This window comes from Streptomyces sp. NPDC052682 (assembly GCF_040678435.1).
In the GTDB taxonomy this organism is placed as follows: domain Bacteria; phylum Actinomycetota; class Actinomycetes; order Streptomycetales; family Streptomycetaceae; genus Streptomyces.
Window position 1 is genome coordinate 168,164 of the sequence record NZ_JBFATS010000013.1, and the last position, 57,256, is coordinate 225,419.

Sequence of the window (57,256 nt, forward strand, 5' to 3'; positions counted from 1 at the left end):
TGCCGTGCGGCGTCCCAAGGGGTCGTAGAGATACCGCCACACGGTCCCCTCGGGAGTGGTCACCGATGTCAGACGGTCCTCGGCGTCCCAGGTGTAGCGCCAGATGTCCGGCTTACGGGACAGCCGCGTCTTGCGCCTGAGAACCACCCGACCCGCGGCGTCGTACTCGTAGTGGACGGATCCGGCGCTCACCACCCGGTTGCCCGAAAGAACCCGGTCCCCGCGTGCTTGGGGCTCCGGATACCGGTCCGCCCAGTATGCGTGTGTCTGGTTTCCGGATCTGTCGTAGGAGTACGACTCGTCGTGGTCCGCGGCGTGCACGGCTGTGACACGCCCCACCGGGTCGAGGCCGACGCTGCGGTGCCCGGTGATGTTGTCGTCCAGGCCGGTCAGGTAGCCGTCAGCCCGGTAGGTGTAGATCTGACGTTTCAGAATGCCCCGGGATCCGGGACCGGTCAGTGTCTGGCCTGTGAGACGGTCTCCAGTGTCCCAGGCATGCGTCAGGGTGAGCCCGGAGGCAGCAAGTCGGCGCGCAGTTTCGCGGCCCAACTCGTCGTAGGTGGAGGCGAGCGTGCGGCCGGACGCAGTGAGCGTTGCGCGGTTGCCGGCGGGGTCGTACGTGTACGTCGTGACGGCGCCGGACGGAGTGACGCGGCGGACGGGGCGGCTCAAGACGTCGTATTCGGTCAAGAGGGCACGCCCGTCGATTGCCTCGGAAGTGACACGGCCGGCCCTGTCATAGGTATAGACGAGCGTGGCGTCGGGGCCCACGGCCTCAACGAGGCGTCCCGCCTGGTCGTGCGTGTAGGCGGTTGTCCAGCCCTCAACGCTCTTCGCAACCTGGTTCCCTGCGACGTCGTACAGGAACGTGGTGGTCTGGCCCAGCGGGTTGGTACGGCTGAGCAGCTGACCCGCCGCGTCGTACGTATAGGAGACGGTACGGCCGTCGAAGTCCGTCTCTGCCACGAGGTTGCCGACCGAGTCGTAGGCGTAGTCCCAGGTGAGCCCACGGGGGTCGGTGACCTGGAGGGGGCGCAGTTCGGCGTCGTAAGTGAAGCTGTAGCGACTCCCGTCGGGCGTGGTACGGGAAGTCAGAAGGTCGAAGCCGCCATACGTGAAGTTGGTCACCCGGCCCAGGACGTCGGTGTGACGAACGCAGTTTCCCTCACCGTCGTAGGCCCAGGTCTCCGTGGCCCCTTCCGGGGTGGTGCGCGAGGAAATGCAGCCTTCCACGGTCCAGGACATGTGGGTTGTTGCACCCAGCGGATCGGTGATGGCGATGGCACGGCCGAACGGATCGTACGTGATGCTCGTCACCGCTCCAAGGGGATCCCTTACGGAAGTCGGCTGCCCCGCACGGTTGTTGATGAAGCGCCGTTCCGCCCCGGTCGGATCCGTCAACGAGGTCAAAGCACCTGTCTCGTCATGGGCAAAGACGGTGACAGCACCGTCGGGAGCCGTCAAAGAGACGCAATTTCCATGGTCGTCCCATTTCTGGCGCAGCACGGAGCCGTCGTAATCCACCAGCTCCACCAACAGATTGAGCTCGTTGTAGCGGGCCGAGGAGGAGGTTCCATCGGGCAACCGGACGGTCGTCAGGTTGCCGCTGTCATCCCACTCCATGCGGATGGTGCGCCCCAATGGATCAGTGCGCGACAGCAGCCGATCGCGCCGATCCCATGTCTGGAACGTTGTACGTCCGAGCGGGTCCGTCTCAGCCACCAGCTGGTACGCGTCGTTGAACTGGTATCGCGTGACGTGGCCGAGTGAGTCGGTAGCGACCGCGTGATGCGACGTCTCGTCATACTGGAAGGTGTAGTCCAGCAGCCCACCGGCACCGCGACCAGCGATGCAGCGGTCGTCGTCGTCGTACTGGAAGCGGTACCAGTAACCGTTCCGATCCTCCCAGCAGGTCATCCGATGCCGGTCGTCGTAGGAGAACCTCAGCGGCAGCCCGGAGCTGTTCTGGACGGCGCTGAGACGACCGCAGGTGTCGTAGGCATAACGCACAAGAACGGGCTGGTCCGGATGGCTGAGCAACGTCAACGCCGTCATGCGTCCGTGCTCGCACTCCACACCGACGCGGTAGCCACCGTGATGAACCAGTGCGGAAGGTGAGCCGTCGGCTCGGTACTCGACGGTGATGGTGTTGTTATGGCGATCGCTGATCACTGCAAGCGGAAGCTCGGTCGCGGAACGGCAGGGCACACGCCGGAAGTGGAGCGTCTGTCCGGTATCGACGCGGTGCACGGTGATCTCGCCGTCCGGCGCGCCGTCCCAGCTCATCGGCCACGCTGGGCCCTCCACCGGCAGCACTGAGACGTCCGGGCCGGGGACGGGATAGTGGAGGACCATGCCGTCGTCCGCAACGAACCGCACGGCCGTGGCGTCGAGCAGCAACCGCTGGTCCAAGGTGGAGGTCCAGTTCCGTCCCAGCAAGCGTCCGCTCCGTACGCCGGTGCGGTAGTGCCGTTCGAGGACGAGGGGAAGCATGCCGTCCAGCTTGACGTCGAGGGCGGACATGACCATCTCGCCAGTGGCCATGTCGACGGGGTCACCACGGGTGATGAGCTTCTTCATCTGACGCCCCAGCGCCCGGGTGCTCTTGCCGAGCCCCTTGACTCCGAGGGCCATGCCCTTCAGGCCCGTCTTGCCCAGAGCCTTGAGCCCTTTGGCGAGGCCGCCGAGGGTGGTGATGCCCTTGCCGCCGGGTATGCAGTCCAGGGCCGCGAAGGCCACATCCCATAGGGATGCCTGGCCCTTTCTGTATTTGTTGATCGTGTCGGCCAGCACCACCGCCGCGGCGATCAGCACGATCGCCCCCAGGATCGGCCCGCCGATGATCATCGCGACGATCCCGACGACCGTCACGACGACCTTGCACACCGCGACGATCGTGTCCCAGTTGTCGGTGAACCAGTCGCCGATGTCCTCCCACCACGACCGGTTCTGGATGCCGGCGTCGGAGGCCTCGTCGATCTTCTGCTTCGCCTCGCGGGCCGCCTCCTCGCGCATCCGGCGCGCGTCCTCGGCCATCTTCTTCGCGGCGGCCAGCGCGTCCTGCGCGTCGCTGACGTCCGACCGCGCCTTGGACTGAGCCGACTTGGCGTGCTGCAGATCCCGCGTCGCCGCACGCACCTTGGCCTCGTCCGGCTTGTCCGCGTCGGACTTGCTGCCGGTCGGGTCGTCCTTGTACTTGTCGGCCTCCTTGGTGGCGCGGGTGACCCAGGAGTCGGCCGACGCGAGACGGGACTGCGCCGAGGACAGGTCCGCCCTGGCCTCTCGTGCCTTGGCCAGCGCCTTGTCCGCCAGGGCCTGGGCCCGCTCCAGCTTCGGCCAGTAGTCCGCGAGCGCGTCCCCGCACAGGTCGTACGACTTCTTCAGCTTCTTGAGGTTCTTCGGGACCCCGGAGAACTCCTCCTTGAAGACCGACGCCGACTTGCCCGCCCACTCCAGCAGCGTGTCCTCGTCCGCCATGCCCTTGACCAGACGCAGCGCGTCGGACACGTCGTCGGCGAAGTCGTGCAGGGTCTTGGCGAGTTTGCGGACCCGGTCCGGGTCACCGGGAGTCGGGTCCTTGTCCAGGTCCAGGACATGCCAGTCCGTCGGCCGGTGCCCCGCCATACCTCGTCCCCCGTCACGCACGCATCATCAACAGCCGTATGCACACGTGAACTTACCGGGCAAGTCAGTTCGACGAAAGATCAGGCTGCGAAGCCGACAGCTCAGCCCGTGAACCGGAACGTCGACGTGATCGCGTCGAAGATGTCGAAGAACGAGTCCGCGAGGTCCAGCACCTGGCTGCTGCCCGCCACCAGCGCGACCTTCCCCTCCTGCTCGGGGACCGGGATGTACGTCTGCATCAGCACGGCGCGGACCGTGCGGTTCAGCGCGTCCCCGGGGACAGGGATGTCCTCGATGCCGTAGGTCCGCGCCGCGGGACCCACCCCCGGGATGTCGACCGTGGTCACCTTCCGCCAGGAGTCGCCCTCCTTCTTCGCCTCCTTGACGGCCAACTGCCCGGCGATGACGGCCGGGTCCGTGGAGAGCGGCTCGCCGCGCTCGTTGCGGCCGCTGACCAGCGAGACCGTCACCGAGCCGGTGATCGGGGTGTCCCCGCCGAAGTTCTCCGCCATGCAGCCGCAGTACAGCGCGCCCGACTTCCACGCATCAGCCGCCGCCTTGCGCAGGAACTCGATGTACGTGTCCCGGTGCGGCGTCAACTCCGGGCGCTGACGCAGGCGTTCGCCGACCATGCGGCGGATCGAGTCGTCCCGCGACTCGGGCCGTACGTCGAACTCCCACCAGGACTCCGGCACCTTGATCCGGAAACCGCCCCGTTCGACGGTCAGCGCCTCCATGTAGCGGGCCATGACGCCGGCCTCCCCGTTCCGCTCGTTCGCTCGATCGCCGATTGCTTGTGCGCACACATGGTCGCATCGCACGGGTCACCCTCGCCGGGCAGCCCTGTCTGTTCATGAGCGTGAATAAGAATCAAGTAGCCGTCTATTGACGTGCCCGCAACACCCTCTTAACGTCCCAGAAAGCGCTTTCTCATCCCAGGGGTTGAACCGAGCCCCATCCAGACGAGCCACCTGGAGACGAACGATGCAACGGAGACACGTCAGGACCGTCAGCCCCGTCATCGCCTGCGCCGGCCTGCTCACCGGCACGCTCGTCGCACTGTCCGGCACCACGGCACACGCCGCCACCACCACCCGGTACGAAGCCGAGACCTCGCCCGCCATCTGCACCGGCGCCATCGAATCCGACTGGTCCGGCTACTCCGGCAGCGGCTTCTGCAACGGCACCAACTCCACAAGCGGCTACGCCCAGTTCACCGTCAACGCCCCCGCCGCGGGCACCGCCACCCTGCGCGTCCGCTTCGCCAACGGCGGCACCACCGCCCGCCCCGCGGACGTCGTCGTCAACGGCTCGACCGCCGCGTCCGCGTCCTTCGAGGCCACCGGCGCCTGGAGCACCTGGGTCACCAAGACCCTCACCGTGTCGCTGAAGTCGGGCAGCAACACCGTCCGCCTCAGCCCGACCACCTCCGCCGGCCTGCCCAACATCGACTACGTCGAGGTCGAGACCGGCGACACGACCACCCCGCCGCCCACCACCAGCGGCACCCTGTACGTCTCCCCCAACGGCACCGACAGCGCCCCCGGTACGGAGTCCAGCCCCACCACGCTCACCTCTGCGCTCACCCGCGTCGCACCGGGCGGCACCATCTACCTGCGCGGCGGCACGTACCGCTACTCCCAGACGGTCACCATCGCCCCGACCAACAGCGGCACCTCAAGCGCCCGCAAGACCCTGGCCGCCTACCCGGGCGAGACCCCGGTCCTGAACTTCTCCGCGCAGACCGAGGACCCGGCCAACCGCGGCCTCGCCGTCAACGGCTCCTACTGGCACGTCAAGGGCATCGTCGTCGAACGCGCCGGCGACAACGGCATCTTCGTCGGCGGCAGCAACAACATCCTCGAGCGCACGGTCACCCGCTTCAACCGGGACACCGGCCTCCAGCTCGGGCGGACGGCCTCCACGACCCCCAAGGACCAGTGGCCGTCCAACAACCTGATCCTCAGCGCCGAGTCGCACGACAACGCCGACTCCGACGGCGAGGACGCCGACGGCTTCGCCGCGAAGCTCACCGCCGGCCCGGGCAACGTCTTCCGGTACGCCGTCTCCCACCACAACATCGACGACGGCTGGGACCTGTACACCAAGTCGGACACGGGTGCGATCGGCCCGGTCACCATCGAGGACTCCCTCGCCTACGCCAACGGCACCCTCACCGACGGCTCCCAGGCCGGCAACGGCGACCGCAACGGCTACAAGCTCGGCGGCGAGGACATCCCCGTCAACCACGTCGTCCGGCGCAGCATCGCCTACAAGAACGGCAAGCACGGGTTCACCTACAACAGCAACCCCGGCTCGATGACGATCTCGGACAACGTCAGCATCGACAACGCCCAGCGCAACTTCAACTTCGACGCCGGTACGTCGGTGTTCAAGAACAACACCTCCTGCCGCAGCGGCAGCGGCACCAACGACCGGATCATCGGCACCGCCGACAGCACCAACCAGTTCTGGACGGGCTCCAACGGCTCCCGCTGCACCTCGTACGCGGGCGCCCTGCGCTGGTCCTTCGCCTCGGACGGCCGCCTGGTGGTGACGTTCGGCGGGTGACGCGGTGAGGGGGCCGACCGCACCGGGCCGGCCCCCTCCCCCGCGGCAGCGCACGCGCCTTGGGCGAGCAGCCCCCGCAGCCGCCCTGCCCTCGGCGACGAGCAGCGGCACCGCCTCTCTGGCCATGGCGATGAAGGCGGCGTTCTCCTCCCATCGCTCGTCGGCGCAGTCGACGTAGCGGGGCTGCGTCTGAGGTCATGCCCCAGTGTCACCGCCGACTGAGAGGACGGGCCAGGCGAGCGAACTCCCACGGGTCGTGAGCGCTGAAGACGACGACCTCGTCCGCGCGGTCACGGCTGAGGTCCCGCAGTCGGTCGCGGGTCGACACGCGGGCCTCGGCATCGGTCTGGGCTCCGTGCTGGACCGGGTCGAGGAACGGGTGGGAAAGGGGCGGGGTGTGCGCGAGCTCGCCGTGGTACATGTACGCGTCACCCGCGTGCAGCAGCCACCGCCCGCCGTCGTCACGTACGGCGACACCCGCGTGTCCCGCCGAGTGGCCGGGCAACGGCACCAGCAGCAGCTCGCACGCCAGGCCCTTCGGCCGCGCCGGACCAGGGACGCCGAACCACTCGGTGCCCTCCTGCACGGGTGCCGGTGTCAGCAGCGGGTGGTGCGCCCGGTGGGCCCGCATGAAGCGGTCGAGGCTGTGCCGGTGGTGTGCCGCCACGGGGTCGGTGACGGCCCGGTATTCGTCGGGGTGCACATGCACCTGCGCGTGAGGGAAGTCGGGCAGCCCTCCGGTGTGATCGCGATGCAGGTGGGTCAGCACGATGTGCCGTACGTCCTCGGGCGCGTACCCGAGGCGGACGACCTGGCGCAGCGCGGTCTCCTCGGGGTCCAGCGCGGGTCGGGCGTACGCCACCCAGTCCGCGCCCAGCGAGCGTTCAGGGTCGCGTACGTCGGCGGTGCCGAGGCCGGTGTCCACCAGGACCAGCCCGTCCGCGTCCGTCTCGATGAGCAGGCAGTGGCAGACAGCGGCCCGCGCCTGGTCCGGGGCCTCCGCCGCCGGTGCTCCGCGCAGTGGTGAAATCGTGCGGAGGGAGCCACAGTTGAGGTGGTGGATGCGCATGAATCCCCCTGGAGGCGAGTCGGCGGCTGTTCGCGACGGACGTTAGGAGGTGCCTCCGTGACTCACCAAACGGTTGAGCATGTGGGAGTGGGGGCGTCACTCGCAGAGGCCGCTGACGAAGTCCGCCCAGGCCTCCGGCGTCAGGGCCAGTCGCGGGCCCTGGGTGTGCTTGGAGTCGCGGACGTGGATGGTGTGGGGGGCTATGGCGATCTCTACGCAGGAGTTGCCGTCGTTGCCGCCGCTGTAGCTGCTTTTGAACCACGCCAGCTCGGAGGCGTCCCCGGCAGTGGACTTGCGGATCATGTTTCTCCCAGCAGTTGCTCGATGAAGGCCAGCGACTCCCTGGGCGAGAGCGACCTGAGCCCGGATGGTGCCATAGCGCAGTTCAAGGATGCGGAGCTGCTTGGGGTCAGAGGTCGGTCGACCGTTGAAGGCACCGTCGGAGCGGCCCACCGCCGTACCGTCAGCGAACTTCAGTAGCTCGATCCGTCCGTCCAAACCGGAGTGGGTGTCGCAGTACATCGGCATCACCTGAAGCACGACGTTGTGCAACCGCCCCACCTCCAGCAGTCGTTCGAGCTGCTGACGCCACACCATTGTGCCCCCGATCGGACGCCGCAGGGCCCCCTCTTCCAGGACGAAGCTGAGGGCAGGTGCCGGATCTCGTGCAAAGACCGACTGCCGCGCAAGACGAGCCGCCACCATGCGTTCCACGTCGTCCAGCGAGTACGGCGGCTGCGCTGCCCCGATGACCGCGCGGGCGTGGTCCGAGGTCTGCAACAGCCCGGCGATGATGTTGCACTCGTACACCCCGATCTCGACTGCCTGCGCCTCCAGCTTCGCCAGCTCCCGAACCCTCTTCGGATACCGGACCTTCTTCACATCCTCCCAAGCCGCCGCAACCAGCCCCCCCGGCCCCCAACACCTCATCCGCCGCGACCAGATACTCCTGCCGAGGAATCCGCTTCCCACCCTCGATCTTGTAGACCATGTCCTCGCCGTACCCGACGGCCGCGCCGAACTCCGCGGCCCGCATCCCCGCCGCCTCGCGCCGCAGCTTCAGCTGCCTGCCGACCGTGGTGATGACGGCGACTCCCCACTCGTCGTCCGGGTCCACCTCCCAGCCCGGCTCGTCCGCCTCGCACCTGAGCCGTCCCGCCTCTGCCGCGACCGACACTGCCTCGACCGACATCCGCACCCCTCCGTCGTACGACCGCACCGTGCAGCGACGCCTACCCGTACGCCCCGTCCCGACAGCCCGGACAGCACCGGACAAGCAGCGGACAGTCACCGTACGCACGCGCTGAGTGACTATCCACAGTAGGCGCACCCCGCCACGCTGAGTGACGTGATGCAGAAATCCCCCGAAGTCACCTCGCCCGTCCGCAGCTTCAGCCTCCAGCTCTCCCCCACCCCGCGCGGCGCCCGCCTCGCCCGCCTGCTCGCCACCGAGCAACTGCGCTCCTGGGGGCTCCCGCTGGACCCGGCCCGGCAGGTCGTCGCCGAACTGGCCACCAACGCGGCCACGCACGGCCGCGTCCCGGGCCGGGACTTCCGGATCCTGCTGTACGTCGTCGCCGGCACCCTCCGCATCGAGGTGACCGACACCCGCGCCGACCGCCTGCCCACAGCCCAACTCCCCGCTCCGGACGCCGAGTCGGGGCGCGGTCTGCTCCTGGTCGACGCCCTCGCCGACCGCTGGGGCACCAGCGAGGGCCTGCCGCCCCGCAAGACGGTCTGGGCCGAACTCGACCTCTCGCCGAAGCCTGCCCACTCCAGCCCCGGCACGGCTGGCGGCCACCCTTAACGCCGCGTTAAGCAGGCTATAAGCGGTCCTTTGCGAGCATGCATCCCTCCAACTTTCCGCAGGTCAGCGGCAGTTGGGGGATCATTCGGGCAGTTGGTTGCCTGGTGAACCGTCCGTAGCATCCGTCCACGGCCGACAGGATCGGCCCTTCCCCCACAAGACAAGGTGTGTTCAGCCATGGCTGCTCATCGCGCACGCCGGTGGACGCTCGGCGGGCTCGTCCCGCTGGTCTGCGCCTCCGTCGCCGCCGCGTTCGCCCTGACCACGGCCGGCCCGTCCGCCGGCCGGGCCGACGCCGTGCCCGCCGCCCAGACCTGGTCGGACGAGTTCAACGGTGCCGCCGGCAGCGCGCCGGACCCGGCCAAGTGGACCGTGGAGACCGGCGGCACCGGCAACGGCAACAACGAACTGCAGTACTACACGAACAGCAGAGACAACGTTGCCCTGGACGGCAACGGCAACCTCGTCATCACCGCCCGCAAGAACACCGACCCCGGGCTGCGGTGCTGGTACGGCACCTGCCAGTACACCTCCGCCCGGCTCAACACCGCCAGGACGTTCACGCAGGCCTACGGCCACTTCGAGGCCCGCATCAAGGTGCCGCGGGGCCAAGGCATGTGGCCCGCGTTCTGGATGCTCGGGAACGACCTGGGCAGCGTCGGATGGCCGAACAGCGGCGAGATCGACATCATGGAGAACGTCGGGTACGAGCCCGGCGTCGTCCACGGCACCCTGCACGGCCCCGGCTACTCCGGCGGCGGCGGTATCGGCGCGGCGTACACGCTCTCCGGCGGCCGGGCCTTCGCCGACGACTTCCACGTCTTCGCCGTGGACTGGAGCCCCGAGAAGATCACGTGGTCCGTCGACGGGCAGACCTACCAGACCCGCACCCCGGCCGACCTGGGCGGCAGGAAGTGGGTCTACGACCACCCGTTCTTCCTGATCCTCAACCTCGCCGTCGGCGGCAACTGGCCCGGCAGCCCGGACGGGAACACCCGGTTCCCGCAGACGATGACCGTGGACTACGTCCGCGTCTCGACCTCCGGCGGCTCGGGCGGGGGCTCCGGCGGCACCACCGGCGCCATCAAGGGCATCGGCGGCATGTGCGCCGATGTCGCCGGCGCCTCGACGGCCGACGGGACGCCCATCCAGCTGCACGACTGCACCGGCGTGGACGCCCAGAAGTGGACGCTGGCCGGCGACGGCACCGTACGCGCCCTCGGCAAGTGCCTCGACGTGCGCGGCGGGTCCACCGCCGACGGAGCCGCGGTCCAGCTCTACACCTGCAACGGGACCAAGGCCCAGCAGTGGGTCCACACCGCCGCGCGCGACCTCGTCAACGTCGGCGCGGACAAGTGCCTGGACGCCAAGGGCGGTTCCTCGGCCGACGGCACCCCGCTGCAGATCTGGACGTGCACCGGCGCACCCCAGCAGAAGTGGACGGTCGGCTGACCTTCTGCCGTCCCGCGGCACGGTCTGGGCCACGCTCGGTTCCGCGCACCCCCAGCCGGGCGCCCGGGGCACCGGCCAAAAGGCGTGGCCCAGACCGCCGTACCGCCGAATCATGGTCCGCATGACCGACACCACACGCCGCCGTGTCCTCAGCGCCTTCGCGGCCTCGGCCGCGGCCCTTCCGCTCGGCGGCCTGACGGCCGCCCCGGCCCACGCCACCAGCACGACCACGACCGGGGCCGCCGTCGAGGCCGGTGCCGCCGCCGAGACCGAGGCGGCCACCGCCCCCTTCACCGCGACCGGCCTGACGTCACCCCGCTCCCGTGTGACGCTGTCGCCACTGAACGCCGCGTACTTCCACCAGCTGACCCTGACCACGCCGCTCACCACGACCGTGCTGCCGGGCACACCGGCCCGCACCGAGGTGACCTCCGGCGGCAGGCGTGTCGCGCTGCTGACGCACGGGGCCCGGACGGTTCTCCTGCCCGGGCCGGAGCGGACGTTCACCGAGGACAAGAAGCCCTTCGTGGACGACTTCCGCCGCACCCTGCCCGACCTCGCGCTGCCGGAGGCGGACCGCGTGTACTGGGGCAGCTCCCCGGGCGGCGGCAGCTGGTCCACCCTGGGCCCGGCCGGCACCGACTTCTCGGTGACCCCGGGCACCGGCGTCATCACCCTCACCACCGACCACGCCGGCCGCCACGCCACCCTGCGGGACGACGAGATCACGGACGTGGACGTGCGCGCGGTCGCCCGCTTCGACAAGGTGCCCACCGGCCAGGCCTGTTCGTACGCGCTGATCTTCGGTTACCAGCCCGAGCAGGGCACCCGCAACCACTACCGGGCCCGGCTGTCCTTCCTCACCTCCGGCGCGGTGGAGCTGCGGGTGGAGAAGGAGGTCGCCGACGCGGTGACCCAGCTGGTCCCGGCGATCACCCTGGCCACGGGCGTGCCCGCGGGCACCGACTGGACGGTCCGGGTACGGCGCGAGGGCGGCCGCATCCGGGTCAAGGCGTGGGCTGCGTCGGCCGCGGAACCGCCGGCCTGGGCGGCCGACGTCACCGACGCGACCTTCGCCAAGGGCCGGGTGGGCCTGCGCGCCCTCGCCAACGACGGGTGCACCAACCTGCCGGTCAGGCTCCTGGTGAGCCGCTTCCAGGTGGACGCCGCCACCTGGGCGGCACCGCCGAGCGTGACGCACGGCGACTGGGTCCGGGTGCTGCCCGAGCCCTTCGACGGCACCTGGACACCGGACCTCGAACAGACGATCCGCGGCTGGTCCGGCTCCACCGCACCGGACGTGCTCGCGTACGCGGCGATGTTCCTCGCCGGCGCCCCCGGGGTGGCCAGCGGTTCCGGCCCGGCGAAGGGCAGACAGGTCCTCGGCGAGGCGGGCTACGGCTACCTGGACCCGCAGGGCTACCGCTACGAGGGTGCCGACTTCCACGAGTACATGAACACCGGCTGGACCTTCCCCGACGGCACCTACCGGGGCCCGTCCAGCAAGCAGGCGGGCAACCTGGACTGCTCGGGCTACACGCGCATGGTGTACGGCTACCACCTGGGCGTCCCGCTGGCGGCGGGCGAGGACACGTCAGGGACGCGGCTCCCGCGCACGTCGCGCCACATGGCCGAGCACGCACCAGGCGTCCTCATAGCCCGGACCGACGGCACGACCCCGCCCACGGCTTCCCAGCTCCAGCCCGGCGACCTCGTCTTCTTCAACGCCGACTCGGGCGACGACAACCCGGCCCCCACGGTGGACCACGTGGGCATCCACCTCGGCACGGACGCGTCGGGCCGGCGCCGCTTCCTCTCCAGCCGCAAGACCGTCAACGGCCCCACCCTGTCCGACCTGGGCGGCCCGTCACTGCTGGACGGCACGGGCACGTACGCCCGGACCCTGCACACGGTGCGCCGCGTCTGACGCAGCACCCCGGAACAGCGAAGAGGCCCGCACGACCGAAGTCGTACGGGCCTCTTCAAGCCCCTTGAGGCTCAGCCCAGGTCAGATCACTTGGTGATCTTGGTGACCTGGCCGGCGCCCACGGTCCGGCCACCCTCACGGATGGCGAACTTCAGGCCCTCCTCCATGGCGACGGGCTGGATGAGCTCCACCTTCATCTCGGTGTTGTCACCCGGCATGACCATCTCGGTGCCCTCGGGGAGGGTCACGACGCCGGTCACGTCCGTCGTACGGAAGTAGAACTGCGGGCGGTAGTTGTTGAAGAACGGCGTGTGGCGGCCACCCTCGTCCTTCGACAGGATGTAGGCCTGGGCCTCGAACTCGGTGTGCGGGGTGACCGAGCCCGGCTTGATGATGACCTGGCCGCGCTCGACGTCCTCGCGCTTGATACCGCGGAGCAGCAGACCGACGTTCTCACCGGCCTGACCCTCGTCCAGCAGCTTACGGAACATCTCGATGCCCGTAACCGTGGTCTTGGTCTTCTGCTCCTTGATGCCGATGATCTCGACTTCCTCGTTCACCTTGAGGACACCGCGCTCGATACGGCCGGTGACGACCGTACCGCGACCGGTGATGGTGAAGACGTCCTCGATCGGCATGAGGAACGGCTTGTCGACGTCGCGCTCCGGCTCCGGGATGGACTCGTCGACGGCCTTCATCAGGTCGAGGATCGACTGGGTCCACTTCTCGTCGCCCTCAAGGGCCTTCAGGGCGGAGACCTGAACGACCGGGAGGTCGTCGCCCGGGAACTCGTACTCGGAGAGGAGCTCACGCACCTCGAGCTCGACGAGCTCCAGGATCTCCGCGTCGTCCACCATGTCGGTCTTGTTCAGGGCGACGACGATGTACGGAACGCCGACCTGGCGGGCCAGGAGCACGTGCTCCTTGGTCTGCGGCATCGGGCCGTCGGTGGCGGCGACCACGAGGATGGCGCCGTCCATCTGCGCCGCACCCGTGATCATGTTCTTGATGTAGTCCGCGTGACCCGGGCAGTCGACGTGGGCGTAGTGACGCGCCTCGGTCTGGTACTCGACGTGCGCGATGGAGATGGTGATACCGCGCTGACGCTCCTCGGGCGCCTTGTCGATGTTGTCGAACGGGGTGGCCTCGTTCAGGTCCGGGTACGCGTCGTGCAGCACCTTGGTAATGGCGGCCGTGAGGGTCGTCTTACCGTGGTCGATGTGACCGATGGTGCCGATGTTGACGTGCGGCTTAGTCCGCTCGAACTTCGCCTTCGCCACTGGGGTCCTCCTGTGGAGTGGTTCTGTACGCCTTACTTCATCGGCGCCAGGTGATCTTTGCTGGATGGCCCGGATCCCGGGGGCAAACGTCCGCGATTGCGGCTGTTTGCCCCACGAGGCTCCGGAGTCAAGCCTACGGCGTGGAGACGGGCTCCGTTACTCGCCCTTGGCCTTCGCGATGATCTCCTCGGCGACGTTCCGCGGAACCTCGGCGTAGGAGTCGAACTGCATGGAGTAGCTGGCGCGGCCGGACGTCTTGCTGCGCAGGTCGCCGACGTAACCGAACATCTCCGAAAGGGGCACGAGACCCTTCACGACGCGGGCACCGGCCCGCTCCTCCATGGCCTGGATCTGGCCACGGCGGGAGTTGATGTCGCCGATGACCTCACCCATGTAGTCCTCGGGCGTGGTGACCTCGACGGCCATCATCGGCTCGAGCAGCACGGGAGAAGCCTTGCGCGCGGCCTCCTTGAAGGCCTGCGAACCGGCGATCTTGAAGGCGAGCTCGGAGGAGTCCACCTCGTGGTAGGCACCGTCGAGCAGCGTCACACGCACACCGGTCATCTCGTAACCGGCGAGGATGCCGAACTGCATGGCCTCCTGGCAGCCGGCGTCGACCGAAGGGATGTACTCCTTCGGGATACGACCACCGGTGACCTGGTTGACGAACTCGTACGAGGCGTCGCCGCTCTCGATCGGCTCGACCGAGATGATGACCCGGCCGAACTGGCCGGTACCACCAGTCTGCTTCTTGTGGGTGTACTCGACCTTCTCGACCGACTTGCGGATCGTCTCGCGGTACGCGACCTGCGGCTTGCCGACGTTGGCCTCGACCTTGAACTCACGGCGCATACGGTCGACGAGCACCTCGAGGTGCAGCTCGCCCATGCCGCCGATGATGGTCTGGCCGGTCTCCTCGTCCGAGTGGACCTGGAAGGACGGGTCCTCCTCGGCCAGGCGCTGGATCGCGACGCCCAGCTTCTCCTGGTCGCCCTTCGACTTCGGCTCGATGGCGACCTGGATGACCGGCGCCGGGAAGTCCATGGACTCCAGGATGACCGGGGCCTTGTCGTCGCAGAGCGTCTCGCCGGTCGTGGTCTGCTTCAGACCCATGACCGCGACGATGTCGCCGGCGCCCACCGACTCGATCTCCTCACGCTTGTTGGCGTGCATGCGGTAGATCTTGCCGATGCGCTCCTTCTTGCCCTTGACGGAGTTCAGCACGGCGGTGCCGGACTCCAGGCGGCCGGAGTACACGCGGACGAAGGTGAGCTTGCCGAGGTGCGGGTCGCTCATGATCTTGAACGCCAGCGCCGACAGCGGCTCCTCGTCGGACGGCTTGCGCTTGATGACCTCCTCCGGGTCGTTGACCGCGTGGCCCTCGATGGCCTCGATGTCAACGGGGGAGGGCAGGTAGCGCACGACCGCGTCGAGCAGCGGCTGGACACCCTTGTTCTTGAAGGCGGTGCCGCAGAAGACCGGGGTCACCGTGGTGCCCTGGCCCTTGCCGGAGGCGATGGTGATACGGCGGATCGCCGCGTAGAGCTGCTCCTCGGTGGGCTCCTCGCCCTCGAGGTACAGCTCCATCATCTCCTCGTCGTTCTCGGCGACGGCCTCGAGCAGCTTGCCGCGCCACTCCTCGGCGGCCTCGGTGTGCGTGGCCGGGATGTCGACGACGTCGTACATCTCGCCCTTGGTCGCCTCCGCGGACCAGACCAGGGCCTTCATGCGGACCAGGTCCACAACGCCCTTGAAGTCGGCCTCGGCACCGATCGGCAGCTGCATGACGAGCGGCTGCGCGCCCAGACGGTCGCTGATCATGTCGACGCAGCGGTGGAACTCCGCACCGGTGCGGTCGAGCTTGTTGACGAAGCAGATGCGCGGAACGCCGTAGCGGTCCGCCTGACGCCACACCGTCTCGGACTGCGGCTCGACGCCGGCAACGCCGTCGAACACCGTCACGGCACCGTCGAGCACGCGCAGGGAGCGCTCCACCTCGACGGTGAAGTCGACGTGGCCCGGCGTGTCGATGATGTTGATGGTGTGGTCGACGTTGTCCAGCGGCCAGTGGCAGGTGGTGGCAGCAGAGGTGATCGTGATGCCACGCTCCTGCTCCTGCTCCATCCAGTCCATGGTGGCAGCGCCGTCGTGGACCTCACCGATCTTGTACGAAACGCCGGTGTAGAACAGGATCCGCTCGGTGGTGGTCGTCTTGCCCGCGTCGATGTGGGCCATGATGCCGATGTTGCGCACCCTGGCCAGGTCAAGCGAAGTGGTAGCCATAAGGCTTCAGTCTTCTCTCGGTTCTCGATGGGGTAGCGACTACCAGCGGTAGTGCGCGAAGGCCTTGTTGGACTCGGCCATCTTGTGCGTGTCCTCGCGCTTCTTCACAGCGGCGCCGAGGCCGTTGCTGGCGTCGAGGAGCTCGTTGAGCAGACGCTCGGTCATGGTCTTCTCGCGACGGGCGCGGGCGTAACCAACCAGCCAGCGCAGCGCCAGGGTGTTGGCACGGCCGGGCTTGACCTCGACCGGAACCTGGTACGTGGCGCCACCGACACGGCGGGACTTGACCTCGAGGGTCGGCTTGATGTTCTCCAGAGCGCGCTTGAGCGTGATGACCGGGTCGTTGCCGGTCTTCTCGCGCAGGCCCTCCATGGCGCCGTAGACGATGCGCTCGGCGGTGGAGCGCTTGCCGTTCAGCAGCACCTTGTTGATCAGGCTGGTCACCAGAGGAGAGCCGTAGACCGGGTCGATGATGACCGGGCGCTTCGGGGCGGGGCCCTTACGAGGCATTCTTACTTCTCCTTCTTGGCGCCGTAACGGCTGCGAGCCTGCTTGCGGTTCTTGACACCCTGGGTGTCGAGCGAGCCACGGATGATCTTGTAGCGAACACCCGGCAGGTCCTTCACACGGCCGCCGCGCACGAGCACGATGGAGTGCTCCTGCAGGTTGTGTCCCTCACCCGGAATGTAGGCCGTGACCTCGATGCCGCTGGTCAGACGCACACGCGCGACCTTGCGGAGGGCCGAGTTCGGCTTCTTCGGGGTGGTCGTGAACACACGCGTGCAGACGCCCCGGCGCTGAGGGGACCCCTCGAGTGCGGGCGTCTTGTTCTTCTCGACCTTGTCCTGCCGGCCCTTGCGGACCAGCTGCTGGATCGTAGGCACTACTTCTCCGGTTTCTGTGTGCCGATGGGTACAGCTAACCTGGAACGTCGCCGACCCACGCGGTCGGGTGTGTCGAATCCCGCGGATTCCTGCCGAGCGGCAGAAAGAAGCGCAGATTACGGTGGCCGGTCACAGCTCCCTATGCGGTTGAAGGCACGCAGGAGAGCCAAGGCACACCCCAGGCACAAGGTCTGAGCGTACCTATCGCATTCGCTGCGGTCAAAACAAATGGGCCTCACCCGCAGTGCCAGGCGGGACATGTCAAGACCCCGAGCCGCAGACGATCTTCGAATCGGCGGCGGCTGTCCGTTTCGAACACTTTTCTTGTCATCCTGCGTGGGTGTCAACCCGCCGCGATGGACACCGCCATCAGCAGCACCAGGACGAGTGCCCATCCCGCGGTCGACAACCACCCCAGGACCAGCCCGGTGAGCGCGAGCCCGTCCCCCAGCTCGTCCCTGCGGCGGATCTCGGCCCGCGCCGCGTGCCCCAGCACGACCGCCGGAATCCCGGTGAGCCCGAAGGTGGGCACACAGAGCAGCCCGCACACGGCGGCCCCCACCGCCTTCCCGTTCGTCCGCGCCCGCGGCACCGGCGGATACACACGCGGCACCGGCTGCGCGGCCACAGACTGCGGTACGGGCCCCTGCGGCAGGTCGGCGACCAGCACCGCCAGCTCTCCCACCGTACGGGCCGCATACACCCGCGCGACCCGCTCGTCGAACTCCTCCTGCTGGAGCCGCCCCTCACCGAATCCGGCTCTCAGCACGTCCACGGCCCGTTCCCTGTCGGCGTGCGAGGCGAGCATCGACGGCCCACTGGGGGCCTGCCAGGGCTGCCACGACGGGTACGGCGGCTGCGACACGGAGACCTCCCGGACGCCGGGGTCTTCCCATCATGCGCCGAAGCGGCGCCGGTGGCATCACGCCGGCAGCCACGCCGAAGGGCGGCCACCCCAAGAGGTGACCGCCCTTCAGTGACTCAGACGTACGCCTTACTGGTTGTACGGACCGTAGTCGTAGTCCTCCAGCGGCACGGCCTGGCCGGAGCCGGTGCCGAACGGCGAGTAGTCGATGTCGTCGTAGCCCACGGCCGAGTACATCGCGGCCTTGGCCTCCTCGGTCGGCTCGACCCGGATGTTGCGGTAGCGGGACAGACCCGTACCGGCCGGGATGAGCTTACCGATGATGACGTTCTCCTTGAGGCCGATCAGGGAGTCGGACTTGGCGTTGATCGCCGCGTCCGTGAGGACCCTGGTCGTCTCCTGGAAGGACGCCGCCGACAGCCAGGACTCGGTCGCCAGCGAGGCCTTGGTGATACCCATGAGCTGCGGACGACCGGAGGCCGGGTGACCGCCCTCCTGGACCACACGACGGTTTTCCTGCTCGAAGCGAGAGCGCTCGACCAGCTCGCCGGGCAGCAGCTCGGCGTCGCCGGACTCGATGATCGTCACGCGGCGGAGCATCTGCCGGATGATGATCTCGATGTGCTTGTCGTGGATCGACACACCCTGCGAGTTGTAGACCTTCTGGACCTCGCCGACCAGGTGGACCTGGACGGCACGCTGGCCCAGGATGCGCAGCACGTCGTGCGGGTTGGTGGCACCCACGGTGAGCTTCTGGCCCACCTCGACGTGCTCGCCCTCGCTGACCAGGAGACGGGCGCGCTTCGAGATCGGGTACGCCGTCTCGTCGCTGCCGTCGTCCGGCGTGATGACGATCTTCTTGGTCTTCTCGGTCTCCTCGATCCGGACGCGGCCGGAGGCCTCGGAGATCGGGGCGACACCCTTCGGGGTACGGGCCTCGAAGAGCTCGACGACACGCGGCAGACCCTGCGTGATGTCGTCACCGGCCACACCACCGGTGTGGAAGGTACGCATCGTCAGCTGGGTGCCGGGCTCACCGATGGACTGGGCGGCGATGATGCCGACCGCCTCACCGATGTCGACCAGCTTGCCGGTGGCCAGCGAACGGCCGTAGCACATGGCGCAGGTGCCGACCGCGGACTCGCAGGTCAGGACCGAGCGGGTCTTGACCTCCTCGACGCCCTGCGTGATGAGCTCGTCGATGAGCACGTCGCCCAGGTCGGTGCCGGCCGGGGCCAGCACCTTGCCGTCGACCACGATGTCCTCGGCGAGGCAGCGCGCGTACACGGACGTCTCGACGTTCTCCGCCTTGATGAGGACGCCCTCGGCGTTGCGCTCGGCGATCCGCAGCTTCAGGCCGCGGTCGGTGCCGCAGTCCTCCTCGCGGATGATGACGTCCTGCGAGACGTCGACCAGACGACGGGTGAGGTAACCCGAGTCGGCGGTACGCAGCGCGGTGTCCGCCAGACCCTTACGGGCACCGTGCGTGGAGATGAAGTACTCCAGCACGGACAGACCCTCACGGAACGACGCCTTGATGGGCCGCGGGATGGTCTCGTTCTTGGCGTTGGACACCAGACCACGCATACCGGCGATCTGGCGCATCTGCATCATGTTTCCTCGGGCACCCGAGTTGACCATCATGAAGATCGGGTTGGTCTTCGGGAAGTTGCCCGTCATGGCCTCGGCGACCTCGTTGGTCGCGTTGGTCCAGATGCCGATGAGCTCCTGGGTGCGCTCGTCCTTGGTGATCAGACCGCGCTCGTACTGCTTCTGGACCTTCTCGTCCGCGGCCTCCCACTTGGCGACGATCTCCTTCTTCGCCTCGGGGACGACGACGTCGGAGATCGAGACCGTGACGCCGGAACGCGTGGCCCAGTAGAAGCCGGCCGCCTTCAGGTTGTCGAGCGTCGCCGCCACGATGACCTTCGGGTAGCGCTCGGCGAGGTCGTTGACGATCTCGGAGAGCTGCTTCTTGCCGACCTCGTAGTCGACGAACGGGTAGTCCTCGGGCAGCAGCTCGTTGAAGAGCGCACGGCCCAGCGTGGTCTTCAGCCGGAAGCTGTCACCCTGCTGCCACTCGGGCTCACCCTCCTCGCGCGCGGGCGGCGTCCAGCCACGCGGCGGGATGGTGCCCACCGGGAAGCGGATGTCGACCGGCGTCTGCAGCGACAGCTCGCCCGCGTCGAAGGCCATGATGGCCTCGGCGACGGAGGCGAAGGAGCGGCCCTCGCCCTTGATGTCGCGGCCCTCGGCGTCGGTGGTGAGGAAGTACAGACCGAGGACCATGTCCTGGGTCGGCATCGTCACCGGACGGCCGTCGGCCGGCTTGAGGATGTTGTTCGAGGACAGCATCAGGATGCGGGCCTCGGCCTGCGCCTCCGCGGACAGCGGCAGGTGCACGGCCATCTGGTCACCGTCGAAGTCCGCGTTGAACGCGGTGCACACGAGCGGGTGGATCTGGATGGCCTTGCCCTCGACCAGCTGCGGCTCGAAGGCCTGGATGCCGAGGCGGTGCAGCGTGGGCGCACGGTTCAGCAGAACCGGGTGCTCCGCGATGACCTCTTCCAGCACGTCGTACACGACCGTGCGGCCGCGCTCGACCATCCGCTTGGCGCTCTTGATGTTCTGCGCGTGGTTCAGGTCGACCAGGCGCTTCATCACGAACGGCTTGAACAGCTCCAGCGCCATCGCCTTCGGCAGACCGCACTGGTGCAGCTTCAGCTGCGGACCGACGACGATCACGGAACGCGCCGAGTAGTCGACACGCTTGCCGAGCAGGTTCTGACGGAAGCGGCCCTGCTTACCCTTCAGCATGTCGCTGAGGGACTTCAGCGGGCGGTTGCCCGGACCGGTCACCGGGCGGCCGCGACGGCCGTTGTCGAAGAGGGCGTCAACAGCCTCCTGAAGCATGCGCTTCTCGTTGTTGACGATGATCTCGGGCGCGCCGAGGTCGAGCAGCCTCTTGAGACGGTTGTTGCGGTTGATCACCCGGCGGTACAGGTCGTTCAGGTCGGAGGTCGCGAAGCGGCCACCGTCCAGCTGCACCATCGGACGCAGGTCCGGCGGGATGACCGGCACGCAGTCCAGCACCATGCCCTTGGGGCTGTTGGAGGTCTGCAGGAACGCGGAGACGACCTTCAGGCGCTTGAGCGCACGGGTCTTCTTCTGGCCCTTGCCGGTACGGATGATCTCGCGGAGCTTCTCGGCCTCCTCCTCGAGGTCGAAGGACTCCAGGCGCTTCTGCAGCGCCGCGGCACCCATCGAGCCGTCGAAGTACGTGCCGAAGCGGTCGCGCAGCTCGCGGTAGAGCAGCTCGTCGCCCTCGAGGTCCTGGACCTTGAGGTTCTTGAACCGGTTCCACACCTCGTCGAGCCGGTCGATCTCGCGCTGCGCGCGGTCGCGCAGCTGCTTCATCTCGCGCTCGGCGCCCTCACGCACCTTGCGGCGCACGTCGGCCTTGGCGCCCTCGGCCTCCAGCTCGGCCAGGTCGGCCTCGAGCTTCTTGGCGCGGGCCTCCAGGTCGGCGTCGCGGCGCTGCTCGATCTGCTGGCGCTCGACGGAGACGTGGGCCTCCAGCGAGGGCAGGTCGCGCTGACGGCGCTCCTCGTCCACGTACGTGATCATGTACGCGGCGAAGTAGATGACCTTCTCGAGGTCCTTGGGAGCCAGGTCGAGCAGGTAGCCCAGCCGGCTCGGGACACCCTTGAAGTACCAGATGTGCGTGACGGGCGCGGCCAGCTCGATGTGGCCCATCCGCTCACGGCGCACCTTGGCGCGCGTGACCTCAACGCCACAGCGCTCGCAGATGATGCCCTTGAAGCGGACGCGCTTGTACTTGCCGCAGTAGCACTCCCAGTCCCGGGTCGGGCCGAAGATCTTCTCGCAGAAGAGGCCGTCCTTCTCGGGCTTGAGGGTGCGGTAGTTGATGGTCTCGGGCTTCTTGACCTCGCCGTGGCTCCACTGACGGATGTCGTCAGCGGTGGCCAGGCCGATCCGGAGCTCGTCGAAGAAGTTGACGTCGAGCACTATGCGTCAATCCCTCTCAGGGTCGTAAGTCTGTGGTCTGTACGGGGGCCTGGGGGTCGGCGGGGCCCTGGTGGGTCAGGGCCCCGCCGGACTCCCGTCAGACCTCTTCGACGCTGCTCGGCTCGCGCCGGGACAGGTCGATGCCGAGCTCCTCCGCAGCGCGGAAGACGTCCTCGTCGGTGTCGCGCATCTCGATGGACATGCCGTCGCTGGACAGCACCTCCACGTTGAGGCACAGGGACTGCATTTCCTTGATGAGCACCTTGAAGGACTCGGGAATGCCGGGCTCAGGGATGTTCTCGCCCTTGACGATGGCCTCGTAGACCTTCACGCGGCCGGTGACGTCGTCGGACTTGATGGTCAGCAGCTCCTGCAGGGCGTAGGCGGCACCGTAGGCCTCGAGGGCCCACACCTCCATCTCGCCGAAGCGCTGGCCACCGAACTGGGCCTTACCACCCAGCGGCTGCTGGGTGATCATCGAGTACGGACCGGTCGAGCGGGCGTGCAGCTTGTCGTCGACCAGGTGGTGCAGCTTGAGGATGTACATGTAGCCGACCGAGATCGGGTCCGGGAACGGCTCACCGGAGCGGCCGTCGAACAGCCGCGCCTTACCGGTCGGCAGGACCAGACGGTCCCCGTCGCGGTTCGGCAGCGTGTGCTGCAGCAGACCGGCCAGCTCGTCCTCGCGGGCACCGTCGAAGACCGGGGTCGCCACGTTGGTACGGGGCTCGACCTGGTCCGCGCCGATGGCCTGCAGGCGCTGCGCCCACTCGTCCGCCAGGCCGGAGACGTCCCAGCCCTGGCTGGCGAGCCAGCCGAGGTGGATCTCCAGCACCTGTCCCGGGTTCATTCGGGACGGCACACCCAGCGGGTTGAGGATGATGTCGACCGGGGTGCCGTCCTCCAGGAACGGCATGTCCTCGATCGGCAGGATCTTGGAGATGACACCCTTGTTGCCGTGCCGGCCGGCGAGCTTGTCACCGTCGGTGATCTTGCGCTTCTGCGCCACGTACACGCGCACCAGCTGGTTCACACCGGGGGGAAGCTCGTCGCCCTCCTCGCGGTCGAAGACGCGGACGCCGATGACCTTGCCGGTCTCGCCGTGCGGCACCTTCAGCGAGGTGTCACGGACCTCACGGGCCTTCTCACCGAAGATCGCGCGCAGCAGGCGCTCCTCCGGCGTCAGCTCGGTCTCACCCTTCGGGGTCACCTTGCCGACGAGGATGTCCCCGGCGATGACCTCGGCACCGATACGGATGATGCCGCGCTCGTCGAGGTCGGCGAGGACCTCCTCGGAGACGTTCGGGATGTCCCGGGTGATCTCCTCGGGGCCGAGCTTGGTGTCACGGGCGTCGACCTCGTGCTCCTCGATGTGGATCGAGGACAGGACGTCGTCCTGCACGAGGCGCTGCGACAGGATGATCGCGTCCTCGTAGTTGTGACCCTCCCACGGCATGAACGCCACGAGCAGGTTCTTGCCCAGGGCCATCTCGCCGTTCTGGGTGGCCGGACCGTCGGCGAGGACCTGACCCTCGACGACCCGGTCGCCCTCGTTGACGATGACCTTCTGGTTGACCGAGGTGCCCTGGTTGGAGCGGGCGAACTTGGCCAGGCGGTACGTGATGTACGTGCCGTCGTCGTTGGCGGTGGTGATGTAGTCCGCGGAGACCTCCTGGACCACACCGGCCTTCTCGGCCTTGACGACGTCGCCGGCGTCGACGGCGGAGCGGTACTCCATGCCGGTGCCGACGAGCGGGGCCTCCGCCTGGATCAGCGGAACGGCCTGGCGCATCATGTTCGCGCCCATGAGGGCACGGTTGGCGTCGTCGTGCTCGAGGAAGGGAATCATGGCGGTCGCGACCGACACCATCTGGCGCGGCGAGACGTCCATGTAGTCCACGTCCTCGGGGCCGACGTAGTCGACCTCGCCGCCCTTGCGGCGGACCAGCACGCGGTTCTCGGCGAAGCGCAGGTCGTCCGTCAGCGGCGCGTTGGCCTGCGCGATGACGAAGCGGTCCTCCTCGTCGGCGGTGAGGTAGTCGACCTCGTCGGTGACCTGGCCGTCGACGACCTTGCGGTACGGCGTCTCGATGAAACCGAACGCGTTGACCCGCCCGTAGGAGGCCAGCGAGCCGATCAGACCGATGTTCGGGCCTTCCGGCGTCTCGATCGGGCACATCCGGCCGTAGTGCGAGGGGTGCACGTCACGGACCTCGAAGCCGGCCCGCTCACGGGAGAGACCACCCGGGCCGAGGGCGTTCAGACGACGCTTGTGCGTCAGCCCCGACAGCGGGTTGTTCTGGTCCATGAACTGGGACAGCTGGCTGGTGCCGAAGAACTCCTTGATGGAGGCGACGACCGGCCGGATGTTGATCAGGGTCTGCGGCGTGATGGCCTCGACGTCCTGGGTGGTCATGCGCTCGCGCACGACCCGCTCCATACGGGCGAGACCCGTACGGACCTGGTTCTGGATCAGCTCGCCGACGCTGCGGATACGGCGGTTGCCGAAGTGGTCGATGTCGTCGGTCTCGACGATGATCGTGCGGCCGTTGTCGCCGACCGTCTCGGTCTCACCGGCGTGCAGCTTCACCAGGTACTTGATCGTCGCGATGATGTCCTCGACGGTCAGGATCCCGGCGTCCAGCGGGGTGTCCGTACCCAGCTTCTTGTTGACCTTGTAGCGGCCGACCTTCGCGAGGTCGTAGCGCTTGGGGTTGAAGTAGAGGTTCTCGAGCAGCGTCTGCGCGGCCTCGCGCGTGGGGGGCTCGCCCGGGCGCAGCTTGCGGTAGATGTCGAGCAGCGCGTCGTCCTGGCCCTGGGTGTGGTCCTTCTCCAGGGTGGCGCGCATGGACTCGTACTCGCCGAACTCCTCCAGGATCTGGTCGGTGGTCCAGCCCAGAGCCTTGAGCAGCACGGTCACGGACTGCTTGCGCTTGCGGTCGATGCGGACACCGACCATGTCGCGCTTGTCGATCTCCATCTCCAGCCAGGCACCCCGGGACGGGATGATCTTGGCGGAGAAGATGTCCTTGTCGGAGGTCTTGTCGATGCTGGAGTCGAAGTAGACACCGGGGGAACGGACCAGCTGCGACACCACGACACGCTCGGTGCCGTTGATGACGAAAGTGCCCTTGTTCGTCATGAGCGGGAAGTCGCCCATGAAGACGGTCTGGGACTTGATCTCGCCGGTCTCGTTGTTGGTGAACTCGGCGGTGACGAAGAGCGGGGCCGCGTACGTGAAGTCGCGCTCCTTGCACTCGTCGATCGAGTTCTTCGGCGGCTCGAAGCGGTGGTCCCGGAACGTCAGCGACATCGACCCGGAGAAGTCCTCGATCGGGGAGATCTCCTCGAAGATCTCCTCGAGGCCGGACTTGGTGGGGACGTCCTGACCGTTCTCCAGAGCCTCCTCGACGCGAGCCTTCCACGCGTCGTTGCCGAGCAGCCAGTCGAAGCTCTCGGTCTGGAGCGCGAGAAGGTTCGGAACCTCGAGGGGCTCCTTGATCTTTGCAAAGGAGATGCGCAGCGGGGCGGTGCTGGCGCCGTTGTTCGTATTCGCGGTCGAGGCAGTGCGCGAGGCGGCCAAGAGGGGGTCCTTCCGAGGGCTCGGACTCACTACGCGCGTACCGGTCCCTCTCCCGTACACAGAGACAGAACTCCCAGGTCAGGGATGATCTTGTCGTCAGTGCTCGGATGAGGGCAGACCCCTGGTGACGGGCAGGGGACAGCTAACAGGCAGCGCAAAGGGTCAGTGTAGCCACATGGCACACTGATGTCCAGTGCGGGTTTTTCGCGACCCTCGTTGTTCTCAACGCCCTCGGCATGCTTGCCCTCAACGCACGTTGATACTGCCCTCTTCGCCGTCGATCCATGCCTCGGATTCGGATCCTGTGACGACGCGTCCTGAGAATTGCGCGCTGCGTGCGGTTCGTCAAGGCCTCCCGGCCCGGACCCGGGGCCCGGGGAGACACGACGAAGATCACCATACCCCCCGCCGAGAGGGACGCAAGGCAACCGTGGCCGCACCCCCGGCAACGCCGAAGAGCGACCACCCGCATGGATGATCGCTCTTCAGGCTTGAGGCGTTACAGGCCTTGTGGGGCCTGTGAGGTCTTACTTGACCTCGACGGAGGCGCCGGCGCCCTTGAGGGCCTCGGCGGCCTTGTCGGCCTGCTCCTTGTTGACCTTCTCGAGGACCGGCTTCGGGGTGCCGTCGACGAGGTCCTTGGCCTCCTTCAGACCCAGCGAGGTCAGCTCACGCACGACCTTGATGACCTGGATCTTCTTGTCGCCGGCGCCGGTGAGGATGACGTCGAACTCGTCCTTCTCCTCCTCGGCGGCGGCCTCGGCGCCACCGGCGGCACCACCGGCGACGACGACCGGGGCGGCCGCGGCGGCGGTGACGTCGAACTTCTCCTCGAAGGCCTTCACGAACTCGGAGAGCTCGATGAGGGTCATCTCCTCGAACTGGGCAAGCAGCTCGTCCTGGGTGAGCTTCGCCATGATGGCGGTCCTTCCACTCAAATCGGCAGGTGCCGGATGTACTGGATCAGGCGGGCGTACGTCGGCCCGCTGCGACCCACGCCGTCGACGCGGGTCAGAAAGCGAGCCGAATTACTCGGCACCGCCCTGCTCGGCCTGCTTGGCGCGCAGCGCGTCCACGGTGCGGACGAGCTTCGACGGCAGCGCCTGGAAGACGGAGGCAGCCTGGGACTGCTTCGCCTTGAAGGCACCGGCCAGCTTGCTGAGCAGAACCTCGCGGGACTCGAGGTCCGCAAGCTTCTTGATCTCGTCGGCGGACAGCGCCTTGCCGTCAAGGACACCGCCCTTGATGACGAGATTGGGGTTGTCCTTGGCGAAGTCGCGCAGACCCTTCGCCGACTCCACCGGGTCACCGGTGACGAAGGCGACGGCCGTCGGACCAGCGAAGAGCTGGTCGTCCAGCGTGATCCCGGCCTCGTTGGCCGCAATCTTGGTCAGCGTGTTCTTCACCACGGCGTACTGGGCGTTCTCACCGAGCGAACGACGCAGCGTCTTGAGCTGCGCGACGGTGAGACCGCGGTACTCGGTCAGCACGGCGGCGTTGGAGCTGCGGAACTTGTCCGTCAGCTCGGCAACCGCGGCAGCCTTGTCGGGCCTCGCCATAGAGCCTCGGCCTCCTTCCGGGTGATTCGGACCGCGCGGACCCGAAGGAGGACTGGGGAAAACGAAACGCCCCGGCGCAGGCGCACGGGGCGTAGCTCGACCGGACGCACACACGCCAGGGCGCGTGCTCCGGGAGCTCTTCCACTGTCACCTGCGCGGGTCGTCCGCAGTTCAGCGGATCCTTCGGCCACCGAGCCCTCTTGCGAGCGCACGGCAACGACCAGCGGTCTTTGGCTTCTGGGAGAGAGTACGTGAACGGCTCGCCGTCAAGCAAATCCGCTCTTCGGGGCAGGTCAGGCCTCGGAGCCGGCCTCCTCCATCATCTTGGCGAAGTCCACGGTGTCCTTGGCGGGCGGGGCCGTGACGGTCACCGGCTTGTTGATGTCGGTGAAGGTGATGGTCATGTCGAGCGGGCCGTTGGTGGTGTCGCCCTTCATGCGGACCTGCTTGGCGTGGTCCTCGCCGTCCACCCACATGTCCATGGCGAGCTTGTCGATGCCCATCTTCTCGTACCGCTTGAGGCTCTTCTCCCGGCGCTCGCGGGTCTGCTTGTCCTCGCCCTTGAGGGAGGCGCGCAGGCTGTCGAGGGTGACGGTGCCCGAGTAGTGGGTGGTCTCGACACCGCCCACCTTCTCGGTGCCGACCTTCTTCACGTCCTTGGCGCCGGTAAGGAAGCCGGCCTCGGCGGCCGGGTTCTGCTGGGCGTCGCCGGGTGCCCCCAGGTCGTTCAGTTCCTTGTCGGCGCCGAGCGCGGACATGTCGAACTTCATCCAGCTCTTGCCGTCCATCTCCTTGGCCATCTCAGCGCCTCCGCCCATGTACATCGCCTTGTCGACGAGGCGGATCTCGACATCGTGGCTCTGACCCTCGGCGAGCACGGTCATCTTCATGCTCATGGCGACGGAGGGCTTGACGGCCATCTGGGCCTCGCCCTTCACCTGTCCCTCCGGCGTCTTGCCGCTCATGGTGTAACGGAAGGACTTGATGTCCTCCGTCTTCTTCGCCGCCTTGGCGACGGCCGCCGCCGGGGACATCTCCGGCGACTTCTCGGCACCGCAGCCGACGGCGGTTCCGGCGAGCAGCAGGGCGGCGATACCGGCGGTGGATATGGACGTGGACGTCTTCATCGATTCCCCCCAAGGAATACATGGCTGATGCACAGCGAGGCCGTGAGCGTATCCCACGGAAGGGGAACGCCTCTGTCGAATTAGTGGGACACGGCAAGGCCTCAAGGGGTTGTGCTCTCGCGGCCCATCAGTTCCCGGACGTCCTGGGTGTCACCGGCCGGGGGCCTGTCCGCGCTGACCTTCACGCCGTAGTCGTCGTAGTACGCGGTCTGGGTCAGCGGGCCCGTCGCCGTTCGGGCCTTCTCGACCTTCTTCACCAGCAGGTGCTGCTCGTCGACCCAGACGTCCACGGTCTCGGCGCGGACACCGGCCTCGGTGAGCTGCTTCCTCAGGCCGGGGTCGGTGACGTCCGCGGCGTTCACGGTGCCCGAGTAGTGCGTGGCGCGCTCGCCGCGGACCGTCTCCCGGCCGACCCGCCGCAGGTCCGCGGAGGCCAGCAGGAGCTTCACGGACTGGTGCGGGGTGGTGGTGCGCATCTGGTCCCTCAGCAGGGCGCCGGAGCCGCCCGCGAGGGCCTCCAGGTCGGCGTACGCGTACCGGATCCAGTGTCTGCCGCCCGCCTGCTCGGCGAACTTGTCGCCCATGCGGGCGTAGTAGGCGTCGGGCAGGTAGCGGGCCTGCATCGAGGGGGTGCCGAGTCGGCGCATGGTGTCGGCCAGGGTGCCGCCGGTGTAGGTGAGGGTGAGCGTGCCGGTGACGCCGTCGCCCCAGCCGAGGGCGCCGCGGGCCGTCATGGACATCAGTGCGCCCAGGCGGGTCGTGGACTCGACGCGGGCGGTCCCGGCCCGGCCGGTGGCATGTGCGGCGGCACGCAGGGCGGCCAGGGATGCGGCGCGGCCGGGGTCCTTGCGGGGCTGGGGGCTGTGGTCGGGGGAGTCGCCCGGGGAGCCGGAGGAGGTGCACGCGGCCGCCGCCGTCAGCGCGGCCGCCGCCGCGACCGCCCGTCCCGCCCGGTGCATGGTCGTGCTCTTCATACGTCCCCCTGCGTGTCGCGGGTCCGCACGCCCACCGGGCGCGCCGACACCTGTCCCGCAAAGGGAACGGGCCCGGCACCTCGAAAGGTGCCGGGCCCGTGCTCCGGTTTCGGTGAGCCGTCAGGCTCAGACCGCGGCCGGGTCCTCCTCGACGAGGAGGTTGCGGGTGCGGTTCGGGTCGACCGGGATGCCGGGGCCCATCGTGGTGGTGATGGCGGCCTTCTTGATGTAGCGACCCTTGGCGGCGGACGGCTTCAGACGGAGGATCTCCTCCAGGGCCGCGCCGTAGTTCTCCACCAGCTTGGTGTCGTCGAACGACGTCTTGCCGATGATGAAGTGCAGGTTCGCGTGCTTGTCGACACGGAACTCGATCTTGCCGCCCTTGATGTCGGTGACAGCCTTGGCGACGTCGGGGGTCACGGTGCCGGTCTTGGGGTTCGGCATGAGACCACGGGGACCGAGCACGCGGCCGAGACGGCCGACCTTGCCCATGAGGTCCGGGGTGGCGACGACGGCGTCGAAGTCCAGACGGCCCTTCGCCACCTCGTCGATCAGCTCGTCGGCGCCGACGATGTCGGCGCCCGCGGCACGCGCGGCCTCGGCACGGTCGCCGGTCGCGAAGACCAGGACCCGGGCGGTCTTACCGGTGCCGTGCGGGAGGTTCACGGTGCCACGGACCATCTGGTCGGCCTTGCGCGGGTCGACACCCAGGCGGAAGGCGACCTCGACGGTGCCGTCGAACTTGGTCGTGGAGGTCTCCTTGGCGAGACGGACGGCCTCGAGGGGAGCGTAGAGCTTCTCCCGGTCGATCTTGGCGTCCGCAGCGCGAAGGGCCTTGCTGCGCTTGCTCACTGCTGCTCCTGTGGATGCTTAGGAGTCGTGGTCCGGGCCGAGCAGGCCCTTCCACACTTCTGCTGGTGTACGGGGGTTGAGGTCAGCCCTCGACCGTGACGCCCATGGAACGGGCGGTGCCGGCGATGATCTTCTCGGCGGCGTCCAGGTCGTTGGCGTTGAGGTCGGGCATCTTGGTCTGGGCGATCTCGCGGACCTGGTCGCGGGTGATCTTGGCGACCTTGGTCTTGTGCGGCTCGCCGGAGCCCTTCTCAATGCCCGCGGCCTTGAGGATCATCTTGGCGGCCGGCGGGGTCTTGGTGATGAAGGTGAAGGAACGGTCCTCGTAGACCGTGATCTCCACCGGGATGACCCAACCGCGCTGCGACTCGGTCGCGGCGTTGTACGCCTTGCAGAACTCCATGATGTTGACGCCGTGCTGACCCAGCGCGGGGCCGACCGGCGGGGCCGGGTTGGCGGCACCGGCCTGGATCTGGAGCTTGATGAGCCCCGTGACCTTCTTCTTCTTGGGAGGCATTCCGGGTCCTCTTCCTGGTCTTCCTTGTCGTGTTGCGCAAAGGCAACCGCACCACGATAACGGCCAACGCGGCGCATCCTGAAACCGACCAGGTCAGGCAGGCTGCGGGAGCCTGCCTGACCTGGTCGGAAGTAGTGCGAGAACGCTCAGTTCTTCTGGATCTGGTCGAAGGAGAGCTCGACCGGCGTCTCGCGGCCGAAGATCTCCACCAGGCCCTTGACCTTCTTGGAGTCGGGGTTGATCTCGTTGATGGTCGCCTGGAGCGTGGCGAACGGGCCGTCGGTGACGGTGACCGAGTCGCCGACCTCGAAGTCCAGCACCTGGACCTCGACCTTGCGCTGCGGAGCCGGCTTGCCCTCGGCCTCGGCGGCCTCGCGGGCGGCCTTCTCCTCGGCCTCGGGGGCGAGCATCTTGACGATCTCGTCCAGGGTCAGCGGGTACGGGTCGTAGGCGTTGCCCACGAAGCCGGTGACGCCGGGGGTGTTGCGGACGACGCCCCAGGACTCGTTCGTCAGGTCCATGCGGACGAGGACATAGCCGGGCAGCTTGTTCTGCTTGACCGTCTTGCGCTCGCCGTTCTTGATCTGGACGATCTCTTCCTCGGGCACCTCGGCCTGGTAGATGAAGTCCTCGACGTTCAGCGAGACGGCGCGCTGCTCCAGGTTGGCCTTCACGCGCTTCTCGTAGCCGGCGTAGGTGTGGATGACGTACCACTCGCCGGGCAGGCCGCGCAGCTCCTGGCGGAGCTTCTCCACCGGGTCGAGCTCGGGCTCGGCCTCGGTCTCGGCCTCCGCCTCCTCGGCCTGGTCCTCGTCGTCGCCCTCGGTCTCGGCGGCGTCGGCAGCCTCGACCTCGGCCGAGGTCTCGGTGTCCTCGTGGTCCGCGCCCTCGACGGTGTCGAGCTCGTCCTCGACGGACTCGGCACCTTCGCCGCGAGGCTCAACGGCGTCGTTCACGTTCGGGTCAGACACGGTGGCTGCTTCTTCCTGGATACATAGGGGTGGAACATGCGAAAAGGAGCGCCGGGTACCTCGGCGCTCTTCGCTCTCGGCTCAGCCGAAGACGTACTTGGCGGCGTGGCTGAGCCCATAGTCAATCACGGTCACCAGGGCGATCATGATGGCGACGAAGAAGATCACCACGGTGGTGTACGACGTCAGCTGGGAACGCGTCGGCCAGACGACCTTGCGGAGCTCCGCGATGATCTGGCGGTAGAAGAGCGCGAGTCGCTTCAGCGGGCCCTTCTTGGCTCGCTTGCCGCCCTTGCGGGTCTTCTTCCTGGACTCCGGCGCCTCGTCCTGGGCATCAGGCATGTCGATGGAGCCCACGGCGTCCGTCACTCGTCCTCACCTGATTCCGGGTCGTGGCCGTGCCGCGCCCGGTCTGAGCCGCACGGCGGTGCAATGCTGTACGTACATGCGCACACATCCTGGCGAAGGTGTGTGGAGCAGGGCCGGAGGGACTTGAACCCCCAACCGCCGGTTTTGGAGACCGGTGCTCTACCAATTGAGCTACGACCCTTTGTGTGTCCCCCAACGTACCGCATCCGCCCGAGTGCTGGGTGTGCACCGTGGGGGCGCGGCTGTTGAAGGCCAACGAGGTGAGAGTGTACGTGGTCTTGCGCCCCTCGTCGAACAGAAAGCGCCCGTGAGGGGCGCAGGGCCGGGCGGATCGACGGAAGACCACCCTGGCCGCGGGGTGGTTCCGCACTGGTGTTCACGGGTTTGCCCGGAGCTGTTCAGTACGTGAAACCCGCGTGCCGCGCGTGTTTCCGGTCTGAAACCATGGGCCCCATGAGCGCTGCAACCCCTCCCACCGAGCGCCGGGTCTCCGCCCGAGTCGGCGCGATCTCCGAGTCCGCCACCCTCGCCGTGGACGCCAAGGCCAAGGCCCTGAAGGCCGCCGGGCGTCCGGTGATCGGCTTCGGCGCCGGTGAGCCCGACTTCCCGACCCCGGACTACATCGTCGAGGCGGCCGTCGAGGCCTGCAGGAACCCGAAGTTCCACCGCTACACGCCGGCCGGCGGCCTGCCCGAGCTGAAGGCCGCGATCGCCGCGAAGACGCTGCGCGACTCCGGCTACGAGCCGGACGTCTCCCAGATCCTCGTCACCAACGGCGGCAAGCAGGCCATCTACGAGGCCTTCGCGGCGATCCTGGACCCGGGCGACGAGGTCATCGTCCCGGCGCCGTACTGGACGACGTACCCGGAGTCGATCCGGCTCGCGGGCGGTGTCCCCGTCGAGGTCGTCGCCGACGAGACGACCGGCTACCGCGTGAGCGTGGAGCAGCTGGAGGCGGCCCGCACCGAGAAGACGAAGGTCGTGCTCTTCGTCTCCCCGTCCAACCCGACCGGCGCGGTCTACAGCGAGCAGGAGACCGAGGAGATCGGCCGCTGGGCGCTGGAGCACGGCCTGTGGGTGCTGACCGACGAGATCTACGAGCACCTGGTGTACGGCGACGCGGCCGCCGTGTCGCTGCCGGCGCTGCTGCCCGAGCTGCGCGACAAGTGCATCGTGGTCAACGGTGTCGCCAAGACGTACGCGATGACCGGCTGGCGGGTCGGGTGGATCATCGGCCCGAAGGACGTGGTCAAGGCCGCGACGAACCTGCAGTCGCACGCCACGTCGAACGTGTCCAACGTGGCCCAGGCGGCCGCGCTGGCGGCGGTCTCCGGTGACCTGGAAGCGGTCAAGAAGATGCGCGAGGCGTTCGACCGGCGTCGCAAGACGATCGTGCGGATGCTGAACGAGATCGACGGCGTCTTCTGCCCGGAGCCCGAGGGCGCGTTCTACGCCTACCCGTCCGTGAAGGCGCTGCTCGGCAAGGAGATCAGGGGCAAGCGCCCGCAGGACACCGTGGAGCTGGCCGCGCTGATCCTGGAGGAGGCCGAGGTCGCGGTCGTCCCGGGTGAGGCGTTCGGCACACCGGGCTACCTGCGGCTGTCGTACGCGCTGGGCGACGAGGACCTCGTCGAGGGCGTGAGCCGGATCCAGAAGCTGCTGGCCGAGGCCCAGGACTGAGCGCCCTCCCCCAAGCACCACCCGGGACCGTTCCCGGGTGGTGCTTTGTTTGTGCGAGCAAGACCACGAACGGTGAAAGCGCTACCGAGGCGGGTGGGACGTACGGCAGGATCCTGGGATGGAGCGTGTACGTGATGTCTCTGAGCTGCCGAAAGCCCATCTGCACCTGCACTTCACCGGGTCGATGCGGCCCGCCACCCTGCTGGAGCTGGCCGACAAGTACGGGGTGCGGCTGCCCGACGCGCTGACCGAGGCGCTGGTCAGCGGGGAACCGCCGAAGCTGCGGGCGACGGACGAGCGGGGCTGGTTCCGCTTCCAGCGGCTGTACGACGCGGCGCGCTCCTGCCTCCGGGAGCCGGAGGACATCCAGCGGCTGGTGCGGGAGGCCGCGGAGGAGGACATCAGGGACGGCTCGGGGTGGCTGGAGATCCAGGTCGACCCGACGTCGTACGCGCCACGGCTGGGCGGGCTCATTCCGGCGCTGGAGATCATCCTGGACGCGGTGGAGACCGCGATGCGCGACACCGGGCTCGGGATGCGGGTGCTGGTGGCCGCGAACCGCATGAAGCACCCACTGGACGCGCGGACGCTGGCCCGGCTGGCGGTGCGGTACGCGGACCGGGGGGTGATCGGCTTCGGGCTGTCGAACGACGAGCGGCGCGGACTGGCGCGGGACTTCGACCGGGCGTTCGCGATCGCGCGGGAGGGCGGGCTGCTGTCGGCCCCGCACGGCGGTGAGCTGGCCGGGCCGTTCTCCGTGCGGGACTGCCTGGACGACCTGCGGGCGCACCGCATCGGGCACGGGGTGCGGGCGGCGGAGGACCCCCGGCTGATGCAGCGGCTCGCCGACCGTCAGGTGACCTGTGAGGTGTGCCCGGCGTCGAACGTGGCGCTCGGGGTGTACGAGAAGCCGCAGGACGTCCCGCTGCGGACGCTGTTCGAGGCGGGCGTGCCGTTGGCGCTGGGCGCGGACGACCCGCTGCTGTTCGGTTCGCGGCTGGCGGCGCAGTACGACATCGCCCGGCGGTACCACGGGTTCACGGACGCGGAGCTGGCGGAGCTGGCCCGGCAGTCGGTGCGGGGATCAGCGGCCCCGGAGGACGTGAAGGACAAGCTGCTGGCGGGGATCGACGCCTGGCTCAGCGCCCCGGTCGCCTGAAGTGGGCGTAGGGCGGACGGTGTGTGGCGCAGCGGGTACCAAGGCTGGACGATCCGGTGCCGGTGGGGGCCGGTGCGGGGCGTGAACTGGCGAGCTGAGGGCGCTGTGCGGCTGAGGATGCTCTGCCGCTCAGGCCGTTTCAGAGGCTGACGCCGACCGTCACCGGCTCGTTGACCAGCGTGATGCCGAAGGCGTCGCGGACGCCGGCGACGACCTCGCGGGCCAGGGCGAGCAGGTCCTCCGTGGTGGCGCCGCCGCGGTTGGTGAGCGCGAGGGTGTGCTTGGTGGAGATGCGGGCCGGACCGGTGCCGTAGCCCTTGGTGAAGCCGGCCTTGTCGATCAGCCAGGCGGCGGAGGTCTTGGTGTGGCCCTCTCCCGCCGGGTACGCGGGCGGCTCCGCGTCGGAGCCCAGGCGCTGCTTGACCCGGGCGCGGAACTCGGCGAACTGGTCGTCGGTGAGGATCGGGTTGGTGAAGAAGGACCCGGCCGACCAGGTGTCGTGGTCCTCGGGGTCCAGGACCATGCCCTTGCCGGCGCGCAGCTTCAGGACCGTCTCGCGGGCTTCGGCGAGCGGGACGCGCTCGCCCGGTTCGACGCCGAGGGCGCGGGCCGTCTCCGCGTACCGGAGGGGGCCCGACAGGCCGCCGGCGTCCTCGAGCGCGAAACGCACCCGCAGGACGACGAACCGCTCGGGGTCGGCCTTGAAGCGGCTGTGGCGGTAGGAGAAGGCGCAGTCCTCGGTGCGCAGGGTGACCGTCTCGCGGGTGCGGCGGTCGTAGGCGACCACCTCGGTGATCGTGGAGGCGACCTCCTGGCCGTACGCGCCGACGTTCTGGATGGGGGTCGCGCCCGCCGAGCCGGGGATGCCGGCCAGGCACTCGATGCCGGCCAGGCCCGCCTCGACCGTGCGGGCGACGGCGTCGGTCCACACCTCCCCGGCCGCCAGTTCCAGCCGGGTGCCGTCGAGGGAGAAGCCCTTGGTGGCGATGACGAGGGCGGTGCCCGCGAACCCCTTGTCGCCGATGACCAGGTTGGAGCCGCCGCCGATGACCAGCAGGGGTGTTCCGGTGTCGTCGGCCTCACGGACGACGGAGATGACCTCGTCGTCGGTCGTCGCGGTGACCAGCCGGGTGGCGGGGCCGCCCAGCCGGAAGGTGGTCAGCGGGGCGAGGGGGGCGTCGTGGAGTTCCTGCACGCGCCCAAGACTACGAGACGGCACCGACAGCCCCGTCCGGCACGGCCCGTCCCGCCCCGCACGCGCGCGTACGGCCCTGCTCGCGGGAAGCGGGGCCGTACGCGCGCGTGCCGCTCAGGTCAGGTCGGACGCCGTAGCGCCTCGGGCCGGCCGGGCGCCGCCCTGCGGCGGGCGCGGCTCAGAGGGCGGCCGTCTCCAGGACGGGTGCGGGCTCGTCCTGGCTCACGGGCGCGCCCGTCGGCCGTCGCCGGGCCGGGACGAGCAGGGCCGCCATCCCGGCGAGGGCGACCACCGCCGAGCCCGTCACCAGGGCGGGACGCAGCCCGTCGACGAAGGCCTGGCCGGACTCGTAGCCGCCCTGGGCGGCGAAGATCGACGCCATGATCGCGATGCCGAGCGCGCCGCCCACCTCGCGCAGGGCGTTGTTGGCGCCGGAGGCGATGCCCTGCTCCGCGGGCCGGACGCTGGACATCACCAGGTGGGAGGCCGGGGCGAAGAACAGGGCCATGCCGATGCCGCTGAGGACGAGGGCGGGCAGCTGGACGGCGTAGGAGGCGTCGGCCGTGGCGACGACGGCCATGTACCCGAGACCGGCGGCCTGCAGGAAGAGTCCGGTGGCGACGACCGGGCGGCCGCCGACGCGGTCGGCGAGGAGCCCGGCGATCGGGGCGACGAGCATCGGCATGCCGGTCCAGGGCAGCATCCTCAGGCCCGCCTCGGTGGGCGAGTAGCCGAGCACGCCCTGCATGTACTGGCTGAGCAGGAAGATCGAGCCGAACATGCCGAGGAACATCAGCAGGCTCGCCGCGTTGATGCCGGCGAAGGCCCGGGAGCGGAACAGCCGCATCGGCAGCATGGGGTGCCGCGCGCGGATGCTGTAGAGCACGAACCCGGTCAGCAGCGCGGCCCCGGCGAACAGTCCGGTCAGCACGAGGGAGCCGGTCCAGCCGTCGGCGGGCCCCCGGACCAGGCCGTAGACGATGCCGAACAGACCGCCGCTGGCGAGCAGGGTGCCGGGCACGTCGAGCGGGGCGCCGGTGCCGTACGACTCGGCGAGGCGCAGCCGGGCGAGCGGCAGCAGGGCCAGACCCAGCGGGACGTTCAGCCAGAAGATCCACTGCCAGGACATGTGTTCGGTGAGGCTGCCGCCGACCAGCGGCCCGGAGGCGACGGCGAGCCCGTTGACGGCGCCCCAGACGCCGTACGCCATCCCGCGCCGCTCGGCGGGCACCGCGGCCGTCAGCAGGGTCAGCGTCAGCGGCATCATGACGGCCGCGCCGGCGCCCTGGACGGCGCGGGCCGCGATCAGGGCGTCGATGCCGGGGGCCAGGGCCGCGGCGGCGGAGGCGCCGGTGAAGACGGCGAGCCCGGCGAGGAAGAGCCGGCGGCGGCCGAAACGGTCGCCGAGGGCCGCGCCGAACATCAGCAGGACGGCGAAGGTGAGCGTGTAGGCGCTCACGGTCCATTCCAGGTCGTGCAGGGCTCCGCCGAGGTCCTCGCGAATGGAGGGCAGGGCGGTGGTGACGACGAGGTTGTCGAGGGCCGCCATGAACCCGGCGACGCTGGTGAGGGCGAGGGCCCACACGGCTCCCCCGCGGCGTTCGGTCTGCTGTGACATCGCTCCCCCAGAGAGATGATTCACTCGGTCGATTAGTTATTGATCACTAACTTCTGCGGGCGCGAAAAACGGCGGCGGTTCCGCGCCGTGCCCTGTTCATGGCGCCAGACGGCGCTTGATCCTCGCCGACGGATACAACCCCTCCCAGACGCGATGTCCGGGGGGAAAGCCCATGGCCACCAGGCAGTTGACGAGCATGCCGTACGCCAGGAACGTCGTCGTGTCATTGATGTCCGCGCCCAGCGGCAGGTGGACGGTGTCCCACAGCCGCATCCAGCCGGCGCGGACCGACTCGCCGAACTCGTGGTCCCCCTCCTGCTCGGCGGCCGCCACGGCGACATACACCTGCATCTGCATCAGCAGCCGCTCGGGCCGCTCCGCGATGACCTCGGTGTACGCGTTCGCCATGGCGTGCAGAGCCTCCTCGCCCTCCAGCCCCTCGGCGGCCTGAGCGAACGTACGGACGGTGTCCTCCATGCAGCGCTCCGCCGCCGCGAGGAAGATCGCTTTTTTGCCCGGGAAGAGCCGGAAGAGATACGGCTGCGAGACGCCGACCCGCTGGGCGATCGCCTCGGTCGACGTGCCGTGGTAACCGCCGCGGGCGAACTCGGCGATCGCCGCGCGGATGACGCTCTCGCGCCGCTCCTCCGCACTCATCCTGACCATGCGGAAAAGTTAGTGCGCAATCACTAACCAAGTCAAGGGCCGGGCGCCTACCGGAAAGACGTAAGGGGCGCCCTCAAGAGAGAACGCCCCTTACCTCGAGCTTCGCGGGCCGCAGTCAGGCCAGCCGTACAACCGCCCGCGCCATCCCCAGCACCTTCTGCCCGGCGCTGGTCGCGGTCAGGTCCACGCGGACGGTGTTGTCGTCCAGCTTGGCGGCGACCTTGCCGCCGACCTCGATCACCGCGCCCTTGTCGTCGTCGGGCACGACGACGGGCTTGGTGAAGCGGACGCCGTACTCGACGACGGCGCCCGGGTCGCCGACCCAGTCGGTGACCACGCGGATCGCCTCGGCCATGGTGAACATGCCGTGCGCGATGACGTCCGGCAGGCCGACCTCCTTGGCGAACCGCTCGTTCCAGTGGATGGGATTGAAGTCGCCGGAGGCGCCCGCGTACCGCACGAGCGTGGCGCGGGTCACGGGGAACGTCCGGGCGGGCAGCTCGGTGCCGACCTCGACGTCGGAGTAAGCGATCTTCGCCGTCATGGTGATGCTCACACCTCCTCGGCCCCGCGGGCCACCAGCTTGGTCCAGGCGGTCACGACGTGCTCCCCGGCCTCGTCGTGGACCTCGCCGCGGACGTCCAGGATGTCGTTGCCGGCCATGGACCGGACCGCCTCGATGGTCGAGGTGACCGTCAGCCGGTCACCGGCCCGTACCGGGCGCCGGTAGGCGAACTTCTGGTCGCCGTGCACCACCCGGCTGTAGTCCAGGCCCAGCTGCGGGTCCTCGACGACCTGGCGCGCCGCCTGGAAGGTGATGGAGAAGACGAAGGTCGGCGGGGCGATCACGTCGGGGTGGCCGAGCGCCTTGGCGGCCTCCGCGTCCGTGTACGCCGGATTGGCGTCTCCCACCGCCTCGGCGAACTCACGGATCTTCTCCCGGCCCACCTCGTAGGGCTCGGTGGGCGGGTAGCTCCGCCCCACGAAGGACTGGTCGAGCGCCATGGCCCGGCACCTCCTGATGTCAGCTGTGCTTTCCCGAAGCCGGCCGGCGGCCGGAACCGGCCGGTAACCGGCCGGGCGAAACGCCGCGAGGCCGCCCCCGACAGTACGGGGACGGCCTCGCGAACGAGCCTGTTCTATCGCGTTTCGCGGTGCGCGGTGTGCGCGTTGCAACGCGGGCAGTGCTTCTTCATCTCAAGACGGTCCGGGTTGTTACGCCGGTTCTTCTTGGTGATGTAGTTCCGCTCCTTGCACTCCACGCAGGCCAGCGTGATCTTCGGGCGGACGTCGGTGGCAGCCACGTGAGTGCTCCTTGACGAACGGTTGACTGGTTTAACGCAAGAAGAGTAGCCGATCGAAGGACCGACCCCGCAATCGGCTACTGTCAGTAGCGGTGACCGGACTTGAACCGGTGACACAGCGATTATGAGCCGCTTGCTCTACCGACTGAGCTACACCGCTTTGATGTGGTCGGACCCCGCCTCACGGCGGGAACCGTCACACCAGAGCCCCAAAACGGAATCGAACCGTTGACCTTCTCCTTACCATGGAGACGCTCTGCCGACTGAGCTATTGGGGCGAGCGATGAAGACATTACACGGTCGGCAGCCGTTCGCCCAAATCCGTTTCCCCGTGCCCTCCCCCGCCCCTCCCTCGGCCTCCCCCCGGCCCTCGGCAGCCTCGTCAGTCGCCCCTGACCCGCCCCCTTCCACGCGCCGGGGCCACGCCGGTACGACTATTGCGCTCCTCCCCGCGACGGGCGGACGGCCGTCCTAGGCTCGACTCACTCTGCGTGACCACGCGTCCTCCGAGCGCACCCCTGAGCCCCTGGAGCACGATGCCCGACAGCCGGCCGCAGCCACCGCCCCCCTCGTCGTCGCCCTCGCCGTCGCCCGGCTCGGCCGACCCGGGCCCGCTGCTGCTGTGCGGGGCCCGGCTGACCGACGGCCGGACCGTGGACGTCCGGCTGGGCGGCGGGCGCATCGAGGCGGTCGGTACGGCGGGCAGCCTCGCGGCGGACGACGCACGCGCGCGCGTGGACCTCACCGGCTTCCTGCTCCTGCCGGCCCCGGCCGAGCCGCACGCACACGCGGACACGGCCCTGTCCGCCGACACCGACGGGCCGGTCTGCGGCGATCCGCAGGACGTCCAGCGGCGGGCGACGGAGGCGGCCCTGCTGCAGCTCGGGCACGGGGCGACCGCGCTGCGGGCGCACGTGCGCGTCGGCGACGTCCAGGGGCTGGGCGCGCTGACCGCGGTGCTCAGGGCGCGGCGGTCGCTGCGCGGGCTGGTGGAGCTGACGACGGTGGCGGTGCCGCGGATGCTCACCGGGGCGGCCGGGGCGGACGGGCTCGCGATGCTGCGGGACGCGCTGAAGATGGGCGCGTCGGTGGTGGGCGGCTGCCCGGACCTCGATCCCGATCCGACGGGTTATGTGCAGGCCGTCCTGGAGGTCGCCTCCGAGCACGGCTGCCCGGTGGACCTGCACACCGACGCCGCCGACCCGGCGCGGCTGGCCCGGCTGGCGGCGATGGCGGGCGGGCTGCGCCCCGGGGTGACCATCGGCCCGTGCGGGGAGCTGGGCCGGCTGCCCTGCGAGGTGGCCTCGCGCACCGCCGACCAGCTCGCGGCGGCCGGGGTGAGCGTGGTGTGCCTGCCGCAGGGCGGCTGCGGGGGCGTCGACCGGCGGGGCGCCGCCCCGGTACGGCTGCTGCGCGCGGCCGGGGTGCGGGTGGCCGCCGGGAGCGGGGCGCTGCGGGACGTGTCCAACCCGGTGGGGCGCGGCGACCCACTGGAGGCGGCGTACCTGCTGGCATCGCGCCACGGCCTGCCGCCCGAGGACGCCTACGACACCGTGAGCGCCTCGGCGCGGGCGGTGCTGGGGCTGCCCGAGGTGCGGGTGGAGGCCGGTTTCCCCGCCGAGTTGCTGGCGGTGCGCGGGGACCGGCTGGCCGGAGCCCTGTCGCTCGGCTACAGCCGGGTGGTGGTGCATCAGGGGCGCGTCGTGGCGCGGACCAGCGCGGTACGGGAGTTCTGCGGCTCGGCGGCGTCGGGGGAGCCGGGGCTGCCGCGGCAGGGGCGCGGGGAGCTGTCGTAGGGCCTGGCGCGTGGCCGTGAGGGGGGCCGGGGTCATGTCGTAGGGCCTGGCGCGTGGCCGTGGGGCGGGCCGGGGGCATGTCGTAGGGCCTGGCGCGTGGCCGTGGGGCGGGCCGGGGTCCGGCATCGTACGGCGCATGAGGTCGTACGGGCGTACGGTCGAAGGCATGCGCATTGTCATCGCTGGTGGTCATGGTCAGATCGCGTTGCGGCTGGAGCGGCTGCTCGCCGCGCGCGGGGACGAGGCCGCGGGCCTCATCCGCACCCCCGAACAGGCCGACGACCTGCGGGAAGCGGGTGCCGAACCGATCGTGCTGGACCTGGAGTCGGCGTCGGTGGAGGAGGTCGCGGAGCGGCTGCGGGGCGCGGACGCGGCGGTGTTCGCGGCGGGCGCGGGGCCGGGCAGCGGGGCGGCCCGCAAGGACACCGTGGACAAGGGCGCGGCCGTGCTCTTCGCGGACGCGGCGGTCCGGGCCGGTGTACGGCGTTTCGTGATCGTGTCGTCCATGGGCGCGGACCCGGCCCACGAGGGCGACGAGGTCTTCGACGTCTACCTGCGCGCCAAGGGCGAGGCGGACGCGTACGTGCGCGGCCTGGACGCCCTGGACTGGACGATCCTGCGCCCCGGCCGCCTCACGAACGACCCCGGCACCGGGCTGGTCCGGCTGGAGGCGCGCACGGGCCGCGGCCCGATCCCGCGCGACGACGTGGCGGCCGTCCTGGCGGAGTTGGTGGACACGCCCGCGACGGCCGGGCTGACGCTGGAGCTGATCAGCGGGTCGACGCCGGTGTCGGTGGCGGTGAAGTCGGTGGCCGGGAACTGAGCCCGCCTCGGACCGGGCCTCAGAACAGGGGCAGTTGTCCGGGGAACTCGGGGATCACGTAGCCGTCCAGCGACGGTTGCCCGGCGCCGAGCGGGGCGGGCCGACGGGAGCCGGGGCAGGAGGTGAGCTCGCCGTTCTCCCGTGCGCCGGGCGGGTCGTGACGCGCGTACCGTCCGGCGACGACGGCGATCTCGCGGCGGCACTCGGGGCAGGGTCTGCGACGGGACGACATGCAGCCAGTGTGCCCCGGGGCGGGCTGCCCGCACCGCGAGTGCGGGGGTGTTGGGCGGCCGGGGGTGAAGCTCCTACCGGATGCCCGCGCCCTAACGACGAAGATGCCTGAAGGGGTGGAGCCGTGGCGTATCCACGGCGAGCGGCGCGCAGCGACTCACCGAACCCCTACCAACTCCGCTGGAAGGTGGGCCCCGCCCACACACGGAGTCGTTTCTGAACATGGGCCTGGCGGCAAGTCGCCGGGCCCAACTCATCACCGCGGTCCGCGTGGCGAACCCTTCGACGTGGACAGCGGCTTGCCTAAGACCGCCGTTTCTTGTGGCTGTCGAGCAGGGAGTCGACGGACATGGCCGAAGGCTTGTCAGAGCCCGCGGCTAGTGTCGCGCCCATGGGCATCCACTGCGAGTACGTTCGTCTGTCTCCTGCCGAGCTGCGGCGGTCGTTGAGTGATCCTTCCTGGGCACAGGAGCACATCGATGAGCTGGGCGATGCCTGGGCCGAAGGAGAGTCGCGGCCAGCCGAGAAGGCGCCGTTTTTCAGCATCGAGAAGGCGTGGCACAAGCTGCACCACCTCCTTGCCGCCCACGGCGGCATGCCGGTCGACGTCATCCACGGAGGGGCTGAGCTCCCGCTGGAGGACCAGCTGGACTACGGACCCGCCCGTTACCTGAGTCCCGAGGAGGTCGCCCGGGCCGGCGGCTTCCTCGCCGCCACACCGTTCGACGAACTCGCCCGGCACTACGACCTGGCCTCCATGAGCCGTGCCGAGATCTACCTCCTGCCGGAATCCGACGCCGAGGTCCCCGCGGACCTGGACACCCTGCGGCACCGCTACGAGGAGCTGACCCGGTTCTTCTCCGCTGCCGCCACAGCAGGCGACGCCATCGCCCTCATGCTGGTCTGACCCGGCTCCGGCCCTGCCTGGACTGCTTCACCTGGCCAGACGGCGGTAGCCGATGAGGGCGGCGGCGAGGTCGACGAAGGCCAGGAAGTGCTCGGCCGTACGTTCGTAGCGGCGGTGCGGGTGGCGGCAGCCGGCCAGCCGGGACACTGTCCGCTCCACCACCCAGCGGTGTCGGCCCAGCCGGGCAGAAAACTCGATGCCCTTGCGGGCAATGCGGTGGCCGATGCCACGCTGGCTGAGCCATTTCCGCAGGTGGTCGTAGTCGTATCCCTTGTCGGCATGGAGTCTGGCCGGACGTCGGCGACCTGGACCGCGCCGGGAGCGGATGGGTGGGATGCCGCGCACCAGTGGCTTCAGGGCCTGGCTGTCGTGCAGGTTGGCGCCGGAGATGCCCAGTGACAGCGGCAGCCCGTTGCGGTCCGTGATGAGGTGGATTTTCGATCCGTTCTTGCCGCGGCCGGTCGGATTTGGTCCGGTCAATGGCCCCCTTTTTTGCGGCCCGCACGCTGACCGAGTCGATCGCGCACCGCGACCAGTCCAGCTCACCGCGGGCGCCGAATTCGTCCAGGATGATCCGGTGCAGCCGGGCCCACACCCGAGCCCGGCTCCACTGGTCGAAGCGCCGGTAGACCGTGGGCCAGGCCGGCCCGAACACCGGGGCAGTTGCCGCCAGGTGCAACCCGAGGTGGCCACCAAGACGATCGCCGCCAGACATTCTTCCGTGCTTCCACGAGCCTGTTCCGTGCTTCCACGAGGCACGACACACGCCCGGGCGCACGCCCCCGACCGGCGGTACGTCCAGGACATGGCCGACCGTCGCGCGTATCGAAGTGATCTGTCCGATGCCCGCTGGGAGTTGATTGAGCCGGTCCTGTCCGGTGGCGCTTCGAGCGCCGCGGCCGGGCCCTGGACTTCGGTCGGCCGCCCGAGCATGACCTGCGCGAGATCATGGAGAGCAATGCTCAAGACCTGTGGATCGGACTCGGAGGGGTGCCTCGCGGAACGCGGAGGGCGTACCTTCCCGAGTGATCGACTTCTGGTCATCGAGTAGGCCCGCGTTGCAGCGCGGGTCGGGAGGGCACGCCCGTGCTGAGCGTAGTCAACGAGGACGGCACCACCCAGAGCGGCTCCCTGATGGACGACATCGTCCGTGAGGGCGCCCGTCGGATGCTCACCGCGGCCCTGGAAGCCGAAGTCAATCAGTACATAGCCGAGTTGGCGGGCGAGCGGGACGAGGTCGGCCGCCGTCTGGTGGTCCGAAACGGCCACCACCGCGAGCGGACGGTGACCACCGCCGCCGGGCCGATTGCGGTGAAGGCGCCGCGGGTGAACGACAAGCGGGTCGATGGCGAGACGGGCGAGCGCAAGCGGTTCTCGTCGAAGATCCTCGCCCCCTGGTGCCGGAAGTCCCCGAAGATCAGCGAGGTCCTGCCCCTGCTCTACCTGCACGGTCTGTCCTCCGGCGACTTCGTGCCCGCGATGGAGCAGTTCCTCGGCTCGGCCGCTGGGCTCTCGCCGGCCACGGTTCCCCGGCTGACCAAGCAGTGGAGCGACGACCATGCCGCCTTCCAGGACCGAAACCTGTCCGGATCCGACTACGTGTAGGTGTGGGCTGACGGCGTCCACCCCAAGGTCCGCCTCGGCCAGGCCCGCTCCTGCGTCCTGGTCCTCATGGGCGTGCGCACCGACGGCAGCAAAGAGCTGATCGCGCTCGCCGAGGGCCTGCGCGAGTCGACCGAGTCCTGGGCCGACCTCCTGCGTGACTGCCGCCGGCGCGGCATGCGCGATCCCGAGCTCGTCGTCGGAGACGGAGCCATGGGACTGTGGCGGGCTCTGACCGAGGTGTTTCCGCAGGCCAGACATCAAAGGTGCTGGGTTCACAAAACCCGGAACGTGGTCAACGCCCTGCCGAAATCGGCCCAGCCCGGCGCGAAGAAGGCGCTGCAGGAGATCTACAACGCCGAGGACCGTGCTCACGCCGAGAAGGCGGTGAAGGACTTCGGGCGCGCCTACGGCGCGAAGTGGCCCAAGGCCGTCAAGAAGATCACCGACGACGTCGACGAACTACTTGCGTTCTACGACTTCCCGGCCCAGCACTGGGTCCATCTGCGCACGACGAATCCGATCGAGTCGACCTTCGGCACGGTGAAGCTGCGGACCAAGGTCACCCGCGGCGCTGGCAGCCCGGCCGCGGCCCTGGCGATGGTGTTCAAGCTTGCCGAGGCCGCCCAGGCCCGCTGGCGCGCGATCACCGCACCCCACCTCGTTGCCCTCGTCCGCAACGGCGCCCGCTTCGAACGCGGCGTCCTGGTCGAGCGTGAGCAGGACGCCGCGGCATGAGTGAGCGCGAGGAACGCCCCCTGCTGTTCCTGGACGTCGACGGACCTCTCCTGCCGTTCGGCGATGGCCCGCAGCGCGAGCCGTCAGGCACCGCTACAGATTCGCACCTGAAGCGGCTAGACCCGCGCGTCGGGCCTCGCCTCGCGGCACTGCAGTGCGAGTTGGTCCGAGCCACCACCTGGGAGGAGGAGGCGAACACCGACATAGCACCACGGCTCGGCCTGCCACCCCTGCCGGTCGTGACCTGGCCGGAGACCTCTGACGCACATGAACGCGAGGACCAGTGGTTCGGGCTCCGCTGGAAGACTCGAACCCTGGTGGCATGAGCGGCTTTACCGACCGGCGAGCTCACCGGGATGCGCTCAACCTGGGGCGATGCGTCGTGGTCCTGTCAGGGATGGCCTGCTTCCCTCTCGGATGTCGGGCCGCAGGTAGGCACCCTGAGCCTCGCGGCCACCCGGCGTCACGGCATGCCCGCACCGTGACGCCCCGGCTGCACACTGCGGACGGGCTACGTCATCAACTCGATGTGCGGATGCTCGGGCTCCGCCGGGCAGACGAACAGGTGCTGCCGGTAGCCGCTGCCTATCTGGACCCCGGTCGCGTTGTAGCCGCGGTGGCCGGGGTACGGTCCAGCACCTGGGTGGGGGTGCGGAGACCAGCTGTTCCCGGCGTCGTCCCCTTCCTCGAATGTGGCGACGGTCATCAGGACCTCCATGCGGGTGCCGCACTCGGAGCAGGGCTGCGGGCTGGGGTCGGTGGAGTTCCAAGCGGGCCAGCCGCCGACCTTCCAGCCGGGTGCGTTGGACAGCACACAGTCGTAGTACGTGTCCGGGTCCATGTCTTCCTCTGCTGCCTGCGGCACACTCCATTGCTTGAGCTGCTCCCGCAGTTCTTCGCTCAGCTCCAGATGGTCGGGGTACTCGGTGATCTGCTCCGGTTCGAGCACGCACGGTTCCGGTAGATAGCCGTCGAACTGCACTGCGGGCGGCTCGGGGGGCGTTTCGAGGATGTCGGAAACGGCGGCTGCCGAACGCCAGAAGAGCAGGGTTCTGGGCATGATCGGATGATCGAAGGGGCACCACAGAACCTGCAGCAGGTCCTTGCCCTCCGGCGGGCTCAGATCGGGCACATCCCGTACGTACAGCTGCGCGACGGGCAGCATCGCTATGGGGCCGTCGTAGGCTTGGACCGCCAGCCTCACCGGATACGTCCGAGGGGGCCGGATCCGCTCGAGAGTCTCCCGTTCCTCCGGAGTCAGGTCCCGGCCGTGCGAGGCGGCGAAGATCCGTCGTTCCAGCCGCAGATCCGCCGGGGACTGGGCTGGGTTGATGCCGTCCACCACATGCGGTTCCTCGCAGTGCGGCCACGGCTCCTCGGCGGGCCACAGCAGCGGCCCGCCGATCGAGCTGTCGTGCCATGTCGGCGCCCCAGGGCGGGGGTGCAGGCGGGTCGCCGTGCGGGCCAGCGGAGCCAGTTGAGGAAAGACCGTGGCAACGTCGATCGGCCGTGGCGGAGTGACAGGAGTGACATTCATGGCCGCAATCTTGCCAATCGCCTCTGACAACGGCCCTCGTGGTCACCCCACGAAGAGTTCCCGCACGGGCGCCACCCGGGAGAGCGCTACCGCCGATCCGTTGCCATTCGCAGTCCTCGATTAATAGCTGCGGGCCACTCAAGGCCCCTCACGGTGATCCACAGGAATTGACAATTGCTCGATCATGGACGCGCAGCGGCGCAACGAGCAGGTCCCCGTCGACGGTTCCCGCGGCCGAGTCCCACGCGTGAAGCGGGAATGTCAGCGCTTCGGGTGCGGCAACAGCCACGACCGTCGTGGGGTCTCGTTGAGCACCAGGAAGGTGCGGATTCCGGCGATGCCGGAGATACGGCGCAGATCGTTCTCCACGAACGCGCGCAGGTGGTCCGCGTCGCGGAACCTGGCCAACATGATCATGTCGAACTCGCCCGCCAGGTCTGCGGCGAACTCCACTTCAGGCATCTCGTCAAACTTGGATGCGAAGTCCGACCACCGCCAGAACTTCTCCGTGCTCGCCCGCAAGAGCATGACTGCAGCGAGGGATAGACCTACGCCGTAGGGGTCGACAGACACCGTGAGGCTCTGGATGACGCCGGACTCGCGGAGCTGTGCCAAACGCGCATAGGCAGTGCCTCGCGACACTCTCGCTGCCTTGCACAAGTCGGCGATGGGAGCCCGTGCGTCGGCTTGGAGAGCGCCGAGCAGCGCCAGATCGATGTCATCGACGGCAACCTTCGGCACGGTTTCCTCCTCGAGCTCAAACCATGAGCAACGCTCCTGATGCTACCGAACGCGCCATTAGACGATTCTGACTCGAGACGGTCCGGTTGAGCCGATTTGTTCAAGCCGGAAGCCCTATGAGGCGAGTTTGTTCAAGCAGTGGCTGTCCTTCTGGATCGTTCTGGACGGCGCGAAGTAGCTTCCTCGCCCAGATGGCGTGGGCGCATCACCCAACGGAGCGTGGCTCCGACGCGCGCCACCTGACGCCTTCCGGCCGCACGTGCGGTCGTACCCGAGAGGAGAACCGCCGATGATCGACTTCGAGCCGAAGTACATCACCTTCGACATGCACGGCACGCTGATCCGCTGGCACATCGCATCCATGACCCGCGATCTGCTCGCGGACGTCGTACCGGCCGACCAGATGGACGACTTCGTCGAGAGCTTCAAGTGGCAGCGCCTCGACGAGATCTTGGGGCCCTGGAAGCCCTTCCCCGACGTGATCCACGATTCGCTCCGCAAGACCTTGGAGCGGTTCAACCTGCCCTACCGCAGGGACGACAGTCAGGCGATCGTCGACGCCGTCCCAACCTGGGGGCCCTACCCGGAGGTGCCGGAGGCGCTGCAGGCGTTGGCGACACGCTATCCGCTGGTGATCTTGACCAACGCGGCTGACGACCAGGTGATGCGCAACGTCGAGAAGCTGGAAGCGCCGTTCCACGCGGTCTTCACCGCCGAGCAGGCGCAGGCGTACAAGCCCCGCTACCAGGCGTTCGAATACATGTTCAACCAGCTCGGCTGCCGTCCTCAGGACGTCCTGCATGTCTCCGGCAGCCCGCGTCACGACCTGATGGTCGCCACCGACCTGGGCATCAAGCACAAGGTCTTCGTCAACCGCGGATACGAGCTCGGCACGCCCGGTTACGGCTACTACGAGGTCAACCTGCTCTCGCAGGTCCCTCCGCTGCTCGGCCTCTGACCCGCGCTGTCCCGGTCCTGACCGCACGCTTTCCAGGAGCAGCAATGAAGTTCACGCCGGACACCCCGCGTTCTGACCTACAGGTGAGCGACATGGACAGCGTTGGTACGGCGGAGACGGACCTCATCACACTGAGTGATCTCCACGTGGCACAGGTGCGGATCGGCACGACCTGCCTGCGGACGCCGGTACTGCAGCTGCCCCATCCGGCGGGGGCTGGTTCGGTGTGGGTGAAGGCTGAGTCCCTTCAACGGACCGGTTCGTTCAAGCTCCGCGGGGCTGCTAACGCCGTGGCGGCGCTCGGTGAGGTCGGGGGCGCGCGGGGTGTGGTGACCTATTCGGCCGGCAACCACGGCCGTGCCCTGGCCTATGCGGCTCGGAGGGCCGACATCGCGGCGACGGTCGTGATGCCCCAGACGGCTCCCCAATACAAGATCGACGCCACCCGGGCCCTGGGCGCGACGGTGGTGCTCCGGGCGCCGGACGAGATCGTGCCGCATGCCCACCACCTGGCCGACGTCCGCGGCCTGACCGTGGTGCCCCCGTTCGACGATCCTCGCATCATCGCCGGGCAGGGCACCGTCGGGCTAGAGCTGCTCGAGCAGGTCGACGACATCGACACGATGCTGGTACCGGTCGGCGGCGGCGGACTGATGGCCGGAGTGGCCGCCGCAATCAAGAACCAGCGACCAGGCGCGCGGGTGGTGGCGGTCGAACCCGAGCTCGCCGCGGACCTGGCCGAGGGCTTCGCCACCGGGAAGCGGACCGTTTGGTCACGAGAGCTGACCGGACACACGATCGCCGACGGGCTCCGTTCCGCCGCGGTCGGCGAGCTGACCTGGGCTCACATCAAAGCCCTGGTCGACGACGTGGTCACGGTCTCCGAGGAGGCCATCGTCTCAGCGATGCGATGGCTGGCGGAGTGCGGGAAGCTCGTGGTCGAACCCAGCGGAGCCGTTGCGGCAGCGGCCATCCTCGAGCACACCCACCGACTGGGTCGCGGAAACATCGCTGCAATCGCGACTGGCGGAAACATCGATCTCCGCGACTTCGCCGCGCTGGTAACCGCCACCCCGACGCCTGCCGTCTGATCCACGCTGTAGCTGGCCGCGGCGCTCGAAGCGCCACGCGGACAGGACCGGCTCAATCAACTCCCAGCGGGCATCGGACAGATCACTCGGATACGCGCGACGGTCGGCCATGTCCTGGACGTACCGCCGGTCGGGGGCGTGCGCCCGGGCGTGTGTCGTGCCTCGTCTCCGGCGTGGGTGGGGCCTGCTTCGGCTCAGGGAGACCCGCCCGCGTTCCGGCTCAGCGTGGACGGACAGCGGTGAGCCACACGCCAGACGCGGACTGAAGCACCGCCCCGCCGGGCAGTCCGCCACGTGCCGATCCCGCCGAGACTGATGGCGCTGCTGCGCTGGCACGTCACCGCGTACGGCACGGCACCGGACGGCCGGCTGTTCCAGACCAGGCGAGGCGAGCCTATCCAGGACACCGGCTACGGCGAGGTCTGGGCCGAGGCTCGCGCGCGGGCTCTCACCCCGGCTGAGTTCGCGTCGACACTGGCGAGACGTCCAATATGATCTTCGTCACGCCGCGGTGTCGACGTGGCTCAGCTCCGGAGTAGAGCCTCAGCTCGTAGCCGAGCGCGCTGGCCCCAGCATGTCCGTGCTCTTCCGGGTTTAGGCCAAGTTCCTGAAGGACGGCGACGACGCCGCGAACGCCAAGATGCTCGCTCGCCTCAGTCAGTACGGGTGACCGCCCGGAGGGCCCGTCCACGGCGCGTCCACACAGTCCGAGACGGGGCGTCGAACGCGAGGCAGAGCGAGACAGTGCGGCGGCCGCCGGAGGGTACGACAAGGGGCCCGTGACCTGCTGTTGCAGCAGGTCACGGGCCCCTTGTTCCCGTGTGGCGGCGCTAGGATTCGAACCTAGGAAGGCTGAGCCGGCAGATTTACAGCGGGCTCCGCCTATGCCCTGCGACCTGCGGTTTCCCTCTACTAACTCGGTGCCGGGGGACGCCTGGGGGAACAGACACAGATCCGGCCGCCGCGACCGGGTTTCAGTCGCGGCCTACTGGCGCCAGCGTTCCCGGTGGTGGCGGACGCACTCCAAGTCGATCGTGTGCCGAGGGTCGGTTCGCAACGTGCCGGCAGGCTGGCCGCCGCGGATCACCGTCAGGTCGTCTTCGATGACGATGGCGCCGGCGTCGAGCATCACGTGGCAGTTCGGGCACAGGCAGAGGACGTTGCCGGTGGTGTCCGGGCCGTTGTGAGGAGCCCCGAGGGCCCGAATGTGAGCTCCCTCGCTGTAGCTACCGCCAGGGACCTCGATGCGCAGGTCGCAGATCTGGCACCGGTTGTCATGCCACTCCTTTACCTGCCGCTTCACAGCGCTGCTCCGAACGATGCGCTGCACGGTCGAGGTGACGCGCTCCGGGGTCTCATTCCCCGTGACAGCAGCCTCGCCCTCTCCAGGCGTGCTCGGCAGCTCCGGCTGCTGCGTCGTCTGGGGCGTGGGCGTGTCGTCATAGGCTTCAAGGCGGAACTGCCAGATCAGGAAGCCATCGATGCCAAGCTTGCTGCCGTAGTTGGTGACCCGGTACAGACCGTCGTACCGGTACCCGGATGCCGGGGCGTAAGGGGTACCGGCCTGGTAGCCGCGCAGAACGCGGACAGGCAGTCCTTCGAGGTAGCTAGTCACGAGCGCTGCGTTGCCGGAGTCGTCCAAGGTCTGGTCGCTCACCTGGTTGCCGGCGCCGTCCTGGCCACCGTGGCCCGTGTAGACGATGACGTCTCCGTAGTCCTCATCGTCCTTGTAGCCGCCGGACACGACGATGGACTCTGCGCCGGTCTTCTTCGTGCCACAGATGCCTGCCTGCAACGGTCGATGCACACCTGCCTCATGCGCCTGCCTACGCGTGTTGAACTCCTGGCCTGCTACCACATTGGGTACGTCACCGATCATGGCCACAGCCTGACACGCAGCACTGACACTGCCGGAGCAGTTTTGCGGCGGGCTCGCCCGCCATCTGTCATCAGCGGTTTCCCCCGCGTGGCGTCCTCCGGGGGACACCGGCGGAACAGCATGCACTCATCGCCCCAGTTGACTGCGTGCTTACCAGCGTCCACCAGCGCAGTTCAAGCGGTCGCATAGCCAACGCAGCACCTGGGCAGGGACCAACTACGACAGTGACCGTTCCGTAACTGAACGTGGAGTTCGCAGGCATCGCTCTGTTACCTAATCTATGGTCAAGGGGGAGGTGAGGTGCGTGTCCGTTCGCGTCCATGTCGAGCCTGCACTATTGCGCTGGGCAGTGGAGAGGGCTGGTTGGTCGGATGAGGTGATCACCAGACGCGCGCCACGGTTTGACGCGTGGGTGGATGGTCGTATCCGCCCAACTCTGAAGCAGTTGCAGGATTTCGCTGACGCGACTCACACTCCTATCGGCTCGCTGTTCCTTCCAAGCCCTCCGGAAGAGTCAATCCCGATTCCGGACATGCGGACCATTAGGAATCAATCCGTATCCCGACCTTCGGTGGACCTTCTCGATACCATCTATTCGTGCCAGTCTCGGCAAGACTGGTATCGGGACTATGCACGCACTCACGGATATCCAGACCTAGGATTCGTCGGTTCTGCCCGACTGTCGGACGAACCGATGCCCATAGCAGCACGCATCAGGCAACTACTACAATTCGAGATTGAAGACCGCAGCGCTTTCACAACCTGGAAAGAGGCATTGCGTGGACTGATTGACCTGATTGAGAGTGTTGGAGTCCTGGTCATGGTGAACGGAATCGTTGGGGCGGACACTCACCGAAAGCTGAACCCCAAGGAGTTTCGCGGCTTTGCGCTGACCGATCCCATCGCACCCCTCATCTTCGTCAACGGAGCCGACACTAAAGCAGCACAAATTTTCACCATGGTGCACGAGTTGGCTCACATTTTCCTAGGAGAGAGCGCCCTCTCCGACGCAGCTTTGGCGAAGCCAACAGATAACGATGCAGAACTATGGTGCAATCGTGTAGCAGCGGAAACACTCGTCCCCATGGCGGATCTGCGCAGGGAGTTCCGAGGCGATCCGACAGTACCGGAACTGAACCGTCTCGCCCGCCGATACAGGGTCAGCACACTGGTGGTACTGAAACGCATCTTTGACGGCAGGTTCCTGACGTGGGATGACTATCAGCAGCGGTACGCAGAGGAACTGCGGAGGGTGATGGCTCTACTAAAGGCCGGAGAAGGCAGTTCTGGGGGAGATTTCTACAACACTCACCCATTGCGACTGAGTCGCCAGTTTGCCCGCGCAGTAATTACCGACACACTCGAAGGTGGAACTCAGTTCCGGGACGCCTACAAACTACTGGGAACCAAAAAGCACCAGACTTTCCAGAATCTCGTTGAGAAAATTGGAGCCGCTTGATGTACCTCGTTGACTCCAACGTGCTCATCGAGGCAAAGAACCGCTACTACGCTTTCGATATAGCGCCGGGATTCTGGACATGGCTCGATTACGCTCACACTAATAACATCGTATGCAGCATCGAACCTGTCCGTGACGAACTGATCGAAGGGGACGACGAACTAGCCGGATGGGCACGAGGCCACGCCCAGTTCTTCCGGCCGATCGATCCCGAGACCACGTCACACTTCGGCCCACTCACCACTTGGGCCCAGTCGAAGAAATACACGGCAGCGGCTCTCCAGGAGTTTCTAACCAATGCTGCGGACTTCTTCCTGGTTGCCTATGCCGCTGCTCACAGCCACACACTGGTTACGCATGAGCAGCCGCGACCGGAAGCAAGGAAGCGTGTCCTTATCCCCGACGCCTGCCAGGCAATGGGGGTCCGGTACGCGAACACGTTCATGATGCTTCGCAGCACCAATGTGCGACTCGACCTGCAACTCCCCGCGGCTTCTTAGTGGCAGCTTCGTCCGCCTCAGTGGACGGGTGGAAGGTCTCCTGGGGCAGACGTCAGGTCGGGAACCATACGCTCCCAAGCGCACCGACGGTCCTTGGTCCACATTCGCCAAAGAAGCAAGCAGCCCGGAGGCAGCGTGTCACTGGCCCGCTAAGCTGGTACGCACCACTTCAGAACGGAGAGTGCTCCGCGGATGGGACCGAAGACGACCAAGGTCTACGAGACGATTCGACAGAGGCTTGCCGAGGGCGTGTACGGCGGGCCCGGCGACAAGATCCCCTCTGAACGATCATTGTCCGAGGAACTCGGCATCGGTCGGACCGCACTGCGCCAGGTTCTGGCACGGCTGGTATCCGAGGGCGCTTTGGAGGTTCGCGGGCGCAGCTCATACCGAGTGCCGGGCGCTGTGAGCGTCAAGACGCCGGACGGTCTGGAGCCGTGGCGTATCCACGGTGAGAGGGATCTCTACGACAATCGGTGGGTGAAACTCCAGCTTTGGGACGTGGAGCCCCCTGGTGTGGAGCGCTTCGAGCACCATGTGGTGAAACTTCAGCATGTAGCCATCACGGCTGTACTGGACGACCAGGATCGCGTGCTGATGATGTGGCGGTATCGGTTCGTACCGCAGCGTTTCGGGTGGGAACTGCCCGGCGGCATCGTTGACGAGGGTGAGTCACCGGCGGACACAGCCCGGCGCGAGGTCGAGGAAGAGACCGGGTGGCGTCCGAAGAACCTTGAGCACGTCGTCACCTATCAGCCCATGGTCGGAATGGTCGACTCGCCACACGAGATCTTCGTAGCCCACGGGGCGGAGAAGGTGGGCGAGCCCACGGACCTTGAGGAAGCCGGCCACATCGACTGGGTGCCCCTCGCTGACATTCCGGGCCTGATGGCCCGCGGCGATCTGCTGGGATCAGGGACGCTCGTTGCTCTGCTGCATCTGCTCGCCGCGAAGGGCAAGGGCAGTCTTACAGCCGCTCGCTGAGGCGGTCGACGCGCCGGCGGTGCCGCACCGACCCAGTGCGGCTCGCCAACAGCTTGGCCTGCCGGAGATGTGTCCTGGCGTCGTCGTACTCGGCACGGGCCATGTGCGCCTGTGCCAGGTCGGCATGGAGCCCGGCACGCGCTCGGACGAAAGTTGGGTCCATCACCTCAAGGGCGTCGTACAGGCTGGTTACGGCCCCGCCGTCGCCGAGCAGTCCGAGCACGTTCCCGTGCCACCGCGTGAGATGGGCGCCGTTCAGGAAGATGCTCAGCATGTCCGGGTCCCGATCCTCGAGGCCCGGCGGAATCGTCCTCATGGCGGCGTCTAGTGCCCGCTTGCAGTCGTCGACCATCCCGGCATGCGCGCAGAGCTCGGCTTCCGCCGCGTACAGCCACGCCCGCAAGCGGGGCGACCCCGCTTGCCCAAGGGCCCGCTGAGCGTCGCGCACGAGGTCGACGCCCATTGCCGGCCGCCCGGCATCGCAGAGCACGTAGGCCTGTTCCCCCATGGCATGAGCCAGGTACATGGGCGCCTCAGCGTCGCGGGCGGCCCGTTTCGCCAACTCGTAGTGACGCCAGGCGCGTTCGATAGCGCCACTATCGATTGCCTGCCACGCCGCGAGGGTAGAGGCACCCGCCAGAGCGAGCGCCACGGGGCGACGTGCGGCGGGTAACACCGCGAAGTTCAAGGCTTCTTCCAGGGCGGCAAGGTGCCCCGTCATCTGGTCGACCAGCCCCGCAGCACCGCGCTGGCGGTCCATGGTGCGCAGTAGCTCCGTCTGATCGTTGAACGCCTTCACCATGGAAGCGCTCACGCTGCTTGCGGAGTCGATGCGGCTCAAGAGGTCGTCGTATCCGTCCGCCACAAGAGGTGCCGGCGGCTCTGCGACGCCCCGCAGCTCTGCGTCTGTTACGCCGAGAAGGTTGCGCAGGATGGCTGCGTACCGGTCGGAGATGGGCCGCCGGCCGTTCTCCCACTCGGATACGTAGACCCGCAGGCTCGCGGTCGACGCAACGTCGGCGAGGTTCCGCCGTGCGTACTGCTCGATTTCGCGGATCAGTCGCTCTTGAGACCAGCCGCGCGCCTTGCGCGCGTTCCGCAGCCCTATCTCTGCGCTCACCAGGCACCCCGTTCAGCGTAGGTCGCGATCGCTCTTAATTCATGGTGCCTCACATCGCCGCTGGTCAACAGGGGTTAACACCGGACCTAACCCCGTTGCTGTGAAGGTCAGTTGGCTGCCGCAACCCCCCTTTCAGGCGGTCTGCTGGAGGTGCACCGCGAGGGGTGGTCACCACTCAGTTCGCCGAACCACCTTGACTCTGGTGCGCACCAGATGCACTCTACTGGTGCGCACCAGTTATCGGAGCTGGCCTCCGATTCGCCGTGCGTGGACGCCGCCCAGAGGGCTCTGAAGGGGCTCGAAGGAAGCGCAGGCACCTTGAGAACTGAACACAGGGAACTGCCGGTAACCCGTGGTCCGCCTGCCCGAAGGGGTCGGAAACAAGGCGGAGAAGACCGGCGTGCCCCGCACGGAAGCCTGACCGGTTCGAGTCCGGTCCGGGGCACTTCGGCCGCTACTCAGCGGCTGCACCGCGTGTCTCACGCGGTTTTCCCTCAACGGCGCGCACCCCCCGGAGTAGCCGCTCCGAGGGGTGCTGTTCGGGCCGTTCACCCTTCGAGAGGAACACGACCCAATGAGCCACATCGTCACTGTTCAGGACGCTGTTACCGCGTTCGCCGACTTCATGGAGCCGACGAACGCGGAGCTGGACGCGGTCGAGCAGGAGATGCCGCTGATCCTGGCGGAAGTCGACCTGCTGGACGCGCAGATCATCACGCTCGACCGCACCCCGAGCGAGCTGGACGCCCGCCGCATCCGCCGGGCCCGCCGCCGCGTGCTCGCCGAGCGGGCCGCGCTCGCCAACCGCACCGCTGCGGTGCAGCCGGGGGGTGCCGCGTGAGCACCACCGACCCGAAGCTGACCGCCGCGCACGCCGAGGTGAAGGCGGAGATCGCGCGGACCGACACCAAGACGGCGCTGCTGCTGGCGTTCGTCGGCGCGGTCCTCGCCGGTGCTTGGACGGCCGCCCGCGACCTGCCCATGAACCTGCCCGCCTACGCCGCGGGCGGTCTCGGAATGGCGCTGCTGGTGGCGGCGGCTGGTCTGCTGCTGCGCTCGACCCGGCCGAACCTGCGTGGCCGGCACGGCTTCCCGCTGTGGGCCACCCTCACCCCCGAGCAGATCAGCGAAGCGGTCGCCGGGGACCTGGCCGCCGATATCGCCGGGCTGTCCCGGCTCGCGGTCGCCAAGTTCACCTGCCTGCGCCGCGCGGTCGACCTGACCCTGGTCGGCGGCGGCCTGCTCGTCCTCGCGGTCGTGCTTGCGCTGGGAGGTGCGGCATGAGGGCCAAGACCGTGCTGCCCGCCGTGGCGATGACGGCCGTGTCCATGGTGCTCACCCTGGCCGTGGTCATGATGTGGCTGGGGACGGCGGTGCAGTGGCCGGTGGCCCTGGTCGTCGGTCTCGGGATCGACGGGGGATGGCTGGCCACCCTCGCCTACGAACGTCGCCTGGCCGCGCAGGGCGACCACAACCCGGCCGTGACGGCGGTGGGGTGGTCGTTCGGGCTGATCGCAACTGGGGT

The 57,256-nt window shown here is 68.4% G+C and carries 48 protein-coding genes, 3 tRNA genes and 6 pseudogenes (2 of these 57 cut by a window edge); 21 read left to right on the plus strand and 36 right to left on the minus strand.

The genetic code is table 11. The annotated features are described in order from the left end of the window. Positions 1-3,624: the 5' portion of a DUF6531 domain-containing protein gene (locus AB0K80_RS22020; RefSeq protein WP_365672125.1), read on the minus strand. 936 nt of this gene lie to the left of the window's left edge; the window shows 3,624 of its 4,560 coding nt (coding positions 1-3,624); the start codon lies at positions 3,622-3,624; its stop codon lies beyond the left edge, outside the window. A gap of 101 nt (positions 3,625-3,725) precedes the next feature. Beyond that, positions 3,726-4,373 carry a hypothetical protein gene (locus tag AB0K80_RS22025; RefSeq protein WP_365672127.1) on the minus strand — a complete coding sequence of 216 codons (648 nt, stop codon included), beginning with the start codon at positions 4,371-4,373 and terminating at the stop codon, positions 3,726-3,728. A 235-nt stretch (positions 4,374-4,608) separates the two neighbouring features. On the opposite strand from AB0K80_RS22025, the gene AB0K80_RS22030 reads away from it, so the two are divergent. Continuing rightward, positions 4,609-6,195 carry a carbohydrate-binding protein gene (locus AB0K80_RS22030; protein ID WP_365672129.1) on the plus strand — a complete coding sequence of 529 codons (1,587 nt, stop codon included), beginning with the start codon at positions 4,609-4,611 and terminating at the stop codon, positions 6,193-6,195. A 208-nt stretch (positions 6,196-6,403) separates the two neighbouring features. Here the strand turns inward: AB0K80_RS22030 and AB0K80_RS22035 are convergent, their stop codons facing one another. The 3 genes and pseudogenes from AB0K80_RS22035 to AB0K80_RS22045 all read right to left on the minus strand — a co-directional run bounded on the left by AB0K80_RS22035 (position 6,404) and on the right by AB0K80_RS22045 (position 8,456). Next, entirely contained in the window at positions 6,404-7,264 is an 861-nt protein-coding gene (locus AB0K80_RS22035) for an MBL fold metallo-hydrolase (protein ID WP_365672131.1), read from the minus strand. 96 nt (positions 7,265-7,360) lie between these two features. Continuing rightward, positions 7,361-7,567 carry a DUF397 domain-containing protein gene (locus AB0K80_RS22040; protein WP_365672133.1) on the minus strand — a complete coding sequence of 69 codons (207 nt, stop codon included), beginning with the start codon at positions 7,565-7,567 and terminating at the stop codon, positions 7,361-7,363. After that, a pseudogene (locus AB0K80_RS22045) lies at positions 7,564-8,456 on the minus strand (helix-turn-helix transcriptional regulator). Before AB0K80_RS22045 ends, AB0K80_RS22040 begins: the two are co-directional and overlap by 4 nt. Before the next feature lie 156 nt (positions 8,457-8,612). Here AB0K80_RS22045 and AB0K80_RS22050 point away from each other — a divergent pair. The 3 genes from AB0K80_RS22050 (at position 8,613) to AB0K80_RS22060 (ending at position 12,450) form a co-directional block, all read left to right on the plus strand. Further along, positions 8,613-9,071: an ATP-binding protein gene (locus AB0K80_RS22050; RefSeq protein ID WP_365672135.1), complete on the plus strand. Its 459-nt coding sequence runs from the start codon at positions 8,613-8,615 to the stop codon at positions 9,069-9,071. A gap of 177 nt (positions 9,072-9,248) precedes the next feature. Continuing rightward, positions 9,249-10,523: a family 16 glycosylhydrolase gene (locus AB0K80_RS22055; RefSeq protein WP_365672137.1), complete on the plus strand. Its 1,275-nt coding sequence runs from the start codon at positions 9,249-9,251 to the stop codon at positions 10,521-10,523. Between the two features lie 121 nt (positions 10,524-10,644). Beyond that, positions 10,645-12,450, plus strand: coding sequence for an NlpC/P60 family protein (locus AB0K80_RS22060; protein WP_365672139.1), 1,806 nt, complete (start codon positions 10,645-10,647; stop codon positions 12,448-12,450). Positions 12,451-12,536: 86 nt separating this feature from the next. Here the strand turns inward: AB0K80_RS22060 and tuf are convergent, their stop codons facing one another. The 16 genes from tuf to AB0K80_RS22140 form a co-directional block, all read right to left on the minus strand. After that, positions 12,537-13,730, minus strand: a complete 1,194-nt coding sequence (gene tuf, locus AB0K80_RS22065) for an elongation factor Tu (RefSeq protein WP_365672141.1) — start codon at positions 13,728-13,730, stop codon at positions 12,537-12,539. Between the two features lie 156 nt (positions 13,731-13,886). Next, positions 13,887-16,013: an elongation factor G gene (gene fusA / locus AB0K80_RS22070; RefSeq protein ID WP_365672143.1), complete on the minus strand. Its 2,127-nt coding sequence runs from the start codon at positions 16,011-16,013 to the stop codon at positions 13,887-13,889. Between the two features lie 39 nt (positions 16,014-16,052). Next, positions 16,053-16,523 (minus strand): 30S ribosomal protein S7, encoded by a 471-nt coding sequence (rpsG, locus tag AB0K80_RS22075; protein WP_355890504.1) that lies wholly within the window; start codon positions 16,521-16,523, stop codon positions 16,053-16,055. A 2-nt stretch (positions 16,524-16,525) separates the two neighbouring features. Next, positions 16,526-16,897, minus strand: coding sequence for a 30S ribosomal protein S12 (gene rpsL / locus AB0K80_RS22080; protein WP_003948652.1), 372 nt, complete (start codon positions 16,895-16,897; stop codon positions 16,526-16,528). Between the two features lie 343 nt (positions 16,898-17,240). Further along, on the minus strand, positions 17,241-17,762 hold the full coding sequence (locus AB0K80_RS22085) for a DUF1707 and DUF4190 domain-containing protein (protein ID WP_365672146.1): 522 nt from the start codon (positions 17,760-17,762) through the stop codon (positions 17,241-17,243). Positions 17,763-17,891: 129 nt separating this feature from the next. Continuing rightward, positions 17,892-21,791, minus strand: coding sequence for a DNA-directed RNA polymerase subunit beta' (locus AB0K80_RS22090; RefSeq protein WP_365672148.1), 3,900 nt, complete (start codon positions 21,789-21,791; stop codon positions 17,892-17,894). Between the two features lie 97 nt (positions 21,792-21,888). Beyond that, positions 21,889-25,374: a DNA-directed RNA polymerase subunit beta gene (gene rpoB, locus AB0K80_RS22095; protein WP_365672150.1), complete on the minus strand. Its 3,486-nt coding sequence runs from the start codon at positions 25,372-25,374 to the stop codon at positions 21,889-21,891. Between the two features lie 527 nt (positions 25,375-25,901). Continuing rightward, positions 25,902-26,291, minus strand: coding sequence for a 50S ribosomal protein L7/L12 (gene rplL / locus AB0K80_RS22100; RefSeq protein ID WP_356336849.1), 390 nt, complete (start codon positions 26,289-26,291; stop codon positions 25,902-25,904). A gap of 111 nt (positions 26,292-26,402) precedes the next feature. After that, complete coding sequence (rplJ, locus tag AB0K80_RS22105) at positions 26,403-26,933, minus strand: 50S ribosomal protein L10 (RefSeq protein WP_030641169.1); 531 nt, start codon at positions 26,931-26,933, stop codon at positions 26,403-26,405. Between the two features lie 293 nt (positions 26,934-27,226). Then, positions 27,227-28,060 carry a DUF1396 domain-containing protein gene (locus tag AB0K80_RS22110; RefSeq protein WP_365672154.1) on the minus strand — a complete coding sequence of 278 codons (834 nt, stop codon included), beginning with the start codon at positions 28,058-28,060 and terminating at the stop codon, positions 27,227-27,229. 101 nt (positions 28,061-28,161) lie between these two features. Continuing rightward, positions 28,162-29,034 carry a hypothetical protein gene (locus AB0K80_RS22115; protein ID WP_365672156.1) on the minus strand — a complete coding sequence of 291 codons (873 nt, stop codon included), beginning with the start codon at positions 29,032-29,034 and terminating at the stop codon, positions 28,162-28,164. 126 nt (positions 29,035-29,160) lie between these two features. Continuing rightward, positions 29,161-29,886, minus strand: a complete 726-nt coding sequence (gene rplA, locus AB0K80_RS22120; protein WP_365672158.1) for a 50S ribosomal protein L1 — start codon at positions 29,884-29,886, stop codon at positions 29,161-29,163. A gap of 82 nt (positions 29,887-29,968) precedes the next feature. Next, positions 29,969-30,403 (minus strand): 50S ribosomal protein L11, encoded by a 435-nt coding sequence (gene rplK, locus AB0K80_RS22125; protein WP_289933151.1) that lies wholly within the window; start codon positions 30,401-30,403, stop codon positions 29,969-29,971. Between the two features lie 146 nt (positions 30,404-30,549). Next, positions 30,550-31,374 (minus strand): transcription termination/antitermination protein NusG, encoded by an 825-nt coding sequence (gene nusG / locus AB0K80_RS22130; protein ID WP_365672162.1) that lies wholly within the window; start codon positions 31,372-31,374, stop codon positions 30,550-30,552. Between the two features lie 81 nt (positions 31,375-31,455). Then, positions 31,456-31,743, minus strand: coding sequence for a preprotein translocase subunit SecE (secE, locus tag AB0K80_RS22135; protein WP_365672164.1), 288 nt, complete (start codon positions 31,741-31,743; stop codon positions 31,456-31,458). Between the two features lie 108 nt (positions 31,744-31,851). Then, positions 31,852-31,924 (minus strand) — tRNA-Trp (locus AB0K80_RS22140). 272 nt (positions 31,925-32,196) lie between these two features. Between AB0K80_RS22140 and AB0K80_RS22145 the strand changes: the two genes are divergently transcribed. Both AB0K80_RS22145 and AB0K80_RS22150 read left to right on the plus strand, forming a co-directional pair. Further along, entirely contained in the window at positions 32,197-33,423 is a 1,227-nt protein-coding gene (locus tag AB0K80_RS22145; protein ID WP_365672166.1) for a pyridoxal phosphate-dependent aminotransferase, read from the plus strand. A 118-nt stretch (positions 33,424-33,541) separates the two neighbouring features. After that, on the plus strand, positions 33,542-34,582 hold the full coding sequence (locus AB0K80_RS22150) for an adenosine deaminase (RefSeq protein WP_365672168.1): 1,041 nt from the start codon (positions 33,542-33,544) through the stop codon (positions 34,580-34,582). 139 nt (positions 34,583-34,721) lie between these two features. Here the strand turns inward: AB0K80_RS22150 and AB0K80_RS22155 are convergent, their stop codons facing one another. From AB0K80_RS22155 to AB0K80_RS22190, 8 genes are all read right to left on the minus strand, one after another. Continuing rightward, the gene (locus AB0K80_RS22155; RefSeq protein ID WP_365672170.1) at positions 34,722-35,777 is read right to left on the minus strand and encodes a UDP-N-acetylmuramate dehydrogenase; all 1,056 of its coding nucleotides are present in this window, start codon (positions 35,775-35,777) and stop codon (positions 34,722-34,724) included. Positions 35,778-35,955: 178 nt separating this feature from the next. Beyond that, a complete protein-coding gene (locus AB0K80_RS22160; RefSeq protein WP_365672172.1) occupies positions 35,956-37,395 on the minus strand; it encodes an MFS transporter in 1,440 nt (479 codons plus the stop codon). Positions 37,396-37,491: 96 nt separating this feature from the next. Then, entirely contained in the window at positions 37,492-38,061 is a 570-nt protein-coding gene (locus AB0K80_RS22165; RefSeq protein ID WP_365672174.1) for a TetR/AcrR family transcriptional regulator, read from the minus strand. A 115-nt stretch (positions 38,062-38,176) separates the two neighbouring features. Then, positions 38,177-38,605 (minus strand): MaoC family dehydratase, encoded by a 429-nt coding sequence (locus AB0K80_RS22170; protein WP_365672237.1) that lies wholly within the window; start codon positions 38,603-38,605, stop codon positions 38,177-38,179. A gap of 8 nt (positions 38,606-38,613) precedes the next feature. Then, positions 38,614-39,066, minus strand: a complete 453-nt coding sequence (locus tag AB0K80_RS22175) for a MaoC family dehydratase N-terminal domain-containing protein (RefSeq protein ID WP_365672176.1) — start codon at positions 39,064-39,066, stop codon at positions 38,614-38,616. Positions 39,067-39,200: 134 nt separating this feature from the next. Next, positions 39,201-39,365: a 50S ribosomal protein L33 gene (rpmG, locus tag AB0K80_RS22180; protein WP_003948671.1), complete on the minus strand. Its 165-nt coding sequence runs from the start codon at positions 39,363-39,365 to the stop codon at positions 39,201-39,203. 87 nt (positions 39,366-39,452) lie between these two features. Next, positions 39,453-39,525, minus strand: a tRNA-Met gene (locus AB0K80_RS22185). Positions 39,526-39,570: 45 nt separating this feature from the next. Then, positions 39,571-39,643: transfer RNA gene (locus AB0K80_RS22190), tRNA-Thr, on the minus strand. 258 nt (positions 39,644-39,901) lie between these two features. Between AB0K80_RS22190 and AB0K80_RS22195 the strand changes: the two genes are divergently transcribed. After that, positions 39,902-41,161 (plus strand): amidohydrolase family protein, encoded by a 1,260-nt coding sequence (locus tag AB0K80_RS22195; protein ID WP_365672239.1) that lies wholly within the window; start codon positions 39,902-39,904, stop codon positions 41,159-41,161. Positions 41,162-41,327: 166 nt separating this feature from the next. After that, positions 41,328-41,984 carry an SDR family oxidoreductase gene (locus AB0K80_RS22200; protein ID WP_365672178.1) on the plus strand — a complete coding sequence of 219 codons (657 nt, stop codon included), beginning with the start codon at positions 41,328-41,330 and terminating at the stop codon, positions 41,982-41,984. Between the two features lie 19 nt (positions 41,985-42,003). Here AB0K80_RS22200 and AB0K80_RS22205 read toward each other — a convergent pair whose 3' ends face one another. Beyond that, entirely contained in the window at positions 42,004-42,216 is a 213-nt protein-coding gene (locus tag AB0K80_RS22205; RefSeq protein WP_365672180.1) for a hypothetical protein, read from the minus strand. Between the two features lie 390 nt (positions 42,217-42,606). Between AB0K80_RS22205 and AB0K80_RS22210 the strand changes: the two genes are divergently transcribed. Beyond that, positions 42,607-43,122 (plus strand): YfbM family protein, encoded by a 516-nt coding sequence (locus AB0K80_RS22210; RefSeq protein WP_365672182.1) that lies wholly within the window; start codon positions 42,607-42,609, stop codon positions 43,120-43,122. A 27-nt stretch (positions 43,123-43,149) separates the two neighbouring features. On the opposite strand, the gene AB0K80_RS22215 is transcribed toward AB0K80_RS22210, so the two are convergent. Continuing rightward, complete coding sequence (locus AB0K80_RS22215; RefSeq protein WP_365672185.1) at positions 43,150-43,929, minus strand: IS5 family transposase; 780 nt, start codon at positions 43,927-43,929, stop codon at positions 43,150-43,152. Here AB0K80_RS22215 and AB0K80_RS22220 point away from each other — a divergent pair. From AB0K80_RS22220 to AB0K80_RS22230, 3 pseudogenes are all read left to right on the plus strand, one after another. Beyond that, positions 43,928-44,079, plus strand: a pseudogene (locus AB0K80_RS22220) (IS5/IS1182 family transposase); the annotation flags it as partial. The gene AB0K80_RS22215 and the pseudogene AB0K80_RS22220 overlap by 2 nt on opposite strands. A gap of 129 nt (positions 44,080-44,208) precedes the next feature. Continuing rightward, positions 44,209-45,462, plus strand: a pseudogene (locus AB0K80_RS22225) (IS256 family transposase). Continuing rightward, positions 45,459-45,785, plus strand: a pseudogene (locus AB0K80_RS22230) (hypothetical protein); the annotation flags it as partial. The pseudogenes AB0K80_RS22225 and AB0K80_RS22230, both read left to right, overlap by 4 nt. 188 nt (positions 45,786-45,973) lie before the next feature. On the opposite strand, the gene AB0K80_RS22235 reads toward AB0K80_RS22230, so the two are convergent. Beyond that, on the minus strand, positions 45,974-46,999 hold the full coding sequence (locus AB0K80_RS22235; RefSeq protein WP_365672187.1) for a hypothetical protein: 1,026 nt from the start codon (positions 46,997-46,999) through the stop codon (positions 45,974-45,976). Between the two features lie 261 nt (positions 47,000-47,260). Beyond that, positions 47,261-47,740, minus strand: coding sequence for an Lrp/AsnC family transcriptional regulator (locus AB0K80_RS22240; protein WP_365672189.1), 480 nt, complete (start codon positions 47,738-47,740; stop codon positions 47,261-47,263). 289 nt (positions 47,741-48,029) lie between these two features. Between AB0K80_RS22240 and AB0K80_RS22245 the strand changes: the two genes are divergently transcribed. Together AB0K80_RS22245 and AB0K80_RS22250 are read left to right on the plus strand one after the other, a co-directional pair. Next, positions 48,030-48,698 carry a haloacid dehalogenase type II gene (locus AB0K80_RS22245; protein ID WP_365672191.1) on the plus strand — a complete coding sequence of 223 codons (669 nt, stop codon included), beginning with the start codon at positions 48,030-48,032 and terminating at the stop codon, positions 48,696-48,698. A gap of 44 nt (positions 48,699-48,742) precedes the next feature. Further along, positions 48,743-49,789 carry a threonine/serine dehydratase gene (locus tag AB0K80_RS22250; RefSeq protein WP_365672193.1) on the plus strand — a complete coding sequence of 349 codons (1,047 nt, stop codon included), beginning with the start codon at positions 48,743-48,745 and terminating at the stop codon, positions 49,787-49,789. A gap of 3 nt (positions 49,790-49,792) precedes the next feature. On the opposite strand, the pseudogene AB0K80_RS22255 reads toward AB0K80_RS22250, so the two are convergent. Next, a pseudogene (locus AB0K80_RS22255) lies at positions 49,793-49,900 on the minus strand (IS5/IS1182 family transposase); the annotation flags it as partial. Between the two features lie 34 nt (positions 49,901-49,934). Here AB0K80_RS22255 and AB0K80_RS22260 point away from each other — a divergent pair. Further along, positions 49,935-50,384: pseudogene (locus AB0K80_RS22260) on the plus strand (site-specific integrase); the annotation flags it as partial. A 390-nt stretch (positions 50,385-50,774) separates the two neighbouring features. Here the strand turns inward: AB0K80_RS22260 and AB0K80_RS22265 are convergent. Further along, complete coding sequence (locus AB0K80_RS22265) at positions 50,775-51,668, minus strand: YDG/SRA domain-containing protein (protein WP_365672196.1); 894 nt, start codon at positions 51,666-51,668, stop codon at positions 50,775-50,777. 304 nt (positions 51,669-51,972) lie between these two features. On the opposite strand from AB0K80_RS22265, the gene AB0K80_RS22270 reads away from it, so the two are divergent. From AB0K80_RS22270 to AB0K80_RS22280, 3 genes are all read left to right on the plus strand, one after another. Further along, on the plus strand, positions 51,973-53,127 hold the full coding sequence (locus tag AB0K80_RS22270; protein ID WP_365672198.1) for an ImmA/IrrE family metallo-endopeptidase: 1,155 nt from the start codon (positions 51,973-51,975) through the stop codon (positions 53,125-53,127). Then, entirely contained in the window at positions 53,127-53,627 is a 501-nt protein-coding gene (locus AB0K80_RS22275; RefSeq protein ID WP_307947227.1) for a DUF4411 family protein, read from the plus strand. The genes AB0K80_RS22270 and AB0K80_RS22275 overlap by 1 nt, the downstream gene beginning before the upstream one ends. Positions 53,628-53,819: 192 nt before the next feature. After that, positions 53,820-54,611, plus strand: a complete 792-nt coding sequence (locus AB0K80_RS22280) for an NUDIX domain-containing protein (RefSeq protein WP_365672201.1) — start codon at positions 53,820-53,822, stop codon at positions 54,609-54,611. On the opposite strand, the gene AB0K80_RS22285 is transcribed toward AB0K80_RS22280, so the two are convergent. Next, a complete protein-coding gene (locus AB0K80_RS22285) occupies positions 54,595-55,659 on the minus strand; it encodes an XRE family transcriptional regulator (RefSeq protein ID WP_365672241.1) in 1,065 nt (354 codons plus the stop codon). The genes AB0K80_RS22280 and AB0K80_RS22285 overlap by 17 nt on opposite strands. A 646-nt stretch (positions 55,660-56,305) precedes the next feature. Here AB0K80_RS22285 and AB0K80_RS22290 point away from each other — a divergent pair. The 3 genes in view from AB0K80_RS22290 to AB0K80_RS22300 are tightly spaced (each overlapping or abutting the next) and all read left to right on the plus strand, a layout consistent with a single transcriptional unit that may run on beyond the window. Further along, the gene (locus tag AB0K80_RS22290) at positions 56,306-56,572 is read left to right on the plus strand and encodes a DUF6284 family protein (protein ID WP_365672203.1); all 267 of its coding nucleotides are present in this window, start codon (positions 56,306-56,308) and stop codon (positions 56,570-56,572) included. Continuing rightward, complete coding sequence (locus AB0K80_RS22295; RefSeq protein ID WP_365672205.1) at positions 56,569-57,015, plus strand: Pycsar system effector family protein; 447 nt, start codon at positions 56,569-56,571, stop codon at positions 57,013-57,015. The genes AB0K80_RS22290 and AB0K80_RS22295 overlap by 4 nt, the downstream gene beginning before the upstream one ends. Continuing rightward, positions 57,012-57,256, plus strand: partial view of a protein spdB gene (locus tag AB0K80_RS22300; protein WP_365672207.1) — the 5' end (the start) only. It continues 613 nt past the right edge of the window; only the first 245 of its 858 coding nucleotides appear in the window; it begins with the start codon at positions 57,012-57,014; its stop codon lies off the right edge, out of view. Before AB0K80_RS22295 ends, AB0K80_RS22300 begins: the two co-directional genes overlap by 4 nt.

Coding starts and splice junctions, on each gene's coding strand:
- AB0K80_RS22025 (WP_365672127.1), bottom strand. CDS start 4,373: ATGGCCCGCTACATGGAGGCGCTGACCGTCGAACGGGGCGGTTTCCGG.
- AB0K80_RS22030 (WP_365672129.1), top strand. CDS start 4,609: ATGCAACGGAGACACGTCAGGACCGTCAGCCCCGTCATCGCCTGCGCC.
- AB0K80_RS22035 (WP_365672131.1), bottom strand. CDS start 7,264: ATGCGCATCCACCACCTCAACTGTGGCTCCCTCCGCACGATTTCACCA.
- AB0K80_RS22040 (WP_365672133.1), bottom strand. CDS start 7,567: ATGATCCGCAAGTCCACTGCCGGGGACGCCTCCGAGCTGGCGTGGTTC.
- AB0K80_RS22055 (WP_365672137.1), top strand. CDS start 9,249: ATGGCTGCTCATCGCGCACGCCGGTGGACGCTCGGCGGGCTCGTCCCG.
- AB0K80_RS22060 (WP_365672139.1), top strand. CDS start 10,645: ATGACCGACACCACACGCCGCCGTGTCCTCAGCGCCTTCGCGGCCTCG.
- fusA (WP_365672143.1), bottom strand. CDS start 16,013: ATGGCTACCACTTCGCTTGACCTGGCCAGGGTGCGCAACATCGGCATC.
- rpsG (WP_355890504.1), bottom strand. CDS start 16,523: ATGCCTCGTAAGGGCCCCGCCCCGAAGCGCCCGGTCATCATCGACCCG.
- rplL (WP_356336849.1), bottom strand. CDS start 26,291: ATGGCGAAGCTCACCCAGGACGAGCTGCTTGCCCAGTTCGAGGAGATG.
- rplJ (WP_030641169.1), bottom strand. CDS start 26,933: ATGGCGAGGCCCGACAAGGCTGCCGCGGTTGCCGAGCTGACGGACAAG.
- AB0K80_RS22110 (WP_365672154.1), bottom strand. CDS start 28,060: ATGAAGACGTCCACGTCCATATCCACCGCCGGTATCGCCGCCCTGCTG.
- AB0K80_RS22115 (WP_365672156.1), bottom strand. CDS start 29,034: ATGAAGAGCACGACCATGCACCGGGCGGGACGGGCGGTCGCGGCGGCG.
- rplK (WP_289933151.1), bottom strand. CDS start 30,403: ATGCCTCCCAAGAAGAAGAAGGTCACGGGGCTCATCAAGCTCCAGATC.
- AB0K80_RS22145 (WP_365672166.1), top strand. CDS start 32,197: ATGAGCGCTGCAACCCCTCCCACCGAGCGCCGGGTCTCCGCCCGAGTC.
- AB0K80_RS22150 (WP_365672168.1), top strand. CDS start 33,542: ATGGAGCGTGTACGTGATGTCTCTGAGCTGCCGAAAGCCCATCTGCAC.
- AB0K80_RS22160 (WP_365672172.1), bottom strand. CDS start 37,395: ATGTCACAGCAGACCGAACGCCGCGGGGGAGCCGTGTGGGCCCTCGCC.
- AB0K80_RS22165 (WP_365672174.1), bottom strand. CDS start 38,061: ATGGTCAGGATGAGTGCGGAGGAGCGGCGCGAGAGCGTCATCCGCGCG.
- AB0K80_RS22170 (WP_365672237.1), bottom strand. CDS start 38,605: ATGACGGCGAAGATCGCTTACTCCGACGTCGAGGTCGGCACCGAGCTG.
- AB0K80_RS22175 (WP_365672176.1), bottom strand. CDS start 39,066: ATGGCGCTCGACCAGTCCTTCGTGGGGCGGAGCTACCCGCCCACCGAG.
- AB0K80_RS22195 (WP_365672239.1), top strand. CDS start 39,902: ATGCCCGACAGCCGGCCGCAGCCACCGCCCCCCTCGTCGTCGCCCTCG.
- AB0K80_RS22200 (WP_365672178.1), top strand. CDS start 41,328: ATGCGCATTGTCATCGCTGGTGGTCATGGTCAGATCGCGTTGCGGCTG.
- AB0K80_RS22205 (WP_365672180.1), bottom strand. CDS start 42,216: ATGTCGTCCCGTCGCAGACCCTGCCCCGAGTGCCGCCGCGAGATCGCC.
- AB0K80_RS22210 (WP_365672182.1), top strand. CDS start 42,607: ATGGGCATCCACTGCGAGTACGTTCGTCTGTCTCCTGCCGAGCTGCGG.
- AB0K80_RS22215 (WP_365672185.1), bottom strand. CDS start 43,929: ATGTCCTGGACGTACCGCCGGTCGGGGGCGTGCGCCCGGGCGTGTGTC.
- AB0K80_RS22235 (WP_365672187.1), bottom strand. CDS start 46,999: ATGAATGTCACTCCTGTCACTCCGCCACGGCCGATCGACGTTGCCACG.
- AB0K80_RS22245 (WP_365672191.1), top strand. CDS start 48,030: ATGATCGACTTCGAGCCGAAGTACATCACCTTCGACATGCACGGCACG.
- AB0K80_RS22250 (WP_365672193.1), top strand. CDS start 48,743: ATGAAGTTCACGCCGGACACCCCGCGTTCTGACCTACAGGTGAGCGAC.
- AB0K80_RS22265 (WP_365672196.1), bottom strand. CDS start 51,668: ATGATCGGTGACGTACCCAATGTGGTAGCAGGCCAGGAGTTCAACACG.
- AB0K80_RS22275 (WP_307947227.1), top strand. CDS start 53,127: ATGTACCTCGTTGACTCCAACGTGCTCATCGAGGCAAAGAACCGCTAC.
- AB0K80_RS22280 (WP_365672201.1), top strand. CDS start 53,820: ATGGGACCGAAGACGACCAAGGTCTACGAGACGATTCGACAGAGGCTT.
- AB0K80_RS22290 (WP_365672203.1), top strand. CDS start 56,306: ATGAGCCACATCGTCACTGTTCAGGACGCTGTTACCGCGTTCGCCGAC.